The organism is Bradyrhizobium erythrophlei, from assembly GCF_900129425.1.
GTDB lineage: Bacteria > Pseudomonadota > Alphaproteobacteria > Rhizobiales > Xanthobacteraceae > Bradyrhizobium > Bradyrhizobium erythrophlei_C.
Map to the genome: position 1 here is coordinate 3,310,623 of NZ_LT670817.1, position 57,671 is coordinate 3,368,293.

Annotated in this window: 51 protein-coding genes and 3 pseudogenes (2 of these 54 cut by a window edge); 20 read left to right on the forward strand and 34 right to left on the reverse strand. The window is 61.2% G+C overall.

From position 1 onward, the window contains the following. The 8 genes from radA to minC all read right to left on the reverse strand — a co-directional run. A protein-coding gene (gene radA, locus B5527_RS15630; protein WP_079607304.1) for a DNA repair protein RadA crosses the window boundary here: on the reverse strand, positions 1–229 show its 5' portion. Its footprint begins 1,250 nt before the window's first position; the window shows 229 of its 1,479 coding nt (coding positions 1–229); it begins with the start codon at positions 227–229; its stop codon lies off the left edge, out of view. Between the two features lie 112 nt (positions 230–341). After that, a complete protein-coding gene (locus B5527_RS15635; protein WP_154072270.1) occupies positions 342–740 on the reverse strand; it encodes a hypothetical protein in 399 nt (132 codons plus the stop codon). A gap of 387 nt (positions 741–1,127) precedes the next feature. After that, entirely contained in the window at positions 1,128–1,856 is a 729-nt protein-coding gene (locus B5527_RS15640; RefSeq protein ID WP_079602287.1) for a sulfite exporter TauE/SafE family protein, read from the reverse strand. Between the two features lie 213 nt (positions 1,857–2,069). Continuing rightward, a complete protein-coding gene (locus tag B5527_RS15645; RefSeq protein WP_079602288.1) occupies positions 2,070–4,082 on the reverse strand; it encodes a hypothetical protein in 2,013 nt (670 codons plus the stop codon). A gap of 268 nt (positions 4,083–4,350) precedes the next feature. Continuing rightward, positions 4,351–4,674 (reverse strand): hypothetical protein, encoded by a 324-nt coding sequence (locus B5527_RS15650; protein WP_079602289.1) that lies wholly within the window; start codon positions 4,672–4,674, stop codon positions 4,351–4,353. After that, the gene (minE, locus tag B5527_RS15655) at positions 4,671–4,955 is read right to left on the reverse strand and encodes a cell division topological specificity factor MinE (RefSeq protein ID WP_079602291.1); all 285 of its coding nucleotides are present in this window, start codon (positions 4,953–4,955) and stop codon (positions 4,671–4,673) included. The genes B5527_RS15650 and minE overlap by 4 nt, the downstream gene beginning before the upstream one ends. Continuing rightward, positions 4,955–5,770 (reverse strand): septum site-determining protein MinD, encoded by an 816-nt coding sequence (minD, locus tag B5527_RS15660; protein WP_079602292.1) that lies wholly within the window; start codon positions 5,768–5,770, stop codon positions 4,955–4,957. Before minD ends, minE begins: the two co-directional genes overlap by 1 nt. Positions 5,771–5,788: 18 nt before the next feature. Beyond that, the gene (minC, locus tag B5527_RS15665; RefSeq protein WP_079602294.1) at positions 5,789–6,481 is read right to left on the reverse strand and encodes a septum site-determining protein MinC; all 693 of its coding nucleotides are present in this window, start codon (positions 6,479–6,481) and stop codon (positions 5,789–5,791) included. Positions 6,482–7,098: 617 nt separating this feature from the next. Here minC and B5527_RS15670 point away from each other — a divergent pair. The 4 genes and pseudogenes from B5527_RS15670 to B5527_RS15680 all read left to right on the forward strand — a co-directional run bounded on the left by B5527_RS15670 (position 7,099) and on the right by B5527_RS15680 (position 10,253). After that, positions 7,099–8,319, forward strand: a complete 1,221-nt coding sequence (locus tag B5527_RS15670) for an integrase core domain-containing protein (protein WP_245332617.1) — start codon at positions 7,099–7,101, stop codon at positions 8,317–8,319. A gap of 767 nt (positions 8,320–9,086) precedes the next feature. Continuing rightward, positions 9,087–9,215 carry a hypothetical protein gene (locus B5527_RS47105; protein WP_276329333.1) on the forward strand — a complete coding sequence of 43 codons (129 nt, stop codon included), beginning with the start codon at positions 9,087–9,089 and terminating at the stop codon, positions 9,213–9,215. 18 nt (positions 9,216–9,233) lie between these two features. Beyond that, positions 9,234–9,446 (forward strand): annotated as a pseudogene (locus B5527_RS47610) (transposase); the annotation flags it as partial. 525 nt (positions 9,447–9,971) lie between these two features. After that, on the forward strand, positions 9,972–10,253 hold the full coding sequence (locus B5527_RS15680; RefSeq protein WP_079602297.1) for a hypothetical protein: 282 nt from the start codon (positions 9,972–9,974) through the stop codon (positions 10,251–10,253). A 99-nt stretch (positions 10,254–10,352) separates the two neighbouring features. Here B5527_RS15680 and B5527_RS15685 read toward each other — a convergent pair whose 3' ends face one another. Next, positions 10,353–11,663, reverse strand: coding sequence for an IS701 family transposase (locus tag B5527_RS15685; RefSeq protein WP_079602298.1), 1,311 nt, complete (start codon positions 11,661–11,663; stop codon positions 10,353–10,355). Positions 11,664–12,772: 1,109 nt separating this feature from the next. On the opposite strand from B5527_RS15685, the gene B5527_RS15690 reads away from it, so the two are divergent. Next, positions 12,773–13,213: a hypothetical protein gene (locus B5527_RS15690; RefSeq protein ID WP_197689306.1), complete on the forward strand. Its 441-nt coding sequence runs from the start codon at positions 12,773–12,775 to the stop codon at positions 13,211–13,213. A 418-nt stretch (positions 13,214–13,631) separates the two neighbouring features. On the opposite strand, the gene B5527_RS45330 is transcribed toward B5527_RS15690, so the two are convergent. Next, positions 13,632–13,985, reverse strand: coding sequence for a hypothetical protein (locus B5527_RS45330; RefSeq protein WP_172842568.1), 354 nt, complete (start codon positions 13,983–13,985; stop codon positions 13,632–13,634). Between the two features lie 657 nt (positions 13,986–14,642). Continuing rightward, positions 14,643–15,863, reverse strand: coding sequence for an integrase core domain-containing protein (locus tag B5527_RS15700; protein WP_245332352.1), 1,221 nt, complete (start codon positions 15,861–15,863; stop codon positions 14,643–14,645). Positions 15,864–16,339: 476 nt separating this feature from the next. On the opposite strand from B5527_RS15700, the gene B5527_RS15705 reads away from it, so the two are divergent. After that, a complete protein-coding gene (locus B5527_RS15705) occupies positions 16,340–17,896 on the forward strand; it encodes a serine hydrolase domain-containing protein (protein WP_172842569.1) in 1,557 nt (518 codons plus the stop codon). 212 nt (positions 17,897–18,108) lie between these two features. Continuing rightward, a pseudogene (locus tag B5527_RS15710) lies at positions 18,109–19,268 on the forward strand (IS30 family transposase). On the opposite strand, the gene B5527_RS15715 reads toward B5527_RS15710, so the two are convergent. After that, complete coding sequence (locus B5527_RS15715) at positions 19,240–19,482, reverse strand: hypothetical protein (protein WP_079602302.1); 243 nt, start codon at positions 19,480–19,482, stop codon at positions 19,240–19,242. The pseudogene B5527_RS15710 and the gene B5527_RS15715 overlap by 29 nt on opposite strands. Positions 19,483–19,994: 512 nt before the next feature. On the opposite strand from B5527_RS15715, the gene B5527_RS15725 reads away from it, so the two are divergent. Further along, positions 19,995–20,222 carry a cysteine rich repeat-containing protein gene (locus tag B5527_RS15725; protein ID WP_079602304.1) on the forward strand — a complete coding sequence of 76 codons (228 nt, stop codon included), beginning with the start codon at positions 19,995–19,997 and terminating at the stop codon, positions 20,220–20,222. 364 nt (positions 20,223–20,586) lie between these two features. On the opposite strand, the gene B5527_RS15730 is transcribed toward B5527_RS15725, so the two are convergent. From B5527_RS15730 to B5527_RS15740, 4 genes and pseudogenes are all read right to left on the reverse strand, one after another. Beyond that, positions 20,587–22,026, reverse strand: coding sequence for an IS1182 family transposase (locus B5527_RS15730; protein ID WP_079600895.1), 1,440 nt, complete (start codon positions 22,024–22,026; stop codon positions 20,587–20,589). Positions 22,027–22,257: 231 nt separating this feature from the next. After that, positions 22,258–22,536: pseudogene (locus tag B5527_RS47615) on the reverse strand (GNAT family N-acetyltransferase); the annotation flags it as partial. Positions 22,537–23,152: 616 nt separating this feature from the next. Next, positions 23,153–23,362, reverse strand: a complete 210-nt coding sequence (locus B5527_RS43950; protein WP_154072272.1) for a hypothetical protein — start codon at positions 23,360–23,362, stop codon at positions 23,153–23,155. A gap of 322 nt (positions 23,363–23,684) precedes the next feature. Beyond that, positions 23,685–24,659: a zinc-dependent alcohol dehydrogenase family protein gene (locus B5527_RS15740; RefSeq protein WP_079602307.1), complete on the reverse strand. Its 975-nt coding sequence runs from the start codon at positions 24,657–24,659 to the stop codon at positions 23,685–23,687. Between the two features lie 376 nt (positions 24,660–25,035). Between B5527_RS15740 and B5527_RS15745 the strand changes: the two genes are divergently transcribed. Both B5527_RS15745 and B5527_RS45915 read left to right on the forward strand, forming a co-directional pair. Further along, positions 25,036–26,346: an adenylate/guanylate cyclase domain-containing protein gene (locus tag B5527_RS15745; RefSeq protein ID WP_079602308.1), complete on the forward strand. Its 1,311-nt coding sequence runs from the start codon at positions 25,036–25,038 to the stop codon at positions 26,344–26,346. Positions 26,347–27,547: 1,201 nt separating this feature from the next. After that, complete coding sequence (locus tag B5527_RS45915) at positions 27,548–28,192, forward strand: hypothetical protein (protein ID WP_154072273.1); 645 nt, start codon at positions 27,548–27,550, stop codon at positions 28,190–28,192. A gap of 445 nt (positions 28,193–28,637) precedes the next feature. On the opposite strand, the gene B5527_RS15750 is transcribed toward B5527_RS45915, so the two are convergent. From B5527_RS15750 to B5527_RS47110, 4 genes are all read right to left on the reverse strand, one after another. Continuing rightward, positions 28,638–29,408 (reverse strand): exodeoxyribonuclease III, encoded by a 771-nt coding sequence (locus B5527_RS15750; protein ID WP_079602309.1) that lies wholly within the window; start codon positions 29,406–29,408, stop codon positions 28,638–28,640. Between the two features lie 15 nt (positions 29,409–29,423). After that, the gene (gene alr / locus B5527_RS15755) at positions 29,424–30,653 is read right to left on the reverse strand and encodes an alanine racemase (RefSeq protein WP_154072274.1); all 1,230 of its coding nucleotides are present in this window, start codon (positions 30,651–30,653) and stop codon (positions 29,424–29,426) included. A 49-nt stretch (positions 30,654–30,702) separates the two neighbouring features. Continuing rightward, entirely contained in the window at positions 30,703–32,205 is a 1,503-nt protein-coding gene (locus tag B5527_RS15760; protein WP_079602311.1) for a replicative DNA helicase, read from the reverse strand. A 293-nt stretch (positions 32,206–32,498) separates the two neighbouring features. Beyond that, on the reverse strand, positions 32,499–32,621 hold the full coding sequence (locus tag B5527_RS47110; RefSeq protein WP_276329334.1) for a hypothetical protein: 123 nt from the start codon (positions 32,619–32,621) through the stop codon (positions 32,499–32,501). 152 nt (positions 32,622–32,773) lie between these two features. Here B5527_RS47110 and B5527_RS15765 point away from each other — a divergent pair, with 152 nt between their 5' ends. Further along, on the forward strand, positions 32,774–32,980 hold the full coding sequence (locus tag B5527_RS15765; RefSeq protein WP_079602312.1) for a hypothetical protein: 207 nt from the start codon (positions 32,774–32,776) through the stop codon (positions 32,978–32,980). A 3-nt stretch (positions 32,981–32,983) separates the two neighbouring features. Here the strand turns inward: B5527_RS15765 and B5527_RS15770 are convergent, their stop codons facing one another. After that, positions 32,984–34,234 (reverse strand): SAM-dependent methyltransferase, encoded by a 1,251-nt coding sequence (locus tag B5527_RS15770; protein WP_079602314.1) that lies wholly within the window; start codon positions 34,232–34,234, stop codon positions 32,984–32,986. 275 nt (positions 34,235–34,509) lie between these two features. On the opposite strand from B5527_RS15770, the gene B5527_RS15775 reads away from it, so the two are divergent. Then, complete coding sequence (locus B5527_RS15775) at positions 34,510–35,691, forward strand: hypothetical protein (RefSeq protein ID WP_079602315.1); 1,182 nt, start codon at positions 34,510–34,512, stop codon at positions 35,689–35,691. Between the two features lie 141 nt (positions 35,692–35,832). Here the strand turns inward: B5527_RS15775 and rplI are convergent, their stop codons facing one another. Beyond that, complete coding sequence (gene rplI, locus B5527_RS15780) at positions 35,833–36,432, reverse strand: 50S ribosomal protein L9 (protein ID WP_079602316.1); 600 nt, start codon at positions 36,430–36,432, stop codon at positions 35,833–35,835. A 47-nt stretch (positions 36,433–36,479) separates the two neighbouring features. Beyond that, positions 36,480–37,454, reverse strand: coding sequence for a DUF2232 domain-containing protein (locus tag B5527_RS15785; protein ID WP_079602317.1), 975 nt, complete (start codon positions 37,452–37,454; stop codon positions 36,480–36,482). Between the two features lie 945 nt (positions 37,455–38,399). Between B5527_RS15785 and B5527_RS15790 the strand changes: the two genes are divergently transcribed. Continuing rightward, on the forward strand, positions 38,400–39,011 hold the full coding sequence (locus tag B5527_RS15790) for a nucleoside deaminase (protein ID WP_079602319.1): 612 nt from the start codon (positions 38,400–38,402) through the stop codon (positions 39,009–39,011). 123 nt (positions 39,012–39,134) lie between these two features. On the opposite strand, the gene rpsR is transcribed toward B5527_RS15790, so the two are convergent. Both rpsR and rpsF read right to left on the reverse strand, forming a co-directional pair. After that, entirely contained in the window at positions 39,135–39,374 is a 240-nt protein-coding gene (rpsR, locus tag B5527_RS15795; protein WP_002711478.1) for a 30S ribosomal protein S18, read from the reverse strand. Between the two features lie 5 nt (positions 39,375–39,379). Beyond that, the gene (rpsF, locus tag B5527_RS15800) at positions 39,380–39,853 is read right to left on the reverse strand and encodes a 30S ribosomal protein S6 (protein WP_079602320.1); all 474 of its coding nucleotides are present in this window, start codon (positions 39,851–39,853) and stop codon (positions 39,380–39,382) included. A gap of 344 nt (positions 39,854–40,197) precedes the next feature. Between rpsF and fabD the strand changes: the two genes are divergently transcribed. From fabD to gmk, 7 genes are all read left to right on the forward strand, one after another. Further along, positions 40,198–41,157, forward strand: coding sequence for an ACP S-malonyltransferase (fabD, locus tag B5527_RS15805; protein ID WP_079602322.1), 960 nt, complete (start codon positions 40,198–40,200; stop codon positions 41,155–41,157). Between the two features lie 20 nt (positions 41,158–41,177). After that, a complete protein-coding gene (gene fabG / locus B5527_RS15810) occupies positions 41,178–41,915 on the forward strand; it encodes a 3-oxoacyl-[acyl-carrier-protein] reductase (RefSeq protein WP_079602323.1) in 738 nt (245 codons plus the stop codon). Positions 41,916–42,215: 300 nt separating this feature from the next. After that, positions 42,216–42,455: an acyl carrier protein gene (locus B5527_RS15820; RefSeq protein ID WP_006610957.1), complete on the forward strand. Its 240-nt coding sequence runs from the start codon at positions 42,216–42,218 to the stop codon at positions 42,453–42,455. 97 nt (positions 42,456–42,552) lie between these two features. Continuing rightward, complete coding sequence (gene fabF / locus B5527_RS15825; RefSeq protein WP_079602326.1) at positions 42,553–43,818, forward strand: beta-ketoacyl-ACP synthase II; 1,266 nt, start codon at positions 42,553–42,555, stop codon at positions 43,816–43,818. A 130-nt stretch (positions 43,819–43,948) separates the two neighbouring features. Beyond that, positions 43,949–45,208, forward strand: coding sequence for an endolytic transglycosylase MltG (gene mltG, locus B5527_RS15830; protein WP_079602328.1), 1,260 nt, complete (start codon positions 43,949–43,951; stop codon positions 45,206–45,208). A 181-nt stretch (positions 45,209–45,389) separates the two neighbouring features. After that, on the forward strand, positions 45,390–46,277 hold the full coding sequence (locus B5527_RS15835; RefSeq protein ID WP_079602329.1) for a YicC/YloC family endoribonuclease: 888 nt from the start codon (positions 45,390–45,392) through the stop codon (positions 46,275–46,277). 3 nt (positions 46,278–46,280) lie between these two features. Continuing rightward, a complete protein-coding gene (gmk, locus tag B5527_RS15840) occupies positions 46,281–46,940 on the forward strand; it encodes a guanylate kinase (RefSeq protein WP_079602331.1) in 660 nt (219 codons plus the stop codon). Between the two features lie 7 nt (positions 46,941–46,947). Here the strand turns inward: gmk and B5527_RS15845 are convergent, their stop codons facing one another. The 9 genes from B5527_RS15845 to lptF form a co-directional block, all read right to left on the reverse strand. Further along, a complete protein-coding gene (locus tag B5527_RS15845) occupies positions 46,948–47,925 on the reverse strand; it encodes a hypothetical protein (RefSeq protein WP_154072275.1) in 978 nt (325 codons plus the stop codon). A gap of 182 nt (positions 47,926–48,107) precedes the next feature. Continuing rightward, complete coding sequence (locus B5527_RS15850) at positions 48,108–49,316, reverse strand: ABC transporter substrate-binding protein (RefSeq protein ID WP_079602334.1); 1,209 nt, start codon at positions 49,314–49,316, stop codon at positions 48,108–48,110. A 73-nt stretch (positions 49,317–49,389) separates the two neighbouring features. Next, entirely contained in the window at positions 49,390–50,448 is a 1,059-nt protein-coding gene (locus B5527_RS15855) for an alcohol dehydrogenase (protein ID WP_079602335.1), read from the reverse strand. Between the two features lie 23 nt (positions 50,449–50,471). After that, on the reverse strand, positions 50,472–51,326 hold the full coding sequence (gene rsmA, locus B5527_RS15860; protein WP_079602337.1) for a 16S rRNA (adenine(1518)-N(6)/adenine(1519)-N(6))-dimethyltransferase RsmA: 855 nt from the start codon (positions 51,324–51,326) through the stop codon (positions 50,472–50,474). Then, positions 51,323–52,327: a 4-hydroxythreonine-4-phosphate dehydrogenase PdxA gene (gene pdxA / locus B5527_RS15865; RefSeq protein ID WP_079602338.1), complete on the reverse strand. Its 1,005-nt coding sequence runs from the start codon at positions 52,325–52,327 to the stop codon at positions 51,323–51,325. The genes rsmA and pdxA overlap by 4 nt, the downstream gene beginning before the upstream one ends. Before the next feature lie 3 nt (positions 52,328–52,330). Then, the gene (locus B5527_RS15870) at positions 52,331–53,269 is read right to left on the reverse strand and encodes a SurA N-terminal domain-containing protein (RefSeq protein WP_079607307.1); all 939 of its coding nucleotides are present in this window, start codon (positions 53,267–53,269) and stop codon (positions 52,331–52,333) included. Positions 53,270–53,353: 84 nt separating this feature from the next. Continuing rightward, positions 53,354–55,777, reverse strand: coding sequence for an LPS-assembly protein LptD (locus B5527_RS15875; protein WP_425305074.1), 2,424 nt, complete (start codon positions 55,775–55,777; stop codon positions 53,354–53,356). A 56-nt stretch (positions 55,778–55,833) separates the two neighbouring features. Then, complete coding sequence (gene lptG, locus B5527_RS15880) at positions 55,834–56,931, reverse strand: LPS export ABC transporter permease LptG (protein ID WP_079602341.1); 1,098 nt, start codon at positions 56,929–56,931, stop codon at positions 55,834–55,836. Then, positions 56,928–57,671, reverse strand: the 3' portion of a protein-coding gene (lptF, locus tag B5527_RS15885) for an LPS export ABC transporter permease LptF (protein ID WP_079607308.1). Its footprint extends 426 nt past the window's final position; only the last 744 of its 1,170 coding nucleotides appear in the window; its start codon lies beyond the right edge, outside the window; its stop codon occupies positions 56,928–56,930. Before lptF ends, lptG begins: the two co-directional genes overlap by 4 nt.

Below are 57,671 nucleotides of genomic sequence, written 5' to 3' on the forward strand. Positions count from 1 at the left end.
CCATCCCGGAGGGCAGGCGAGGGGCTTCAACGCTCTTTCCGGTCAGGCTTTCCAGCGCGAACAGCCGGCCCTTGCGCCTGCTGCGGATCGAGACCGGCATTGAGGTTGCGCCGGTGGTATCCTCCTCGGCCAGCGTGTTCCATTCGCCGCAGGATTCGCACTTGCCCTGCCAGCGGTTATACGCCGCGCCGCAGTTCTGGCAGACAAAGGAGAGGGTGTTTTTGGCCATGGGATGAATCGCCGCCGGGTTGATTGCGGGCGCTTCATAGCATGGAAATCCCAAGAGATTGACTATTTGTTCCTATTTTGTTCCTAGGGCCGGTGTTCCGTTGCGCCCCGGTTCACCCGGCCTTCAACGGGACCGGGCGATAATTCTGCTTTTCGCAGTCGTCGATCATGACCGATATTCTCGCCCCCTTGTAATCGTTGTTATCGAAGAACACGGCATAAGTACCGACCCGCCTGTATTTCGCGTCGACCCCGCGTATGCACAACACGAACCGGCCGGGACCGTGATCGGTTTGGCGCAAGTCTGACCTCTCTATCGGGCCGGTGAGTTTCTCTTCCGCCGTGGCTTTCTTGATCCCTTCGGCGGCGGCAGCCTCCGTGGGCATGGAAGGAGGCACATAAACCGGGATCGGCAACTCCACGTCAGGGGCGCACGCCGCGAGCGTGAAACAAACAAGCACCAGTGCGCCGCGCAGCTTGCGAGGAAGTCCGTAACATCCGACCGCCATCAACAGGCCAAGCCGGGTGAGCCAGGACAGTGGGGCTTGAACACGGACAATGCCGGCCGATTCATGAATGCTGAAGGCAAAGACAGAAACAGGCCATCATTGATGTTCGGGCAGTCGCGCCAATCGCTACCGGTGTTATCGATCGGGAAGCGATTTTCGCGCAGGGGCGAGGTCAATTCCCGACCATAGCGGACCGCCTGTGTTTGTCCTTACAATGGCAGGCACGCCGCGAAGCGTTCAAACCTCTGTGCTCCCAACAGCGAGGCGCTTCATTTTTTCGAGGCGCGCTCGAACTCGGGGATGATGGGCGTTACAGCGAATTGGAAACTTCACCAACTGCTGTTCAAAAGGGATGTAAAGTCGGCAACAATTGTCCGCGGCATCCGACCGCTAAGGTGACTGCGCCGCATTCCACAGCATGGAAAGCCCCGCCACCAGCATGATCGCGTCCATGACTAGCCGAAACATTTCCGGCTCAAGCCTCAGCACAAAACGCTTGGCGATGAAGGCGCCGGACATCAGCGACGCGCCGGCGATCAGGCCCTGCAGCGCGACGTCTGGGCTCAGCGCGCCGAAGCGCTGGAAGGTGATCGATTTGCTCACGTAAAGCCCGAGCGAGCTGGCCGCTTCGGTGGCGAGAAACGCGCCCCTGCTGAGGCCGTAGAACAAAAACAGCGGCACGCTCAACGGCCCGGTCGAGACCACGATGCCCGTGATGTAGCCGATCACGGCGCCGCCGACGGCGAGATGCCAAAGCCTGATCTTGAGATCGTGCCGGGCGAGCCAGTGCCGCGCCGGCACCATCGCGATCAGAAACAGGCCGATCGAGATATCGACCGCGCGCGACGGCAGCACCAATAATGTGCGGGCACCCAGCGCCGCGGCCGGAATGCCGGGAATCGAATAGGCGGCGCAGGCGCGCCAGTCGACTTCGCGCCACCAGGCCAGGATGCGCGACAGGTTGGCCATCACGGCGGCGATCGCCATGATCGGCACCGCCTGCTTCGGTCCGTATTGATAGACCAGGACCGGCATCAGCATGATCGACGCGCCGGTGCCGACGATGCCGCTGATGGTACCGGCGGCCAGCCCGACCGCCAGGACGAAGAGGAAATTCAAGGGTCTCGTCTCCGCGAATCGGGCTGGGGGATTTTCATCGTGAGAGTATGACCCGAAACGCGGCCGACAAGGAGTAGCGTGCCGATCCGGCTCATGCGGTCCGCACCAACGGCACTCTGATCAGGGCGCTAACAGCCGGTGCGGTGTCGCTCGCTCTCTGCGATCCTGCCGTCCACCGTTCGCAGACTTTCCCGACTCCTCTGCCACTAACCGCTAGGCGTGCGTCGGCCAGTGCCGTTCGCGGAACCATGTGCGGTAGTCCGACATCTTGGCGCGCTGCAGCTGCGGCGCATGCCGCTTGCACGTCGACGCCTCCTCGCTGTTGGCAGCAGCGCCCCAGCGCAGCTCGACGCAGTCGTTCGGGTTGTAGGCCATCTCGAAATCCGTCGCCCGATCGACCACGTCCTTGAGGGACAGAGTCCACTGCGAGCCGTCGCTGCGCGTATAGGATAATTTGCGCGAGGCCAGCTCCGAGGCCAGCACGCCCTGCAATTCGTTCTTCATGTCCGCGACGCTCTTGCCGCCCGGCATCGCGTAGCGCTGCGAGCGCCGCGCGAAGCGGTCGGGAAATCCCCGCACCACATCGATCGCGATCAGCAGGCGGAAGTCGCGTGCCGGGGTGGAGTAATCTTCCCAGGCGCCGGTGGTCTCGAAGATCGAGGCGCCGTCCGGCATCGCGGTGTCGCCGGTCTGCTTCTCCTGATATTTTCGTCCGTTTTCGACCGAGGTGACGCGCGTCTTGACCTGCTCGTTGAGGCTGGTGATGGCGTCCGTCATAGCCCGCACCGGATCGAGCGGCTCGGGCGACATCACGTCATCCATGCGATCGTAGAAATCCTCCGCGCTCATCTGCGACTGCTCGAGTGAAAAATCGCCGTACTGCGGATTTTTGCCGATTTCGGCGTTGCTCAGCCGCCGCAATGGACCGTTTTTGTCGCGCAGGATCGGCCGGAAGTGCTTGAAGCCGGGGCTGCCGAGCGCGGGCTCGTGCACGAACAGGAAATTGCCGCGCCAGAATCGCTTGCGCGTGATTGATCCGTCGGGCTCCGCGTCGACGGCGAGGAAGACGCCCGGCGTGCCGTTCTGTTCCGGCACGAGATGCACCAGCATCAGCACGTGGCCATAGGGGTCGGCGTAGACCGTCCCCGGGCGTAGCGCCTGTTGTGTCAGCGGGACGGTGTAGAAATCGGTGTTGTCGTCGCTCGCCGGCACCCGCACGGCGCCGGTATGGACGACGTCGCCGACGTCCCGCAAATATTCGCCGAACGTGGTCGGGCGCTTCGGCTTCGGCGGCGGCGGATTCGCAGGCGGATTGGCCAGCGGGTCGACCGGCGGCGGGGACCGCGAAAACAGCCCCAGCAGGGTTGGCGTTGGCGGGGGTGGCGTGGCGGCGACAGGGGTGGCCGATGCGATGTCCTGCTCGGGCGGCGGGGCCGGACGGGTCAGTTCGGGGTGCTCGATGTCGAACCACTGGTAGCATTTGGGCGGCTTGCCTGCGAAGCCGCGCGAGCAATTCGAATAGCCGAACGGCAGCCCCATCTTGTATGCAAAATAGGCGCGCAGGAAGTAGACGAAGTCGGCGCAGTCCGGGCGAAGGCCCATCGTCACGTTGTCTTCGCCGCGCCCCAGATAGTTGAACAGGAAATTGCGCGATCGGTCGCGCAGCACTTCATGCCAGACCTTCCAGGACAGATCCTGGTCGGGCGGCGCGTCGAACAGCTTCTCGATCCAGGCCGAGAACAGGGCTTCGCTCGTGCTGTTCCAGCTATTGCGCACCTGCCAGAAGCTTCCCGACGGCGTGCGCAGAGGCTCCGGCTTGCGGGCGCTGACGACGATGTCGCGGGTGATCGGGCTGCATCCCGCCGGTGCCTGGTCGCGCGCCAGCGTCGCGCGCCAGGTGCCCGCGGCCGGCGCGGCCACCTCGGCGAACCAGGAATAAGGCTGCCCGCCGTGCCGGTCGGGTGATTTGGCCGCCACGCTTCCGTCGGGCGCGATCAGCGACAGCACGCCCTCGATCGGCTTTTCGGCGACGACCATGACGCGCAGCGGCGCGCCCTTCCACGGCGCCAGCGGCGAGGGCAGGACCGTGACCTCGGCCGCGTCTCCGCAGGTGTCGGATGCCGCCTCCGCCGGTGAGCCCAGTGCCGAGAAAAGCAGGATGAAAAATCCGCCTGCGATCAGCAACAAAGCCGTCGCAGCAGCAGCAAACCGGCGCGCGAGAAGCATTTGAATCATGACCTTACTGGCGTGCCCCGGAACTGCCTGTGGCCCTGCCAGCGGGGGCCGGACAGCACGATACCGAATTAGCAGACATCAGTCAGCGAATTTGAGGGCGATTTTGCGGCCCGCCGATCGTTCCGTCGATGCCGCTTGCGCCGGTTCCGGGTCAAAAACGCCGGTTTGGCGGCCGGCCGGCCGCTTCCGCTCCATCCGATAACCGGACTTCCCTCGGCATGTCGCCGGGGCCCCGCGAGTCCGGGAACCCTGGCGGTCCTCAGGCGTCGCGCCCCGCCTGGCCTTTCGCCCGCCCGCCGATAACGCGCCGGTGCGGGGTATTCCAACTGCTCCAGCTCACGTTGGCCAGACTTTGAAGGTCGGTTGCCACGGGCCGCTTGGTACGCCTCTCATGGGCGGCGATGTGCCGCTCGGATTCCGCGATCTTCCGCTTCAGGGCGGCTATGGTTTTTTGCGTCTGGCCGCTCGAACCGGTGGACTGGCCAACCGTAAACCGGGCGGTTTCCAGCGCCTTGACGGCGTCACGGTTCTTCTTGAGCTGAACCCTGTGCCAGGCGATGTTGCTGTTGCTGTCTGCAATCATCTGGCGGCCGCCACGAGCGATTTTTCGACGCCGTTGGGCACTTCAATATCGACTTCAAGCGTCGATACATGCTTGCCCCTCTCCATCCTGACGATGACTTTTTCCGGATCGAGCACGACATGCCGCGAGACCACGGAAAGGATCTCTGCCCGCAGCAGTCCCAACAATTCAGGCTGGCCGCGCAAGCCGCGTTCATGCGCCAGGAGTATCTGCAGGCGTTCCCGTGCAACAGGCGCGGAAGCAGTGCGGCCGCTGATGAGCCGCAGCAGATTCAGGTTCATCATGCCGCCCTCCGTCCCAGTAATCGGTTCATCAAGCCCTTGCGTTCGACCGGCACCATCATGGTGACAGTTTCACCCATCAGACGACGCACCGCGTCGGTGTAGGCGCGGGCCGGCGCGCTGGCGGCGTTGTTCAGAGTAACCGGTGATCCGACGTTCGACGCACGCAGAACGTCCTGGCTCTCGGGAATGATGCCAAGCAGCGGCGTGGCAAGGATTTCAAGGATATCCTCGATGCTGAGCATTTCCCCCCGTGACGCGCGCGCCGAGTCGTAGCGTGTGATCAGCACATGCTTCTCTACCCGCTCGCCCCTTTCCGCCTTCACGGTCTTTGAATCGAGCATACCGATGATGCGGTCGGAGTCGCGTACCGACGAGACCTCGGGGTTGGTAACGATCACCGCCTCGTCCGCATAACGCATCGCCAGCGTCGCGCCGCGCTCGATGCCCGCCGGACTGTCGCAGAGGATCCAGTCAAATTTGGTTCGCAGGTCGGCGATAATGCGCCCGACACCCTCGTCCGTCAGGGCATCCTTGTCCCTGGTCTGGGAGGCCGGAAGCAACCACAAATTCTCCAACCGCTTGTCGCGAATCAGAGCCTGCGAGAGTTTTGCAACGCCCTGGACCACATTGATGAGGTCGAACACAACCCGTCGTTCCGCCCCCATGACAAGGTCGAGGTTGCGCAGCCCGACGTCGAAGTCGACGACCACCACCTTTTCTCCCGCTTGCGCGAGCCCCGCACCGAGCGCGGCTGTGGAAGTTGTCTTTCCGACGCCACCTTTGCCGGACGTCACGACCAATACTTTGGCCATTCATGCCTCCTTTGCCGATTAATTCAGTGGTGAAATTCTCATGATATCGCCATCGAGCCACGCCTGAGCAGGCCGATTGCGCAGGGTAGCGCCGATGTCTTCCGCAGTCCGATAGTAGCCGTCGATAGCCAGCAGCTCGGCCTCGATTTTCTGACAATAAATCCGCGCGGCTGAATTGCCGTTGACGCCCGCCATCGCGCGGCCGCGAAGCGTTCCGTAGACATGGATGGAGCCCCCGGCGACAATCTCCGCGCCGGAACCGACCGAACCCACCACCGTCACATCGCCTTCGGCGAAAACAATCGACTGCCCGGAGCGCACCGGGCTGTCGAGCAGCAGCGACATCGGTTTCGGTTTGGCTTCAGGCTTTTTCGGTTCATTCTGGGTGAGCATGCAGGAGCGTCCGCCGGTCAGCAAAGGCGGCATGCTCGTAGTGACGAGAGCGGCATCCACCCCCTCGATACCGAGGACGCGAATATTGCGTTGTTCGAGGCTTGCGACGAGGTGCGCGATAGCAGGTTGGCTGAGGTCCACGGCAGACAGGTCAAGCACCACCGGCTTGCCGACGAAAAAGCCGGGCGACCGGGCGAGCGTTGCGTCTATTTCTTCAAGCCAGCCAACGATCGGAACCACAGGGCTAAACACAAACGCAACGTAGGAGCGGCCGCGCATTCTAACCAATTGACCTGTCGGCGCCGCAGATGCGTCCATGGTGATCGACTCGCCTTTCCTTATTGAATGGTTAAATATCGGCGGCCTCGGTTAACGGTTGGTTAATGGCCCCGATGTCCCGGTTAAGAACCTCGACTTCGGCCCAGAGCCACGCCCTTGAACCTAGAGGGCGTGGGGAATGCCGGGCGCGGTTCACCTCGCCCCGCTTGCGGGGAGAGGTCGGATCGCATCGCAGATGCGATCCCGGTGAGGGGGACTCTCAACGAGTCGAACTCGCGGAGCGAGCCCCTCACCCCACCCTCTCCCCGTGAAGAACGGGGCGAGGGAGCGCACCGCCGTTGCCGGGACATCGAGCCCAATCCATCTATCTTTAATTCCAGACACACCTTCGCATTCTCGCGGCGCGATTTCGCCCGGGCTTTTGCAGGAAATAGCCACCCTCGAAAACAGAGGCACACTCCACCTCCACCTCGACCTCGCCCCGCTCGCGGGGAGAGGTCGGCGCGAAGCGCCGGGTGAGGGGGACCCTCCGCGAGTCGGACTCGTTGGGTACGGACCGGATAGATTCCCGACATTTTAGACCGGGATGATTCCCGACAGGTTTCAGAATGCGCCGGAGGGAGGACCCTTCGATGCCATTTAGTGAGACCGGTCGGATGGAAGAGCGTATTCGGATGTTTTTGGAGTACGAGAGCGGGAACTGGAGCGTATCGGAGGTGTGCCGGCGCTACGGGATTTGCCGCGACACGTTTTACGAATGGCGCAAGCGGAAAGAGAGCGGCGATCCGGCCTGGTTTCAGGACCGCTCGCATGCGCCCTTGCAGTGTTGGCAGACCACGAACGGTGCGATTGCAGAGAAGGTGATCGCGGCGCGGCGGCGATTTCCGTATCTGGGGCCGCGCAAGCTGTTGGCGGTGCTTGATCGGGATGCCCCCGAGATCGCCTGGCCTGCCGCCTCGACGATCGGGGACATTCTCAAGCGCGCAGGCTTGGTCTCGCCGGTGAAGCGGCGCCGTCGCCCGCTCGACCAGCGGCGGCCCTGCACGCCGGTGACGAGCGCCAATGATGAGTGGAGTACGGACTTCAAGGGCTGGTTTCGCACCCGCGACCAGCGGCGGATCGATCCCTTGACGGTAGCAGACAGTCACAGCCGTTTTCTGATCGAACTCCGCATTGTCGCCCCCACTATTGAGGGCGTTCGCCCCTGTTTTGAACGGGCTTTCCGTGAGCATGGCCTGCCGCTTGCGATCCGCTGCGACAATGGTTCGCCGTTCGGCTCGCGTGGCCCGGGCGGTCTCACCCGGCTGTCGGCCTGGTGGATGAAGCTCGGCATCACACCGCACTTCATCCATCCCGCCTCGCCGCAGGAGAATGGCCGACACGAGCGCATGCACCGCACGCTGAAGGCACAGACCTCGGTCCCGCCAGCCAGCAACGCACCCGAGCAGCAGGCCCGCTTTGACATGTTCCGAAAGCATTACAACGAGGAACGTCCGCACGAAGCGCTGGACCAACGGCCGCCGGCAGAGTTCTACAGCCGCTCCCCGCGCACCATGCCGCCGCGCGCGGAAGATCCCTGGTACGACGCCGATCATCAGGTCCGTCGCGTCCGCGGCAACGGCGAGATCAAATGGAAAGGCGAGTTTGTATTCATCGGTGAAGCGCTGGTGGATGAACTTGTTGGCGTTGCTGAGCTCGAGACCGGTGACCACATCGTGCGCTTCTGCGATCTGGACATCGGCCTCATCGATCGCCGCGGCCTGTTCACCCGGTTCGCTCCGCTTCGTGAGCGGCTCCGCGACCCGGGTGAACAGGCCGCTCAACCCAAACTGTCGGGGATCATGCCGGTCCAAAGTGTCGACAATCATGCCGGTTGAACCTTGAGCGAGCCCCTCACCCCAACCCTCTCCCCGTGAAGAACGGGGCGAGGGAGCGCGGCGCCGATGCCGAACCAACCTGCACTCAATCCACGCAGATCATGTCCGCGTGCAACTACCGATTCAATTTTCAAACAGCCACGCCGAAATGTCTTAGCCGTCATTGCGAGCGAAGCGAAGCAATCCATTCCTTTTTTTGTTGCTGCATGGATTGCTTCGTCGCTTCGCTCCTCGCAATGACGGCAAATACAGATACACGTTCGCGATCTCGCGGCGCGATGCGTCCGAGGTTTGCCAATAATCTCCGCCCTGAAAACAGAGGGCGTGGGGAATGCCGGGCGCCCGATGCACCCGCAGCCTCGTGTGCGCTATTGGTAGTAAGTATGCACACGAGTATTCACAGCGAGCCATCGGAAATCACCCGACATTCCCGCACGCAATGGTTTACGGCTTATACCGTGCTCTCCCCGGTGATCGGCTTTCTTGCCACCGTCGTTACGCGGAGTAATCCGCCAACTTGACACCAGCGTCGGGGTGTCAGGACCACACGTCTTCGCCGTCCGCTGCAAGCAACGCCCGTCAAGCGCGCCGCCGCGTCCACCGCATCCCGCCCCGCGTCCGTGACGTCGCGAGCCGCCCCTCTGAGTGGGACGGGACGGGGAGGGATATATTGCTGATTTGGGTCAGGCCGCAAGCAATAATTCTGAAAATCAGAAATTATTTGGGGTGTGCCCTGGGAAGGGCAAGAGCGCAGCCGGGGCGGGTACGTGAAGCCCGCCAACCTGAAAGAAAAGCGCGTTGATCGCCGTTTCGCGGTCAACCAAAACGGCAAGCGCAAGGTCGTTGTGATCGTTCCTGAATGCGGCGGGAAATCGGTTCCACTGCTGTTCCGTTAAGAGAGCCAAGCTTCCGCCTTTATTCGCAGCCGTATTGCCAAGGGGACTGTGGTGCACGCCGATGGGGCCGGATCATGGGACAACTGGCATGAGCGTTTCGAAGTCAAGCGGATCAACCCTCAAGAAGCCTATTCGACGGATGGCGCCTGCACGAACCGGGCGGAGGAATACTTCAGCCGCCTTCGCCGTGCTGAAGTCGGCATCCACCATCGCGTTGCGGGCGCTTACCTCCGATACGCGCAAGGGCCGGGTCAGCAAGAGTGGCCTGTTTTGAACCTGCGGGCGGCCAAAGAAACGGCCCCAGCCCGGGGGAGAGCTGAGGCCGTGGGGGATGTGTCGAAATGGGGGGATCGCGACACGCTGGACAACCCGCCGGTCTGAAAACCGTTCCCTTCACCCAAAAATGTGAGGAATATAAATGCCCCTTTGGTGTTTCCAGAGTGCCGGGATTTAAAGACCCGACCACGGAAGCGAACGTCGCCAAGCGATTATATTCCGCTCAGGCGGCGTTTTCGCGTTTCAGGGTCCACTTCGCCGGTTTCCCCTCAGCCCCGTTCTGCACCCGTGGAGCCGCTCAGAGCGGCTCGCGCTTCGCGCGGCCTCCGGGTTAACCAGCCGTAACCGCGAAACCGAAAATGCCGGCTGCCTTGCGGCTGGGTCCTTAAAAATCAAAGCGTATTCTCGTTGAATTGAAGGATGTGAGGAGGGCGGCCGAAAAATCGGTGTCCCCTTGATCCGCAGACAACGAGCGGGACCATGGGCACGTGCGATTTTTTCGAACAGTCCGATGTGGGCTTCCCGTGGCTCGCCGGCGCCATGCTGGCGTTCGAGGCCTGTGAAGTCATCCATCTTCGGCTGGCCAAGCTTGCCAGCAACGACGGCGAGGCGGATTGCGAAGCCCGCCTGATGGTGAGCGAGAAGATCGATGCGATGTTCGAAGCCGGCGCCAGCCTGATGGCCGGCGCCTCCGCCGCGACCGTCATCGGCCGTTACCGTGAGCATGTCGCGGCGAACGCCAAACGTCTTTCGCTCACCTAGTACTACTGTGTCATTTATCGGGTCTGCCTTGCATACGGTGCGCTGAGAGAGTGGCAGCAGGGACATCGTGGCAGGCGTTTAACGATGGCGTCGATGAGGCTACGTCGCATCGTTGCGATTGAGTTCGGGATGTGTCGCTCGGGCCGCAATGGAGGATCCTCTGGGTCGATAGCCGTCGGATACGGCAATCTCCGGGAACAGCCGGGCGCTACGTAGTCCTGAGGGGGGAATCGTCTCCCGTTCGGAGATCAGGAACCCGTAGGTAGCGATGCACAGCGTGGCGTGATGATGAAAGCCTGGCCATCCTCGACCTTCAAAATGACCGAGACCGAGCTCTTGCTTGAGTTCCTGATAGTCACGCTCCACGCGCCAGCGCAGTTTGGCCGTGTCGACCAGATCGCGGAACGGAATGCTTTTTGGCAAGGTCGACAACCAGTATTTGGTCGGCGCATCCTCTCCCTCGGGCCATTCGATCAGCAGCCACTCTTTTGCCGGCTTCTCAGCCTGTTCATGGCTCGATGCAACGTGAACCCGTACGCGGGCAAACCGCGAGCGGAGCCGTGCATTCGTGCCCTCCCGCCATTCGATCGTATGCCATGCTTTCGTACGCAGCCCGAGGGCAAGCTCTTTGACCGAGATCGTATCAGGCGCATCCCGGCGGCCCTTCTTCGGGGCACGGCCCGGCCGTATGCCCGGCGCCCACACCAAGGTCTGCGGCTGTATAGCTGCCGCATAGGCCTTCCCGAGAGCTGTGATGCCGGCGCGCAGTTTGGAGTCGTGGCCGTAGCCCGCGTCCAATAGCACCACATCGCCAGGAAGGCCGGTCTCACAGGCCCAGTGGATGTGCTCAAGCGCTATCTCCGGCTTGGTCTTGAAGCAGATCTCTTCTGGCACCTTCGCCTTGAGCCGACGCGCCTCGTTCGAAGCCCAATCCTTCGTCAAATACAGCCGATAGGCCACAGGAAGGCTCGCCGCGTGGTTGGCAATCGACAACGATACGGCGACTTGGCAGTTCGCCTGTTTGCCAAGTTGTCCGCAGTATTGGTGCGCTACCCCAACCGAGTGCTGCCCCTTTTTGGGAATGCCCGTGTCGTCGATAATCCACGCCGTGATCGGTCCGCGCCGTTCAATCTGTGGCAACACCATCTCGCGAACCTTGGTCAGAACCACCTCGTCCGACCACGGCCCTTGGCCGACAAAATGCAGCAGGGACTGATGCTGTGCGCCCGTTCGATCCGGCGCTGTGATCGCCGCCATCGGCTCAACGCTCTTGCGTGCTTCCGACACAATTAGGCCCGTGCAATAGTCGCGCAACGGGCCTGCCCGATCTGCGTGGCCGATCACGCTGACAAGACTCTCGATATACCGCGTAAAACGCGCTTGAACACCCTTCGCTTCCCGAAGAGCCATCCCAACCTCCTGTTTCTCAATGGGAAGCTCTACGTTAAGTGATTCTCAAATCAGACGGCCGCGACCTTCTGACTCAGTAGTACTAGAGCGTTTCCACTTCTAATGCTTCATCCTTCGAGCGGCATCGCTTGGCGATGCTCTTCACTCCCCTCCCTCCACGCGCCCTTGCGCGTGGTGGGGAGGGGCCGGGGGTGGGGGGTAGTGCGGCAATCACCCATGCAGCCGTTCCGGCCGATAGACCCCCCACCCCCGACCCCTCCCCGCCGCTTTGCGGGGGGAGGGGAGAAGCCGCGTGCGATACAGACACCGGGCTGAAGCAGACAGGGTCTTGGCGATTTCGCTATTGAGGGTGTTTTGACACAGCCTGGGTCAAAAACGGAAGTGACCCTGCTTCCTCGGCAAGTCCGTTCCCCCTCAGGAGCAGACGTCGTCAGGCCACCCGGGCATGTCGGAAAAGTGCCAAACCCGGAAGTCGAAGATGCAATCACTCAGACGACGCGCGTAACAGAAAAGCCACCCGCTCTTCAATTTCAATCCTGTTGATCTTGCGTCGGGCGATCGACGTTGATCGCTTTAGGGGCAGCCCTTTGATAAACGCAGTGACCCGCAGCGTGTGGCGTGTCTATTCCGGTTGACGCGCAGCGAAGTTGGCAAGTGGCATCTAACGCGCAATCGAGGAAGGCCCAAACGAAGTACGATCCCAATACAAGACCGGCGATCCATAGTGTTGCCTTGGTCATTCGATCCATGTGAACAGCCAACAGGTTGTAGGAACTAATTTCGTCAACCATTAACGCGCCGAATGCTCAATTTTGAATGAAGCAGGTGAGTTCCGGTATGGATCATTCGCGTCGATTCCGAGCTGCACCCGGGAAGTCCAGTTCATCCACCGATAACGGACATGTGTCAGCCGCGGTTGAAGCACTGGCGTCACCGTGATCCAAATACGCTCTCGGTACATCAACACAATCTTGGCACACTGTTCGCGACGTTGTACCCCGCGCAAAACAAGGCGGGGGCTAGCAGGGGAATTTGCAGTGCGAGCATCGATAATCTGGCCGGTCGCAGCGAGCCATCGGCATCTCTCCCGGGTCCATGGCCTGACGGCCTTGCGCCTGTTTCCAGCCGTTGTGCTGTTGCTTTGCGCTTTCGGCTTGGCCGCTGGGGAGGCGCCAAGCCAACTGTCCCTGGAAAAGAACAGCTTTTATCTGTCGTCTGCCGGTTTTCGTATCCAGGTTGCCAACGATCCGGCTGGGCAAAAAGCGCTGCGCGCGCTGCCGGCGCACCGCTTCGTGATAAACGGGGCTGGCGAAGCTGCGCGTTATTTTTATGCCGAACCACAGCATTGCGTCTGCATCTTCGTCGGCACCCAACAGGCCTATGACAATTACCTCAAGCTCCTCAGCCAGCCGCTAAAGCCGACCGACGACGTGGCTCCTGATTACAAGACCCAGACCGGCGTGCTGTTGAGCGGCCAGCCGTTGCGACAGAGCACGCGCGGCGATCCCACCACGCTGTCGGACTATCTGAGCACTCTTTACCCTCATTAGTGAGGGGCCGCCGGGGCTCTCAGGATGGCACATACACGGTCAAGTGATACCGAACGAGCATGTTGCGTCCATTTAAACTTATGGGCCAGTAAAAGGCCGCCGCTGAATGAGGCGCTGGATGCGTCCTTACACCACGAAAGAGAAAGCTGGAATAACCGCCGGGGCCGTGGCTTCCTTAATCATCGTCGGATGGCTTGTCGTGCTGGCTATCGCATTTCTTTCAGCGCGATAGATATCGGATACATTCAGCGACGGAGGTGAAGAACATGAACGGAAATCGTTACTACGGAGTCCGAGTCGAGGGAGCAAAATACGGCGTGGGCTTTGGCTCCGCCCTCGCTATCGCGATATCCTACACTGCCAACCATTCGATACTTTGGGCAATCATCCACGGCATTTTGGGCTGGCTGTATGTGATTTACTTCGGGCTGTTTCGGTCATAATCAGCTTGTCGTGGAATCAACAATTCTTCGATCCAATCGAGCTGCCCGGCGGACGCAAGCTGGTCACGCTGCGCTCGACGTTGTCGGCCGCGCGGGAAATGTTCGTGACGGGTCAATCGCGTCATTTCATGCCCCAGCAAACGGCATCTCCAATCGCCAATATTGACCGCCCTGGAGCAGGCTTGCTTTGCAAGTTCCGGAGCCCAAAAGCGATCCATCAACGGCCATTTTGCAGTCATATTTGAAAAACCGAGCGTTGCTGTTCGAGCACAGAACTTCTGCCTCAAATCGCCTATATTGCGCCCGCTGTCGGACAGCAGCCAGAACACGGGTGCCGGTGTGGTCGCAGGTGGCACACGAATTGGCAGATTGCTGGCGAGCTGCTTGGCGTTGTTGGAAACTCACTACTGGGGCCAAACGGAGTTTTTCGAATGGGTGTGGCAAGCCAGCGCATCGCGCGAAACCATAGGGGGCGGGCAGCCGTTCTCACTGTCCTCGAAGAGTTGCCGGCGATCTGCTCGGCGATTGTTGCAGTCGGCTCGATGATCATGCTCGGGATCATGCTCTGCAAGGATTGGCCGCAGTAAACGAAGACATGGCGACGACGGTAATGCCGTCGCGAGCCTGCTGGCATTCTTGATGCGATTTGCCGTACCGAGCGCCGCGCCATCGATAACCGGCCAGCGCGCCAAGGATATATCTCGACGCCATTATCGCGCTCAACTCGAAGCGAATACCTTGGCCTGCTCCAGAGCCTGTTCGCTGGTGAATACTATCCTCGCATCACGGATGGGGAGACCGAGGGCGCCAAAGTAAACGCGCCGATGCGCCCAAGCGCGAGGTCCACTCTGCTCCTAGAGCGCGTTCCACTTCTAATTTCATCCTTCGAGCGGCATCGCTTGGCGATGCTCTTCACTCCCCTCCCTCCACGCGCCCTTGCGCGTGGTGGGGAGGGGTCGGGGGTGGGGGGTAGTGCGGCGGTAGGTTCAACCGGCATGATTGTCGACACTTTGGACCGGCATGATCCCCGACAGTTTGGGTTGAGCGGCCTGTTCACCCGGGTCGCGGAGCCGCTCACGAAGCGGAGCGAACCGGGTGAACAGGCCGCGGCGATCGATGAGGCCGATGTCCAGATCGCAGAAGCGCACGATGTGGTCACCGGTCTGGAGCTCAGCAACGCCAACAAGTTCATCCACCAGCGCTTCACCGATGAATACAAACTCGCCTTTCCATTTGATCTCGCCGTTGCCGCGGACGCGACGGACCTGATGATCGGCGTCGTACCAGGGATCTTCCGCGCGCGGCGGCATGGTGCGCGGGGAGCGGCTGTAGAACTCTGCCGGCGGCCGTTGGTCCAGCGCTTCGTGCGGACGTTCCTCGTTGTAATGCTTTCGGAACATGTCAAAGCGGGCCTGCTGCTCGGGTGCGTTGCTGGCTGGCGGGACCGAGGTCTGTGCCTTCAGCGTGCGGTGCATGCGCTCGTGTCGGCCATTCTCCTGCGGCGAGGCGGGATGGATGAAGTGCGGTGTGATGCCGAGCTTCATCCACCAGGCCGACAGCCGGGTGAGACCGCCCGGGCCACGCGAGCCGAACGGCGAACCATTGTCGCAGCGGATCGCAAGCGGCAGGCCATGCTCACGGAAAGCCCGTTCAAAACAGGGGCGAACGCCCTCAATAGTGGGGGCGACAATGCGGAGTTCGATCAGAAAACGGCTGTGACTGTCTGCTACCGTCAAGGGATCGATCCGCCGCTGGTCGCGGGTGCGAAACCAGCCCTTGAAGTCCGTACTCCACTCATCATTGGCGCTCGTCACCGGCGTGCAGGGCCGCCGCTGGTCGAGCGGGCGACGGCGCCGCTTCACCGGCGAGACCAAGCCTGCGCGCTTGAGAATGTCCCCGATCGTCGAGGCGGCAGGCCAGGCGATCTCGGGGGCATCCCGATCAAGCACCGCCAACAGCTTGCGCGGCCCCAGATACGGAAATCGCCGCCGCGCCGCGATCACCTTCTCTGCAATCGCACCGTTCGTGGTCTGCCAACACTGCAAGGGCGCATGCGAGCGGTCCTGAAACCAGGCCGGATCGCCGCTCTCTTTCCGCTTGCGCCATTCGTAAAACGTGTCGCGGCAAATCCCGTAGCGCCGGCACACCTCCGATACGCTCCAGTTCCCGCTCTCGTACTCCAAAAACATCCGAATACGCTCTTCCATCCGACCGGTCTCTCTAAATGGCATCGAAGGGTCCTCCCTCCGGCGCATTCTGAAACCTGTCGGGAATCATCCCGGTCTAAAATGTCGGGAATCTATCCGGTCCGTACCGCCGATAGACCCCCCACCCCCGACCCCTCCCCGCCGCTTTGCGGGGGGAGGGGAGAAGATAAGTGTGCTGACCCACGTGAGATGGAAAGCGCTCTAGAAACGGACATCGTCAGCGTGGCTGGTGACGTCCGTCAGGTGCCAATCTCGGAAGTAACAGCGTTCGTTCGATCCCTACCGAAATGTGGTGCCCACCCCATGTCCGGTTTATCCCCGTTGGCGTGCGAGCATCGCCGATAGCCCGCTTCGTACCAATCGAAAAGCACCGATTTATCGTTTTGTCGGCTGGTAAGGCAAACCGAACTTAATATAATTTGCGATGATCGGCCCTACCTCAAAGCAGGGTTCGCGTGCATCATTGGAGAATGCCGATGTTCCTCAGAAACGCGGCAATAGCATTGCTGTTCGTCGGGGCTCAATGCTTTGCCGGATGCAATGCATCCGCAGCCGAGCCTAATGGCACAAGTTCTCCGGAAATCTGGCCAACGAACGCGTGGCAGGTTTCGACTCCGGAGGAGCAGGGTATGGATTCGGCCAGCCTCGCTCGCCTCATAGAATCTGTGGGCACTTACAAACAAGACAGCCTGATGATCGTCCGACACGGAAAGATTGTGGCTGAGGCTTATTATGCCCCTTATGTCGCTGGCGTCAGTCACGATTTGAGATCTGTGACGAAGAGCATTGTCAGCACGCTGACCGCTATCGAGCTACAGCACGGGTTGTTGGACAGTGTTGATCATCCGGTAATAGATTTGTTTCCCGATAAGCAGATTGCCAACATCGATGACAACAAGAAGGCAATGACGGTTCAGAGCCTGCTTGATATGACCTCTGGAATAGACTGGCAGGAAAAGGCGTACACACCGGATGAGACCATCATCCGGATGTACAGGAGTCCAGACCGTACCGAGTTTGTCCTGAGCCAGCCGATGTCACGTGCGCCGGGGACAACGTTTTATTACAACAGCGGCAATCCGTACGTTCTGTCAGCCTTGATCACGAAGAAAACCGGACAAAGCGCGTTCGACTTTGCCAAGAAGGAATTATTCGAACCGCTCGGTATCAAAAGTGCCAAGTGGGGCGCCGTCGATGCTCAGGGCGTCACGGACGGCGAAGCTGGGCTTTCGCTAGCGCCCCATGACATGGCCAGAATTGGTTATCTCTATCTTCACAACGGGATGTGGGACGGAAAGCAGATCATCCCGTCGTCATGGGTCGACAGGGCAAAAGCAGGAAGCGTTTCGGCGACGTTCGGATTCCACTATGCGAACCTGTGGTGGTCACTTCCTGAGAAGGACGCCTACATGGCGCGCGGCCGCCATTCCCAACTCATTCTTGTCCTTCCAAAACTGGATGTCGTTGCCGTTATGACCGGCATCTTGCGGGACGACGAATACTATTCCGCCTCCAGACTGGTCGATGACATCTCCAACTCGGTCAAGTCTGACAATCCGCTGCCTCCCGACGCTATCGCCCAGGCTCTGCTTGCGGCATCGCTTCGCCAAGCCGCGAGTGAGAAGCCTTGCGCTGTTGGCGGCACCCCCGAATTGGCAAAAGCTGTATCGGGAAAAACCTATCAGTTCGACGCCAATGTGCTGCACGTGAAGACGTTTTCGCTAACCTTTTCTGATGCGGATCCTTTCTGGGAAATCACGACCGAGACCGGAAAGACCGACCGGCCCACGCAGCATTTTTCAGGGCTGTTAGGACTTGATGGGACCTTTAGAAGGAGCCCGCCAGCTGCCTACGGAATCAACGCCGTCAGGGGCCGCTGGCTGAACGAGAATACGCTTTCGATCGAACGCCGAATCCTGGGGCACAGCGAGACGCAGACGTGGGCACTTAGCTTCAGCGGCGATGAGGTGAAAGTGAACTTTGAAAACACTGACGGCCTTAAGGCAGAATTGCACGGCCGGAAGATTGAATAAGTAGCGAACAACTCCTTAACCGGCAGCCGCAATGGAGGCCGCAGCACAATGTCCGGTTCGGTTTAACAACGGAAGTGACCCTGCTTCCTCGGCAAGTCCGTTCCCCCTCAGGAGCAGACGTCGTCAGGCCACCCGGGCATGTCCGAAATGTGGGGTGGGCTCAACCGGTCGATGCAACACTTTATCTTAGAGGGAAAAGATGGAGTGAGACGATGGAACAGAGATTTCGTCGAGGTTTTACAACGGCCGAGAAGACGGAGTTATGGGATCGCTGGCAACGCGGGGAGTCTTTGAAGGGGATCGGGCGAGCGTTTGGGAAGCCGTCATCGTCGATTTATTTCCAGGTGGCCCCGCACGGGGGCATCCGTCCTGCAGCAAGGCATCGCTCAAGGCTGGCATTGGCGCTTTCGGAGCGGGAGGAGATTTCCAGAGGGATTAAGCGCATCAATCAGCCCGATCGATAGCCAAGATGCTGGGCCGCTCGCCTTCGACGGTGAGCCGAGAAATTAGCCGGAATGGCGGCTATGATCGATACCGAGCGGCTCTGGCGGATGACCAGGCCTGGGCCCGAGCCCGCCGTCCGAAACGTTGCAAGTTGGCGACTAATCCCGGGTTGCGACAGGCGGTAACCAGCAAGCTGAGATTAAATTGGGCACCCGAGCAGATAGCCGGCTGGCTTAAGAGAGCCCATCCTGAAGATGAGAATTGTCAGGTGTCACACGAGACGATCTATCGCAGTCTCTTTGTTCAAGCTCGCGGAGTGCTTAAGAAAGAGCTACTTTGCCATCTTCGATCGAAGCGCACGATCCGTCGATCGAAACAGGCAGGTCTTCACGGCGATGGACGGGGACAAATCAAGGATCCCGTCTCGATCCGTCAGCGCCCGGCAGCAGTTGAAGATCGAGCGGTGCCTGGCCATTGGGAAGGCGATCTGCTGTCCGGTTCGAAGAACAGCTATATCGCGACCTTGGTCGAGCGTCATACCCGTTACGTGATGTTAGCAAAGGTGGCCAACAAAGACACCCAATCGGTCGTCTCCGCGCTCATCAAGCAAGCTAGAAAGCTGCCGACCGAACTGTATAAATCGCTAACCTGGGACCGGGGCAAGGAACTTACGGATCATCGACGATTTACGTTGACGACCAACATCGACGTTTATTTTTGCGATCCGCAAAGCCCGTGGCAGCGCGGGTCGAATGAGAACACCAATGGCCTGCTGCGACAATACTTCCCGAAGGGCACCGACTTGTCGGTGCACTCGCAAGCCCACTTGAACAAAGTGGCTCGCCAGCTTAACGAACGGCCGCGTAAGACCATGCAATTTGAAACCCCAGCAGAGAGATTTAACGCCTGTGTTGCATCGACCGGTTGAGCCGGCTGCCAGGAAGAGACATTCCCTCGAGAACCGAAAAGCCCGGCTCGCGCACGACCGGCGGTTCGTCGGCGCGGTCCTCCTCTTCGTCGTCTTCCTCTTCGTCCTCGTCCTCTTCATCAGGATCTCGGGGCGGCATCGTGTTGCCCATGATCACGAAGGGACGCCCGTCGATCAACCTAGTGGAAAGGTCCTCGGGGATGTGTGGGGTCATGTTGTTCGTCCTCTTGGGGGATTTTACCCCGGGGTTTCACCGGCCGGCAGGATATGTGGCCGCTCAATTGCCTAACACCGGCTGGCCTGGTGCGCGGTCTAGTGGCGGGCGTGGCTTTGCGAGGCCCGTCGTACCGGGCGGGGTCTCGTTGTTAGCCGTCCTTGTGTCGACCTCAAGCGTGGTGACGAATGCCGTGAGCATTGCAATTATTATCGCGACGGCGAAAAGTATGACGGTGGTACGGTGGCTATTCCGCTCGTTACTCATGAGGGAGCCTCCACTCTAAGCAAAAACGTTATGCGGCTTGGATAGTTCCCCGCGCGGTATGAGCACAGCACCCGCTCGGTAGGGGCGGGTCTCCCCCAACAATCAGACATTCTGCGCGTGTATCGGCCTGTCTCGAACGTACCAAATGTGCATCTCAGGTGAGGATGCACCGAGTATCGGTATGTCTATCGAGGAACCGCAGACGGGGAGCAACGTTTTGTTCCTGTTAACATAGGGAGATCGTTATGCGCTCAATTGTCCTAGCTCTAGTCATTTTGCTGACTGAAACTTCCCTATCTTTTGCACAGGGTCACATGGGCACGCCACAAGAGCAGCAGGCCTGCAGACGCGATGCGCAGCGCTTTTGCCGACAGCAAATGGGCGATGATGGAGCGGTCCAACAATGCTTGCAGCAGAACAGGACCAGACTGAGGAAGAGCTGCCAAAAAGTATTTGCCAGCCACGGCATGTGAGGATGACGGCTTAACGCCGGCTCGTTGCAGCGCGTTGAAAATGGGTAAGACCGTTTTCCCGCCAACAGTGAAGCGGGGCGCTGCTCCGGGCCGGCTGAGGCGATGTTCGCCGAACGAGTACGGGGCCGAGTAGAGAATCGAGTCCGTCAATGTTCAGCTCAGCCATCGATGGCAGCTAAGGGTCTTGGTTGCGTGATAACGCGCTGACGCGGGCGGGGAACGTCCACGATCCGGTCGGCGTAGTCCGACACGGCCGATCTGAGCAATTTTTTCCTGTTGGGCGATCAGGGGCCGCCTCCGAGTCGTGGCGGGGAATGCTGGGCATGGTCTGGCTCGGTATCGGCACGCAGTGGGGTCTCCACACTCACGCTCTGATCGCTGCCAGCAACGCCCTTGTACCGACGATATTCATGACCCGCGTCAGATTGTAGGCGAGTACGCTGAGCGCCATCTCGCTCGCGACCTTCGGCAGCGTCTTCATCAAGAAGTGCGTCGCGCCCATTCTCATCTTGAGCGTGCCGAAGGGATGCTCAACCGTCTCGCGCCGGCGGCGCATGGCCTGGGGATCTTGATCCAGCCGCTGCTGCACGATTTCGAGAACGTGCTCATGCTCCCATCGCGTGATGCGGCGTTCTTTGCCTGTGGTGCACTGATCCTTGATTGCGCAGGTCTTGCAGGCGTTCGTCCAGTACCGGCGCATCTTCTGCCCGTGTTCCTCATTGGCATAGTGGAATTTGAGCTTCTCGCCGGCGGGGCAACGATAGACATCCTCCTCCGGCACATAGACGAAGTCCTGCTTGCCGAAGCGGCCTTCCGACTTCGCGCCCGACGTCATCGGTTTGGGCAACGTCACGCAAATGCCTGCCTGCTCGCAGGCCAGGATCTCTTCGCCATTGAAGTAGCCGCGGTCGGCGACGGCTTCGAGTTTATCGACTTGCAGAACGGCCTTGGCTTCCCGCGCCACGTTCGCCAGTTGTGAGCGATCCGAGCCGATATTCGTCACATCGTGCGTCACGATCAGATGGTTCACGGTGTCGACCGCGACCTGCACATTGTAGCCGACGACGCCCGAGCCACGCCCACTTGTTGCCATCGAGCGGCTATCGGGATCAGTGAGCGAGATTTGGTGATCCGGCGAGGCCAACATTTGCTTCTCGTAGGCTGCGAGTTTGCCCATTTCCTCTTTCAGCTTGTCGAGCTTCTCCTTGAGCCGCGTCGTCTTGAGCACCAGCACTTCGGACGGTTCCTGCCTATCCGCCGTATCGAGCTGGGAGAGATACCGCGCCACACTCTCCTCGAGTTGCGCGCGCCGGCGATCGATCTTCCCCCGGGTAAAATTGCGATCTCGATTATTGACCGCTTTGAACTTGCTGCCGTCGATCGCGACGCTCGCCTTCGCCAACAGACCCATCTGGCGACAGAGATTGACGAAGCTCGCGCATGCCCTGCGGATCGCCGGGCCATTGTCCTTGCGGAAATCGGCAATCACCTTGTCATCGGGAACGAGCCGACCGAGTAGCCATATGACTTCCAGGTTTCGGCCGGCTTCGCGCTCAAGCCGGCGGCTCGACTGCACTCGGTTGAGATAGCCGTAGATGTAAAGCTTCAGAAGAACCGAGGGGTGGTAGGCAGGCCGGCCTGTCGCTGCAGGCTCGACGCCTTCGAAACCGAGATCGGCCAGATCGAGCCCGTCGACAAAGCAATCCACCACACGAACGCAATTGCTCTCCTCGACCCACTCATCGAGGCATTCCGGCAACAACGTCGATTGTCCGCGATCGGCACCCTCAACGAAGCGCTTCATGATTGCCCCCGGCAAATCGCCAAGCGAATCATAGCAGACAGTTCGTTTTCACGCAGCCAGGGTCAATCGCGTCGTTTTGACCACCGACCAGCTACTTCCGGTCTACCCCGATCAACGGACATCGCCAGACCAGCCGATCTGATCCGTTTCGTGCCAGACTCGACGTGGGGCGCCACCGGTTCGTGGTCCGTTGGTTTCCTGCCGTTCTCGGCACGTTGACAAAAACGCCGCTCACTTTCTCGCTTGAGTAGCCATCTCGGAACTTCGCGCGCACCAGTCGCCGCGCGTGATCTCCCAAATCTCGGTTAAATGCGGGCCACTTACGTACTGTCCTTCCTCAGTCCTGACGAGCCGCATGCCTGTGCGTTCCGAAATGCGCCGTGACGGCGTGTTAGTGGCAGCCTTGGGCACTCTCAGCACTGATCGACCGAGCGTCTCAAACCAGAACCGCGTAACGGCCGCACTTGCTTCGGATGCAAGTCCCTGACCTTGCCAATCGGGATCAATCCAAAAGCCGCGGTTGTCAGAAAAGTGCCATAACCGGACTCATGCACTGCAGTAATTGGCAGTTTATCGATCACCTCGTCGTAACCGACACGGCGGTAACTGCGCGTTTGAGGCGCGCTTCCATACGCCTGGTTTGGAGGGCCGGCACCACCCGGCGCGTGCTCACTCCAGCGGAGTCTGGGACAGCACGTCGGAACACGACGGCGCCCATTTACCGGTCTGGCGCAAATCCTGATCCCCCGTGATCATCTAATTGCCTTCTTTGGGGACCTAAGAGGAGAAGTGTGATTCTCCCGTAAAGGGGTAGCGGCCACCGCAGGGCAATGACGGATCAATCCCATGAGATCCCGCAGGACCTCCGTAATCTCGTCCGCGTTATCTCAGCTTGCACATTGGGCCTCTGGGCATTTGCAGCAGGTTTGCTGATCGGTGTCTTTTTGTTTATGTGATCGAAGGCGCCCCGCACGCACGCATACGCGGCCGCGATAAATTTTTTCCGTGCGCGGCGGCCGCGCGAGGCACGATGCCCGGGCGGGGGGGTCGCAGTGGTGCCGCCGGCTAGCGGATCAACAATGCCGCGAAGGCGCAGGCGAAGCCCATCGAAGATTGCCTTGCCGTCCTAGTAATGGCGGCGCACAGCGCGCCTCGTCGTCCGCCGCGCTACTCCGGCCGCGCTTCTAGGCGTCGCCGGACGGCCTATCACTGCTTCGGCTTGCGAGATGACCGTGCCGGACTGCCAGACGGCCGGCGAGACGTCTACGCTGAAGCCTACGAAGAAGGCGAATGCGACCGCCGCAGCACGGATCAGTCGGAAAACGCTTCTGGTCATGCGAGCCTCCCTACGGATTAGCCTTTCGAAAGCATTCTGTTCGCGTTCAGGACCCGAACGTTGATCTGGATCAATGCGGGGGGCGAGCTTGCGAAGGCGTCGATAAAAATGCGTCAAAGCCGCAGTGGAAAACGGCGTCGTCAACCCTAATGCGGCAGAGTTCCGCTGTGGGTCATTCGCGTCGTTTTCGCGAGGTTCGCTATGAGTCCGCTTTACCCCTGCGTGAACGGACATGGACTGCGTGTTCGGCGACGTCGGAAAAGTGCCAAAACCGGAAGTCGGCGGATCTCACTCGATCACCTCGTCGCGGTCGTGGGTAATGCTACCCATTGGATGCGCTGGCGACGTCGATCAGGATCTTGCCGCCCTTGAGCAGATGGGCGACGGCGTCCTTGATTTTCGACATCGGATAAACCGCGGCGACGGGAACGCGCAGTGCCCCGGAGGTGACTAGAGGCGCGGCTTCGATCTGCGCCGGGAGGATCTTCGACATATGATCGAAGTGGCCCAGGAAGAAGCCTTTGACTGTCAGCTGCTTGCCAATGAGGAGAAGCCCGTTGATCACCAGCGGCTGTCCGCTTGCCGCAGAGTAGGTGACCAGCACACCGCGGTCCGACAGCATCTGAACGAGCGTTGCCGTCGCATCACCGCCCACTGTATCAACCGCCAACCGGACCGAACCTTTGCCGATAACGCGCGCCGCCTCCGCGACTGCGGCCGGTTCGTCCATGAGCACCAAGTCTGCTCCCGCGGCCTTGAGTTCGTCGATCAGTTCGCGCCGCCGCACGAGGCTGATCGTTCGAATGCCACGCAGCTTCGCAATCGCGATCAAAGACCGGCCGACGCCGGAATTTCCTCCGTTTTGAACGACCCAATCGCCGGGCTTGAGGTCCATATATTCGCTGAGGATCAGCGCTGCCGTGGGTGGGTTGCTGCCGAGCTGCGCGAACTGCAGCCGATCACCGTCAGGTAGCGGGAAGAGCCCCTGGGCCGGAGCGATCAGGCGCTCCCTCCAGGTCAGCCCGAAAATTGGCGCTAGCACGTGCTCGCCGACTTTAACGTTGGCAACACCAGGACCTACCGCTGCAACCCGACCGAACCCCTCGTTTCCAACGACAGTTGGCGTCGGCGGGCCCCCGAAGAAGCCGCGTATGAACAGGAGGTCATGCTTATTCAGGGGCGCCAGTTCGACGTCGATTAGGACCTCGCCCGCTCCCGGCGCACCCGGCTCGGGGATATCAGCGAGTTCCAAGACCTTGAGCGGGTCACCATATGCGGAGATTTGCAGCGCGCGCATTGAGGGTCTCCTTCGGTCTGGGGTCTTTGATCGTATCTCGCGCTCCACATACGTTGATGCAAGACCGCATTTGCCAGATCGATGAAAACCTCTTGCACCGCATGGCCGGACCATACATTGGGTCAGACCCGGACCTGACGGCCCCGAAATCCGACTTCCGTTCTACCCCCGAGACCGGACATCGCCGACCCAGGCCGGCCATGTCAGTTTCGTGCCAACGGCGGAAATTGTGAGTGGCTGTAAAACATCAGGGGGATTATCGAATAGCGAACGCGCGAAGCAGACATGCATTACCTTGACCTTGACCCGACAGCTCAAGCTTGATCCTGTCCCTCCCGCGGACAGAGATGGGCAACCACCTTGAGAGACACGGCCGATGAGCGAGTTTGCCCTGCCGGAGACGCGTTACGCACTCAGCGGCGACGTCAACATCGCCTATCAGGTCATGGGCGCGGGCCCCGTGGACATCATCATGGTCCCCGGCGTCGTGTCGCACATCGAATACAGCCATGAGACGGATGGATATACAGCGTTTTTACGCCGCCTTTCGGCATTCGCGCGGGTCGTCACTTTTGACAAGCGAGGGCAGGGACTATCCGATCGAATTTCCAGCGCGCCCACGCTGGAGCAGCGCATGGACGACGTTCGCGCCATCATGGAAGCGATTGGTTCGCAGCGTTCGGTAGTCATTGGATTCTCCGAAGGATGCGCGATGAGCGCGTTATTTGCTGCAACCTATCCGGAACGGGTATCGCAGCTGATCCTCTATGGCGGCTTCGCGGTACCAACCATGTTGTCGGAAGAAACCATCGCACAGCGCGTAAAGTTTTGGGGCACCGGCGCCATGATCAGGACAGCCCGGCCCAGTCTGGCGATGAACCCGGATGCCGTGGCCCAGTTCGCGAAGTTCGAGCGCTTGTCTGCCAGTCCCGGAGCTATAAAGGCACTCTCATTGTTGAACGCGCAGATCGATGTCAGGTCGATTCTTCCATCGGTACAAGTTCCAACCCTTGTACTTCACCGTCGGGAAGATGCTCAGGTCCCCGTCGAGCTCGGCCGCGATCTCGCGGCACGAATTCCGACGGCTAAATTCATTGAATACCCGGGTGACGATCATCTTTTCTGGTGTGGCGACGCAGAGACGCTGCTTGGCGATATCGAGGAATTCATCACCGGACACCGAGACGGTTCGTCAGCCGATCTTGAGCGCGTTCTGGCCACCGTTTTGTTTACCGATATCATCGATTCGACGCGCAGCGCGGCTGCAGCCGGCGATCAGGCATGGCGTCGACTGCTTGACAATCATGATGAGCTTGCGAGGCAGGTAGTCAGGAAACACCGTGGCGCTTTGGTTAAGACCACGGGCGATGGCATTCTCGCAACTTTCGATGGACCTGGTCGTGCCGTTCGATGCGCTCTGGCGCTAGGGGCAGCCACCAAACAGATTGGGCTGCCCCTGCGAGCCGGTCTCCACACGGGCGAGATTGAAATGAGGGGCCGTGACATTGGCGGGATTGCGGTGCACGTGGCGGCTCGCGTCATGGCACAGTGTCAATCCAGCGAAGTCCTGGTTTCACGAGTCGTAACCGATCTTGTGGCCGGCGCCGGGCTACAATTCTCTGAACGCGGGTCGTACGAATTGAAGGGCATCCCCGGCAGGTGGGATTTGTTTGCCGCAAGCACGTAGCCCGTGTCTGAAATTGCCACATCGCGTCATTTCGCCGCGCTGTGGAATTTGGTCGCTATGGGGCATAGCAGACTCCGGCAAGCCGTCCACCCGGCAGATTTATGGGTTCACGGCCTAAACAAAGTTGCAATATGGCGCGCGCAAGATCTATTCCCCCATCTAATCCCCCATCTAATTGATTCTGAATTATCCAACTATCGAACACTGATGGGATTATCGCAAACTTATCTTGGTGTGATGCCGACAATCACTTGGACGAGAATAGCGATGATAACAGTTTTTAGGCATGGATCATTTTTTGCTGCTACTCAAACTACTGAGTACCGTCGAATTTATACATCCAGATCATCTTGGCGCACGGAGACCGTTACAGATAGCACGGGAGCCGCTAGCTGTTGCGGGGACCCATAGCTGTACACAAAAAAGACGCAGTCGTACGTTAACCAATAATTTGCCGAGAGTTAGCGCTCGGCTGCTTTCATCACCTTGCGACCATGTAGTCCGCGAATGAGGAGCGGACGCAATGCTTGCTGTGAGTTCCTCGCTTGCTGTGAGTTCCTCTTCCTTCGGCTTGGCGATCGTCATCCGCTCATGGTGGGCGCGGTTTGCCGGGGCGCCTGCTCGCGAGTTCATGAGGCTACTTTCAACACGACTTCCTCATGCATGGCACTCAGGTATCCGGCTTATTGTTTTGGATCGGAGCCTCGCGACAAAATCCGACCTGTTCTTTGCTCAGACATCGAAAGCGCTCGATATCGCTTCCGAACGTGCGCCGAACGCTTACGCTGCACTAGGTAGAAGCGTTAGGCAGATCATTCTGCGGGAGAGGTCGCGCCCGAAAACACCTTCTTACCACCGCTTCCAACTTGCGGCTGTCGTGACGCCGGAAATCGCACTCGAGGTGGAGGTTGGCCTTTACACTGCTTGGCTCTTGTATGCATCGGGCCTTTCGAGGGGAGTAGTCGCCGCTGAAAGAGCTGCAGATGAGTATTTTGAAAGTTTAGATCCGGCCGATCGAAGACGCGGGAGTGAATGGCTTCACTCTAATCTTCCTCTTGCTGAGCCATAGCTAGGACGGAGGGAGAGTCGCCCAAAACCCATGCATGGGGCGAGAAGAACGCGTTCTTCGAAGAGGACAATTGCCGGAACCCGGCAGAGCAAGAAGACTCCGATTGATGATCAACCAAGAGGAGAAGGTCCGATGGACATCAAGCGAAGATTACCGAAAGCTCGCTTTGAGCAAATTGAATTCCTGGATGAGCGGGCCGTTCTAACGGACATAAAGGCCCGTCGTGGCAAAGGTAACCTCGAGAGGCTTGAAGCTGAAGCGAAGAAACGCGGTTACGAGCTTTTGGAAACCGAGGATGAGGTTCTTGGTCTTCGCCAACGATTTGAGGTACGAGAACCAATCCGGCCAGGCTACGGAGAAAGCGGGACGCCTGTTGTGGAGGTGGAGTTCGAGCTTGTGATGCAGTCTCTCCGAAAGCGTGACTCACGTGATCACGGCGCAATCGCGGCTGCAACCATCCGGGCCGGGCGCAATGTTGAGACACAAGAAATCCTGCTTGAGGCTCCCGAGGGGAAATTCCTGGAAGCGCGAGAATTCGTCTTCGAAGCGGATCAGCTCATCGAAACACAGAGTTGGTGGTCGGCTGTTTGGCATTGCCTCTTGAATTCATGCGGACCGGTAATCGCCGGAGCATTAGTCGCGTGCAGCGGAAGTTTCATCGCGTATGTAGGCTGCGTTCTCGCGGCAGCGGGTGGGTGCGGGGTGAAATGCGCAGCGTGTGCGACATGTAATTGCAGGTGGTGGTGCAGGTGGGCTGCGAGCTGTTGTCACCAATGAGTAGCATAAGGTCCGCGATAGTGGGTGCAAGACCATGTTGGCTGGAAATGCCCACGGTCACTGACAGCGATGATCCCGGTCGACTACGTCCGAAGTATGCCGCGTCATCGCGAGCGGTTCTCGTGCATGACAAAGATAAGATTTACGTTTTCTTCGAGGACGAAACCGCTCGTACTGACGTGGAGAGCCACCGGGATGTCCGGCGGCTCTCAGCCAAAGAAGTCGAAGAACTCGAAAAGAAGCGACCCTATCTGCGGTTCTTGACGAGTGATGCCGTTTCAGTAGGTCGCGGAAGCCAGGGCACCGGCAGGGGCGTTGTGCTGCTTGGAGATGTTTTTGCTCGCCTAGCAGAGACGTTCGGGATAGTTGAGTGCGAACCATGTAGAAGAAGAAGGAAGCTCTTCAATAAGATACCGCTATGGCGCTGGTGGCGACCTAATTAAATTTAACTCAGCACGATCCACGCCGGGGCATGGTCGCTGGCGCCTTCCTCGGCTCGCATTTTGCGGTCGACGCCGGCCTTGATCAGGCGCGGCGCAAGGGCAGGGCTCAAGAGAAGATGGTCGAGCCGCAATCCGGCGTCACGCGGCCAGCGGTTTCGCTTGTAATCCCAGAACGTGTAGGTCGGCTCCGACGGATGGAGGTGGCGGATTGCGTCACACCAACCCTGCGCCACCAGCGATTTGAATGCGGCGCGGCTCTTCGGCTGGATCAGCGCATCCTGATCCCACGATTTGGTCGGATAAATATCAAGCGCGGTCGGCGCGACATTGTAGTCGCCGGCCAGCACCACGGGAATGTCCTGCTTGACGAATTTCGCGGCGTGGGCTTTCAGCCGCTTGAACCATGCGAGCTTGTAGTCGAATTTCGGTCCGGGCTGCGGATTGCCGTTCGGCAGATAGAGGCTGGTGACGATGATGCCGCGCACGGCGGCCTCGATATAGCGCGCCTCGTGATCGTCGGGATCGCCGGGGAGCTGGTTGCGCACCAGCACCGGATCAGCGTTGCGCGCGAGGATGGCGACACCGTTCCAGGTCTTCTGTCCGCGCCAGACCGCGCCGTAGCCGGCCTTCTCGATGGCTTGAACCGGAAAATCATGGTCGGTCGATTTCAATTCCTGCAGGCAGACGATGTCGGGCTTTGCCGCGCGCAGCCATCGCAGCAGGTTGGGCAGGCGCCGGTTGACATTGTTGATGTTGAACGTTGCGATTTTCATGGCCTGACTAGGATGTCAGGCCGACACCGGGGAGGCCGGCTCGGTCGCCGCCGCGCCGCCGCCCTTGTAGACCCGCGCATAGCGCGGGCCGAGACTGGTCAGCACTTCGTAGCCGATGGTGCCGAAATGGTGCGCGAGTTCGTCGACGGTGATGCCCTCGCCAATCAGCGTCGCCATGTGGCCCCGGCGCGCGGCGTTTTTATCGAGATCCGTGATATCGACGGCCATCAGGTCCATCGAGACGCGGCCCGCAATCGGACAGCGCTTGCCGGCGACCACCACCTCGGCGCCGCGGGTGCCGTCATTGCTGCCGCCGGCGCGGAAATATCCGTCGGCGTAGCCGGCCGACACGATTGCCAGTTTCGTCGGCCGCCGCGCGGTCCAGGTTCCGCCGTAACCGACGCTGTCGCCTTTCTCGATATTGCGGAGCTGCACGATGCGGGCTTTCAGGTCGACCACCGGCTGCATCGGATTGTCGGCCTCGGGCGTCGGATTGATGCCGTAGAGCGCAGCGCCCGGTCGCACCATGTCGAACTGGAATTGCGCCCCGAGATAGACCCCGGAGGAATTCGACAGCGACGCCGGCACGCCGGCAAACAGGCTGGCGATCTCGCGGAAGGTGGCAAGCTGCTTGGCATTGAGCGGATGATTGAGGCTCTCGGCACAGGCGAGATGGCTCATGACCAGCGTAATGCCGTGATCGCCGGCGTTGATCCGGGGAATGATGCCCTGCGCCTCCGTCAGCGTGAGGCCGAGCCGGTTCATGCCGGTATCGATATGAACCGCCGCGCCGCCGGTCCACCCTGTGCGCCGGCAAAATACGTCCCATTCGGCGAGCTCGTTGAGATCGCCGATCACCGGCTTGGCGTCGATCCCGGCATAGGCGTCGCCGCAATTCTGGAAGAAGCCGTCGAGCACATAGATCGCCGCCGACGGCACCGCGGCACGGGCGGAGCGCGCTTCATCCAGCGTGGCGACGAAGAAGGTCTTGCAGCCGGCGCCGGCCAGCGCACGGGCGACCGGCTCGGTCCCGCAGCCATAGGCGTCCGCCTTGATCACGCCGGCGCATTCGGCCGGCACGGCCGTCTTCTCGAGCTTGCGCCAGTTGGCGACGATGGCGTCGAGATCGACCGTGAGCACGCCGGTGGCGGCGGCGGTAGCCGCGGCGAAAGCCGCGGCCTGATTTGCCTCGGGCGAGAGCTGGCTGCCCGCCGGGATCGATTTCGGGTCGGAGACGATGTTCATACCGTAGTTTTACGCGCCGGCGCCCGCCGGTTCAACCGTACGGGCCAATTCAGTAGTTTTGCGCCGGCAAATGGCTGTCCTGCGCCAGATCGCTGAACCGGGTGAACTGGCCCTCGAACGCCAGTTCGACCATGCCGGTCGGACCGTGGCGCTGCTTGCCGATGATGACCTCGGCCTTGCCGTGCACCAGCGACATGTCGAGCTGCCATTTTTCGTACTCCGGCGTGCCGACCCGCGGTTCCTTGTTGGCGAGGTAATATTCCTCGCGATACACGAACATCACGACGTCGGCGTCCTGCTCGATCGAGCCGGATTCACGCAAGTCTGACAATTGCGGGCGCTTGTCGTCGCGGCTTTCGACCTGGCGCGACAGCTGCGACAGCGCGATGACGGGGACATTCAGCTCCTTGGCGAGCGCTTTCAGGCTGGTCGTGATCTCCGTGACTTCCTGGACGCGATTGTCGTTGCCGCGCTTGCCCGAGCCCTGCAGCAGCTGGATGTAATCGACCACGATCAGGTCGAGGCCTTTTTGCCGCTTCAGCCGGCGCGCGCGCGCGGTCAATTGCGAAATCGACAGGCCGCCGGTTTCGTCGACGTAGAGCGGCAGCGATTGCAATTCGATCGAATAGTCGCGGATCTTCTCGAAGTCGGTCTCGGTAATGCCGCCGCGGCGGATCATGCTCGAGGCGATGCTGGTCTGCTCGGCGAGAATACGGGTGGCGAGCTGTTCAGCGGACATTTCGCAGGAGAAGAAGCCGACGATGCCGCCGTTGATGGACTTCATGGTGCCGTCGGCCTGGACTTCCGCGCGATGGGCCTTGGCCACGTTGTAGGCGATGTTGGTGGCGAGCGCGGTCTTGCCCATGCCGGGACGGCCGGCGACGATGATCAGATCGGACGGCTGCAGGCCGCCCATCTTGGTGTCGAGATCGCGCAGGCCGGTTGCGATGCCTGACAGCTTGCCGTCGCGCTGAAACGCCTTGGCCGCCATATCGACGGCGACGGTCAGCGCCTGCGCAAAGCGCTGGAACCCGCCGTCATAACGGCCGGATTCGGCCAGTTCATACAGCCTGCGCTCGGCATCCTCGATTTGCGCCCGCGGCGCGAAATCGACCGGCGCGTCGAAGGCGACATTGACCATGTCCTCGCCGATCCGGATCAGATCGCGGCGCAACGCCAGCTCATAGATCGTGCGTCCGTAATCCTGGGCATTGATGATGGTGGTCGCTTCCGCGGCAAGCCGCGCGAGGTAATGGCCGACGGTCATGCCGCCGATGTCGGTATCCGCCGGAACAAAGGTCTTCAGCGTGACCGGGGTCGCGATCTTACCCATCCGGATCAGGCTGCCGGCGGTCTCATAGATGGTCTGGTGGATCGGCTCGAAGTAGTGTTTTGGCTCCAGAAAATCCGATACGCGGTAAAACGCGTCGTTGTTCACCAGAATCGCGCCGAGCAGGGCCTGTTCCGCCTCGATATTGTGCGGTGCGCTCCGATAGGCCGGAGTTCCCGCATCGGGAGCGAGCTTCAGAACGTTCGAATCAAGTGTGGCCATGGTTTGGATTATGCTTCGAATTTGGTTGATGTTGGATTTTTGGATTGGGCGGCGATAAAGCGCCACTGCCGGGCATCGTGAAAGCGCGAACGCGCCTTATGCCCGATTCACACAACGACTGCTGGGAAAAGCCGGTTGCTGCGGCGCATTCCGCTTGACGGGTTCTGGAGCGGGACCGCGGTCCTCCGGAACAATGTCGGGAAAATTGCCCCGCGGACTGAACCTTTCACCGCGCAGGCAGACCTATCCGATGGGGCAAGGCGCCTCACGGAGGCTGCCATCTCAGCGCTGAATCAAATCAGGATGAGATAGATCAGGGCCACCAGGGCTGCGCCGACGCCGGCGGCGATCAGGGCGTAATCGGTGCCAAGGTCAGCCTGCGGATCGAACGATGATGGGTAGGTTTTCCGAGCCATTCCGTTGATTTAGGGCAACGCGCCGGAGTCTTTTGTGAAGTAGATCACATCCGGCGCTCTTTCTTAATTTTTTGGTCGCCGGGAACGGGTTTGGGACATCCGGATTGGTAACGGCACGGGTTTCACGGGGGCCGGTGAGGCGAGGACAGGCGATGGGCCAGCAACTTCAGCCATGGCGCTCCGGAGACGGCGAAAAACTGTGGCTGTCGACGCTGATCGACGCCATGCAACAGGTTTCTCGTCCGGAATTCCGCGGCCTGTCCTGCGACCAAACGATACTGGATGCCTTCGCTGGGCAGCTCGCGCGACCGGCATCGCCGTACCCTTATGGCGCCTCTCCGTTCAGTCTGCGCAATTAAGGCCTATTCGCCGGCAATTTGCAGCCGCGGTCGCGAACCGCGCTCGACCCCGCGCAGTTTCGCTTCTTCGTGCCCGATGTAGTCGCGCGTCATCGGCACCACGCCCTGGCGTTTGGCGAGCTGGATCTGGAAATTCATCATGTTCTGCTTGCGGAACGACATTTCCGAGCACGCCAGGTAAAATTCCCACATCCGCGCAAAGCGCTCGTCATAAAGCTGCACCGCTTCCTCGCGCCGAGCCATAAAGCGCTCGCGCCAGGCTTTCAGGGTTTCCGCGTAATGCAGCCGCAGGATCTCGATGTCGCATACCAACAGCCCGGCGCGCTCGATCGCCGGCATCACCTCGGACAGCGCCGGGATGTAGCCGCCGGGGAAGATATATTTGGCAATCCAGGGATTGGTGGCGTCGGGACCTTCCGAACGGCCGATCGAATGCAGCATCATGACGCCGTCGTCAGTGAGAAGCTCGGCGCAGCGCCGGAAATATTTCTCGTAGAAGTCGACGCCGACATGTTCGAACATGCCCACCGACACAATGCGGTCGAACGGGCCGGACACGTCGCGGTAGTCCTCGAGGAAAAACTTCGCCGACCGCGCCAGATTCTTTTCGGCCGCGCGGGCGTTCGATACCTGCAATTGTTCGGTCGAGAGCGTGACGCCGGTGACGTTGGCGCCGGTCATTTCCGCCAGATACAGGCTCAGCCCGCCCCAGCCGGAGCCGATGTCAAGCACGCGGTCGCCTCGGCCGATCAACAGCTTGGCGGCGAGATGACGCTTCTTGGCGAGCTGGGCCTCGTCAAGGGTCGCGTCCGGCGTTTCAAAATAAGCGCAGCTATATTGCTTGTCGGAATCGAGGAAGAGGGAATACAGCCGCCCGTCGAGGTCGTAGTGGCGCGCGACGTTGTTTTTCGAACGGCTCGGCGGATTGAACTGCTGGGCATGCCTGACCAGATAGCGCACCCACGATTGCAGCTTGGCCCAACGCGGCAATATCTCGGGCTGATCCATCAGGATCGCCAGCGCGGCTGCGATCGAGCCTTGCTCGACGACGAATGTGCCGTCCGTGAAAACTTCGCCCAGTGCAAGTTCCGGGTTGAGGAGAACCCGGCGTTCGGCGTCGGTGGTCAGGAAGCGCACGGCGACCGGCTCGCCGGTCCCGTCGCCGCAATCGAACCTGGCCCCGCTCGCGGTCGTAAACGTCATCGCCCCGCGGCGGATGAATTGCTTCAGGAAATAACGTAACAAGCGGTCCATCGAAACCACCAGAAAGCGATCCCCTATCGGCTAACGCACCGGCCGTCACAACCTACGCGCGCGGAATGTAATGGTTCCCGAGCGCCGCATTTCGATATAAGGGCGATGGCAGCGGCGCGCTAGTGCGTTGTACACAAAGCGGATATTCCGAAACATGGCGTCCAGGCGCTGGTGTGATATGTGCGCTTCCATTCGTGGGATAATCCGCTAAAAGGTACCGCCGCCGGCGCCGGAGCTGGGACGCCGGAAGCCTTTCCGAATCTGGAGAATGATGAATGTTGAGCCGAGCGCTCAGTTTAGCGACGGTGACGCTTCTGATCGGCTGTTTCGCGGCGGCCCCGGCGCAGGCGCAGGCGCAAAATCTCGAGGCCGGCAAGAGCCCGTCCCAGATTTTCGCGGGCACTTGCACGGCCTGCCACAAGAGCCCGCGCGGTCTGTTGAAGAGCGTGCCTGCCGGATCGCTGCAGGGTTTCCTGCGTCAGCATTACACGACCAGTCCCGATATGGCCTCGCTGCTGTCAGCCTACCTGATTTCCAATGGCGCGGCCGATACGCGCTATGGCGGTGCCCAGTCCAAGCCGGCCAAGGATGCGAAATCGGACGCCAGGCCCTCCGGTCCGCCCGAGCAGGTGGACCGCCGTGGCCGGCGCCTGCGCGCCGGCGAGCCGCCGCAGGAGGCGGCCCCGCCCGAGGCTGCACCGCGCGAGGCCGCCAAACCCGATGCCGACGGACTTCCCGCGCAAGCCGAGCCCGGACGAAAGGGCCATAACGGCAGGCGGCTGGCGCGGCCAGGGGAGGCGCCGGACGGCACGAAACCGGCTGCGGAAGGTCAAGCTCCGGCGCAGACGGCGAATGAGCGTGGCCCCGATGGCCGCAAATTGACCGCCCGGCAGAAGCTGACCAGGAGGGGCAAACCCGGCGGCGAAGAATCGCCGAAAGCGGATTCCGTCAAAACCGACCCCGCCAAGGAAGAGCCTCCAAAGGGTGAAACGGCGACGGACGACAAGCCCAAGAGTGAACCCCCCAAGAGCGAAACCGCCAAGGACGAAGGCAACAAGCCCGAGGGCGCTAAGCCTGAAACCGGCAAATCTGAATCCGGCAAGCCTGAATCGGCCAAGTCCGAATCGGCCAAACCTGAATCGACCAAGTCTGAGCCCGCCAAGTCTGAATCCACCAGGTCCGAACCGACCAAGCCTGAATCCGCCAAGATCGAGGCTCCGAAGGAGACCGGCAGCGGCTCGACGCCGGCACTGCGGGCCGGTCCGGTTCCTCCCGTCACTCCCGCGCCGCCGGCTTCCCCGGCGGTATCCGCAGCGGCCTCCGGTGCGACGCCGGAGCCGGCCGCGACGCCTTCAGCACCTGCAGTGCAGGCTGGGCCACCGGCCGAGACGGTTTCGGTGCCGCCGCCGGCGCCCGTTGCCCCGGCCGGACCGCCGGGGCCGCCGATCTCCAAATAGGCTTTTGCGCCAGCGAAGGTCCGGGCCGGCGGCCGGTGGCGATTTTCGGCAAAAAGCGTCGATAAAAATCCCAGGCCCGCCGTTAGGGCGGGCCTGGGTCGGTTCGCTTTGATGTCAGCTTCGATGTCACCTGCAGCGGCGTTACTTCTCGGAAGCCGCCTCTGCCTCGGGCTCCTCGTCGTGGCGGGCTTCCGGGTCGAAGAATTCGCCGGCGGCGGCCAGCGCTTCGGCGGCCGCGTCCTGATCTTCCTGGCGGCTGGAGATGTCCTCGCCGCGATTGATGCGCTCGGCCTCATCGGCACTGCGCGCGACCGTCACGGTGACGCCGACCTCGACCTCCGGGTGCACGGCGATGGCGATCTTGTGCTTGCCGATGGTCTTGATCGGCGCGTCCAGCATGACCTGGCCACGGCTGATGATGACGCCGTCGCTCTCGAACGATGCGATGATGTCGCGGACGGTCACCGATCCGAACAACTGACCGGTCTCGGAGGCCTGCCGCAGCACCATGACGTTTCGGCCGTCGATCTTTTCCGCGACCTTGGTTGCCTCGCCCTTGGCCTGCAGGTTGCGGGCTTCGAGTTCGGCCTTCATGCCATCGAACCTGGCGCGATTATCCGTGGTGGCGCGCAGCGCCTTGCCGCGCTTCAAAAGATAATTGCGGGCATATCCATCCTTGACGCGAACGACTTCGCCCATCTGACCGAGTTTGGCGACGCGTTCCAGCAAAATGACTTCCATATTCGTTCTCCGTTTGAGGTGATGAGGGTTGAAATGAAGCGTGCAGTTCAGGCGGCGGGGAGGGGCGGCGGCCTCCCTTGCAGATAGCGCTTGCGAAATCCGAAGATCGCATCGGCTAGCCCGAGAACCACCATCGCCAGGACCGGCCAGAGGAACACCGCGACGATGGCGTAGGTGCAGCCGAGCCAGAGCGCGCGGCTTTTCAATGTCAGCGTCAACGTATGCAACACCGCGAAGCCGGCAAGCGCGTAAGCCGTCATCAAGACCGCGGCGACGATCTGCGCCAGGATCGCGAGCAGTCCGCCGGCAAAACAGAATGCGATCGCAACACACAATGCGGCCAGCGTCATCGGCGGCAGATCGACGCTTTTCAGGTCGGGCCGCGGGCGGTGCAATCGTCCTGATGTCGTCGTGATTTTGGTGGCGAGCCAGAGGTTGAGCGTCAGCGTCATCATGGCGACCACGGCGGCCGAAGCTGGTGCGATGATCACGAGAGCGTCGACCCATTGTTCGATCTCGCCGGTCGACCCCGCATCGCGCGGGCCGATGATCAGCAACAGGCCGCGCCGCAGTGCGGCGCTGATCGCGGTCGCATCCCAGCCAAGCGTGAGCAGGGCGGCCATCGTCGTCAACGCGGCAAAGCCTGCGATCCAGGCCAGAATTCGGCCAACCGGATACCATTCCAGATCGGGTGCAACCGGCGACGCGCCGTTGCCAGACGGGGCGCCGTTGGCGGTGGGCCGGCCCAGCAGCGCGAGATGGCCCAGCCACCAGGCGGGCAGCGCGACCGAGACGGCAAAAGCGATGCAGTAGGGAATGCCGAAGATCACGCCGAGACCCGTGGCCGCGGCGATGCCGCCGATGGTGGCGCAGAGCGGTCCCCATGCCAGCGCCGCGACCATCAGCGGCAGCGGCGCCAGATAAAACAGCAGCACCGAGATCAGCGCGCCCGAGATGATCGAGGCGAACATCAGCGCGGAGGCGCAGCCGGCTGCTATGGCTATGAGAACGATCGCGATCATCAGCTGTCCCGCTCCTTTCGAGCGGTTAGATACGGGTCAGCAAATTATGCTGCCCTACCAACTACTTAGTTTTTTTCCGTACCAGTTTCGCACCAGATACGGTGTGAAAGGAGGTTGCAGAGAAAATTTCACTGCAGCATCAATCGTTTATCACCTTCTGAGTTTCGATCTCTTACCAGAGCAACAGAAACGCAGAAATGATTGCGGCCCCCACTGGGAGCCGCTTGGTGGGCCTTTTAGTTGATTGTTTTCGATCAATCAAGTGCTCCCGATGTTCGCGATAATGGTCATCAGGTATATGGCCGCCCCTACCAGTCAGTTAGAGGCGGTGTAGCCAGTCGTTGTCGTTGGTCCGCAGGGGTGAGGCTCACCAGCCGATACGTCCTCTTTATCTCTGGGGTGGCGTATTCGGGGACTTCTTCGATTTGGATCCGCAGAGCGATGCGGGATACGAGAAGCCAAAGTCAGATCCCGTTTCGTTGAGCATCCAGCCGGACAGTTGGCGGTTCTTCTTAACGCCATTCTTCAATGCGTCGCATATCTGCGAGAACAGTTCTTGAAAATCGAGAAGGAATTTGGTGACTGCTGCAACAGTGTATCGTTCTTCGTTTTCTGGCATTTGCCTGTATCGACAAACTTCCACGCGCGCTTCCCGCGCAACTGCAGATCTTAAGCAGGCGTCAAGTTTTGCGCCTTGCGAAAAAGCTCCGCAACATCAGCCACGGCGTCAAAGCGGATATCGTTCGATTTTGGTTTATCAGCACGCTTGCCCGTGGATAAAGACCAAAGCGCGCCAATTGAAGAAATGCATGGTCGGGTTCAATCTCGTTTCAGACCGGAGAGTTTAGGCTTTTTGCACGAAATCCTGCTTAGTCGTTTTTGCACGAAAGCCTTACGGGCTTCTCGTAGGCAATGTTTAAACCGTTGGCAGGAAAAGTCAGAATCATGAACGCAAAAGATAGTCTCGATCGGTTATTCGCCGGCGCACAAATGGTGCTCCGCCGGGATTTTCTCGCCACGGGTGTTGCGCTGTTTGCAGCGGCTTCTGCCGGCGAGGCTCTCGCGGCCGCACCCAGCACCGCGACGGATCAGGATCGCGAACATATGCGCCAGGCGATCGAGTTGATGCGCAAGGCCGGAGTAATCGAAAAGACCGGCGGGCCATTCGGCTGTGTGATCGTGCGCGACGGCGAGGTGCTTGCCGCCACAGGCAACAGCGTTTTGAAGGACAACGATCCTTCCGCTCATGCCGAAGTGAATGCCATTCGCGCCGCCTGCAAGAAGGTCAACGCGCCGAACCTTAGGGGCGCGACGATGTACACGAGCTGCGAGCCTTGCCCGATGTGCTATTCAACGGCGTATTGGGCACGGGTCAGCAAGATCTATTACGCCGCGGCCTGGACTGACTATTCCGATCTGTTCGATGACTCCAATATCAGCATGGACATGAAGAAACCCTACGCTGAAAGGGCCGTTCCAGTTGAGCCACTGATGCGGAACGAAGCCCAAAAGGTTTGGCTCGAATTCCGGAAAATGCCCGATGGCGCAAAGTACTGATGTGCTGGAAAGGCCAACGAGCGGTTAGAGGTCTTGTGAACCCCAACCATCGGCTGCCGGACGACGCGGAAGCCTTATGAAGATTCCGATCCGCGGCGACAACGCCGCGGATCGAAGAGGTTTTTACCTGATCACGTAAGGCAGCAGACCGAGGAAACGCGAGCGCTTGATGGCGCGCGCGAGCTCACGCTGCTTCTTGGCGGAGACGGCGGTGATGCGGCTCGGCACGATCTTGCCGCGCTCGGACACGTAACGCATCAGCAGCTTGGAATCCTTGTAGTCGATCTTCGGCGCGTTCGGCCCCGTGAACGGGCAGGTCTTGCGACGGCGGAAAAACGGACGGCGTGCACCAGCTTCAGCCATGATTCTTACTCCTCAACCACTGCGTCGGCATCTTCGCGCGGGCGTCGCGGACCACGGTCGCCGCGGTAGCCGCCGCCATCGCGGTCGCCACGGAATCCGCCGTCGCGGTCGCCACGGAAACCGCCGCCGCCACGGTCGTCGCGATCGCGATCGCGGTCGGCCTTGCGCATCATCGCCGAGGGGCCTTCCTCATGCTCATCGACGCGAACGGTGAGATAGCGGATCACGTCTTCGCTGATCCGCTCCTGCCGCTCGATCTCGGCGACCGCCGCCGACGGGCCGTCGATATTGAGCAGCACGAAATGCGCCTTGCGATTCTTGTTCATCCGATAGGTCAGGGAACGTACGCCCCAGTTTTCCATCTTCACGACCTTGCCGCCGAGTTGCTCGACGATGCCGGTCATCTGGGTGGTCAGTTCTTCGACCTGCTGGGTGCTCGCATCCTGACGCGCGAGAAAAACATGCTCATAAAGAGGCATGGGTGTCCTTTCCAATGTTGGCGCGGCTCCCGGCGGCAAGCCCTTCGAACCCTCCGGAAAGGACTCGACATGCTCAGAAGGCGGAAGCACGGGACGACGGACCGACTGGCCCTGCCACATCAACATCGCCGATAAGGTGAAATTGCTGAGACCGTCCGTTCAGCTCCCGGCCGGGATCCACGGATGGCGCGGTTTATACGGATTTTGCGGGCAATGGCAAGGGAAAGCGACCCGATCGGGGTCCCATCCTTAGGGCTCGGAACCGGCAGCGCTTGACACGACCGTCTCCTGCGGTGTCTTTCCGTCCGAATTGAGGGATTTTCCCACGGCGTCCAGGGGTATTGATGACGGCAGCATTCACTTTTCCGGGGCAGGGCTCCCAGGCGCTCGGCATGGGAAAGGCCCTGGCGGAGGCTTTTCCGGCCGCCCGCGCGGTGTTCGACGAGGTCGATGCGGCGCTCGGCGAAAAGCTGACGTCTATTATCTGGGACGGTCCGGCCGAGACCCTGCAGCTCACCGAGAATGCCCAGCCGGCGCTGATGGCGGTCTCGCTCGCCACCCTGCGGGTGCTTGAAACCGAAGCCGGATTCTCGGTCGCGAAGGACGCCGCGTTTGTCGCCGGACATTCGCTTGGCGAATACTCCGCGCTGGCCGCCGCCGGCGGTCTCAGCATCAGCGATACCGCGCGCCTGTTGCGCACCCGCGGCCTTGCCATGCAGAAGGCGGTGCCGGTGGGTGTCGGCGCCATGGCTGCTCTGCTTGGCCTCGAGTATGAGACCGCGGTGGCCGTCGCCAACGAGGCCGCCCAGGGCCAGGTCTGCGAAGCCGCCAACGACAATGGCGCCGGGCAGGTCGTGGTCTCCGGCGACAAGGCGGCAGTCGAGCGTGCGCTCGAGATTGCCAGGACCAAGGGCGCCAAGCGTGCGATGCTGCTGCCGGTGTCGGCGCCATTCCATTGCCGGCTGATGCAGCCCGCGGCCGACGCGATGGCGGAGGCGCTTGCCGGTGTCACCATCAAGTGGCCGGTCTCGCCGCTGGTGTCGAACGTGCTGGCTGCGCCGATTAGCGACCCGGACGAGATCCGCCGTCGCCTGATCGAACAGGTCACGGGGACCGTGCGCTGGCGCGAATCGGTGGCTTACATGGCAAGTCACGGGGTCGTCAGGTTCTTCGAAATCGGCGCCGGCAAGGTGCTGAGCGGGTTGGTCAAGCGCATCGCCGATGGCGCGATCGGGATTTCAGTCGGCGGCCCCGGCGACATTGCCGCCGCAAAAGACGCGATCGCGGCTGTACATTCGGGCTAGGCGGCCGAGAGGAGAAGTTGATGTTCGATCTGACTGGCAGGACGGCGCTCGTCACCGGCGCGACCGGCGGCATCGGCGGCGCGATCGCGCAGGCCCTGCACGCGCAAGGCGCGACGGTGGCGATTTCCGGGACCCGGCGCGAGGTACTGGACACGCTTGCCGGCAAGCTGGGCGAGCGGGTTCATGTGCTGCCGTGCAATCTCTCCGACGCCGCCGAGGTGGAAGCGCTGGTGCCGTCGGCGGAACAAGCCATGGGCCAGGTCGATATTCTCGTCGCCAACGCCGGCATCACCCGGGACAATCTGTTCGTGCAACTGCGCGACGAGGACTGGGACGAGGTCATCAAGGTCAATCTGACGGCGACCTTCCGGCTGGCCCGGGCCGCGACCAGGCTGATGATGCGCAAGCGTTTCGGTCGCATTGTCGCGATCACCTCCGTGGTCGGCGTTACCGGCAATCCGGGCCAGGGCAATTACACGGCGTCGAAGGCCGGACTGATCGGCATGATCAAGACGCTGGGGGCGGAATATGCCAAGCGCAACGTCACCGCCAATTGCATCGCCCCGGGATTTATCAAGACGCCGATGACGGATGCTTTGAACGACAAGCAGCGCGAAACGATTCTCTCGAAAGTTCCTGCAGGGCGGCTCGGAACATCCGATGAAATCGCGGCGGCGGCGGTCTATCTGAGTTCGAATGAAGCGGCTTACATCACCGGGCAGACGATTCATGTCAATGGTGGAATGGCCATGGTTTGAGGCGGTTTGCCGGGCCCTTCGGCGGGGCAGCAATCCGTTTCCGATGGCCGATTGAGGCTTGTAGTCAAGGCTTGGGAAGTATGATAACCGAACCACCAACGGATGGGCAAAGAACGCCATTGCAGGATTTTGAAACCCTGTATATTGGCGGTGGGGAGCCTGTCGTCGTTCGCCGGGCCTTTGTGGGGTTTGACGGGGCCAAATCAAGACTATGCGCGATTGCGAAGGAAAGTTTAACGACCAAGACGGTTCGTATCGTCCTTGGGTCGGGTCTAATGGGAACAAGCACGAGGTTGAACGATGAGTGAGATTGGCGAGCGAGTTAAGAAGATCGTGGTCGAACACCTTGGTGTCGAACCCGAAAAGGTGGTCGACAATGCGAGCTTCATTGACGACCTCGGCGCCGACAGCCTCGATACCGTCGAGCTCGTGATGGCGTTTGAAGAAGAGTTCGGTTGCGAAATTCCCGACGACGCCGCGGAAACGATTTTGACCGTTGGCGACGCCACAAAATTTCTCGAAAAGAACGCGAAGAGCTGACGCCCCCGCGCGGTGCTGACAAAACCGGACGGGCCGTGGATGAACGGTCCACCGGTTTCTTGTTGTCGGCCGTGAATCGTGGGCTGGAGTGCTGGATATGAGGCGGGTTGTCGTCACGGGCCTCGGCATGGTGTCGCCACTCGGCTGTGGCGTGGAAACGACCTGGAAGCGCATCCTCAACAGCGAGAGCGGTGCTAAAAGGATCGATACGTTTGACGTCTCCGATCTGACCAGCCGGATCGCCTGCGTGATTCCGAGGGGCGATGGCACCGACGGCACATTCAATCCCGACCAGTGGATGGAGCCGAAGGACCAGCGCAAGGTCGACGACTTCATCATTTTTGCGATGTGTGCGGCGCGCCAGGCGCTCGATGATGCCGATTGGCATCCCTCGACTGAAGACGACCGTTGCGCCACCGGCACCATGATCGGCTCGGGGATCGGCGGCCTGTCCGGCATTGCCGATACCGCGCTGCTCCTCAAGGAGCGCGGCCCGCGCAAGGTATCGCCATTCTTCATTCCCGGCCGCCTGATCAATCTTGCCTCGGGTTACGTGTCGATTGAGCACGGCCTCAAGGGTCCCAATCATTCCGTGGTGACGGCCTGCTCGACCGGTGCACATGCGATCGGCGACGCAAGCCGGCTGATCGCGCTGGGCGATGCCGACGTGATGGTGGCGGGCGGAACGGAATCCCCGATTTGCCGGCTGTCGATGGCGGGATTTTGCGCCTCTCGCGCATTGTCGACCGGCTTCAACGAAACTCCGGAAAGAGCCTCGCGCCCCTACGACAGGGATCGCGACGGCTTCGTGATGGGGGAGGGCGCGGGCATCGTGGTGCTTGAGGAATACGAGCATGCGAAGGCGCGCGGCGCGAGAATCTATGCGGAAGTGATCGGTTACGGGCTATCGGGCGACGCCTATCACATCACGTCTCCGTCGCCGGACGGCGATGGCGCGTTTCGCAGCATGGGCGCCGCCATGAAGCGTGCAGGGATCATTTCCTCCGATATCGACTACATCAATGCCCACGGTACATCGACCCAGGTCGGTGACGAAATCGAGCTCGGTGCGGTGGAGCGGCTGCTGGGCAACGCCGCTTCCAGGGTTTCGATGTCGTCGACCAAATCATCGACAGGGCACCTGCTCGGCGCCGCGGGGGCGGTCGAGACTATTTTCAGCATCCTGGCGATTCGCGACAACATCGCCCCGCCGACCATCAACCTTGACAACCCATCGGTGGAAACGGCGATCGATCTGGTGCCGAAGGCGCCGCGCAAACGCGAAATCAACGTGGCGCTATCCAATTCATTCGGCTTCGGAGGCACCAACGCATCCGTGATCGTGCAGCGCGTGGCCAACTGACGCCGGTATCAAGAGGACTCCACCGTTTCGCCGCATTCGGTGATAAATCCTAGAGATGGGCGTAGAGACTTCGGCCGCTGCGGCAATTTCGCGAGGCCGCGATTGAACCGACAGGATTCAGGTTGCATCGATGAGTGAGAGGCCGCCCATTTCGCCACGGAGTCCGCGCGCCGCGCTGGAGCCCGAGCAGGTCCCGCCGCCGCCAAAGCGGTCCGAGCGCGCCCGCAATCCGTTCGTCGTGGTCGGCAATGCCGTCATCACCATCGTCCTGGTTCTGATGATCGGCGCGGGCGGCGCATACATCTACGGCAAACAGAAGATCGAGGCCCCGGGCCCGTTGCAGGAGGACAAGGTCGTCAACATTCCGGCGCGCGCGGGAATGACCGATATCGCCGATGTCCTGCAGCGTGAGGGCGTGATCGACAACAATCGCTGGGCGTTCATCGGCAGCGTCTTTGCGCTGAAGGCGCGCTCCGAACTCAAGCCCGGCGAATACTCGTTCCAGAAGAACGCCAGTCTACGCGATGTCATCGGCACCATGGTCGAGGGCAAGGTGGTCCAGCACGCCGTCACGATTCCCGAAGGCCTGACCTCCGAACAGATCGTGGCCCGGCTTACGGACAACGATATTTTTGCGGGCACGGTCAAGGAGGTGCCACGCGAAGGCACGTTGCTGCCGGAAACCTACAAATTCCCGCGCGGCACCACGCGCGAGCAGGTGATTGCGCGCATGCAGCAGGCCCAGAAGCGGGTGCTGGCGGAAATCTGGGAACGCCGCAGCCCGGATATTCCGATCAAGACGCCGGAGCAGTTGGTGACGCTGGCCTCGCTTGTCGAGAAGGAAACCGGCAAGCCGGACGAGCGCAGCCGCGTCGCTGCGGTGTTCGTCAACAGGCTGCGCCAGAAGATCAAGCTGCAGTCCGATCCGACCATCATCTATGGCCTTGTCGGCGGCAAGGGGACGCTGGGCCGGCCGATCAAGCGCTCTGAAATCCAGCAGCCGTCGCCTTACAATACCTATGTGGTTGAGGGCCTGCCGCCAGGGCCGATCGCCAATCCCGGCCGCGCCTCGCTGGAAGCCGCCGCCAATCCGGCGCGCACGCGCGATCTCTACTTCGTCGCCGATGGCAGCGGCGGCCATGCGTTCAGCGACTCGTACGACCAGCATCAGAAAAACGTCGCCAAATTGCGGACCATGGAAAAGCAGATTCAGAACGACACGGTCGAGCCGGCCGACGATCCTCCGCCGCCTGCGGCGGCCGCGCCGGCCGACCCCACCCCGACCGCCACGACGCCAAAGCCGGCCCCGGCCAAAAAGCCCGCCCGCGGCGGCCCGGGCCGGCAGGGCGCGGCACAATCGACGACGACGCCTCCGGTGATTCAGCAATAGCGCAGGTAGGCCCGCGGCGAACCGGAACCGAATTACATTTTTGCCCGAAAGCGCGCCCAACGCGTCACTTGCAGGTATTCCATTCGCAAAACCGTTATCCACTTTTGCGCAATACACGCTAAGCTCGCGCAGTTCGTTGCTGGCGAATCTCACACCCGTAACTGCCGGAGAAATTCACACGATGGCGTTGTCGAGCATGACCGGCTTTGCCCGAAGCCACGGCGCCAGCGGACCCTACGTGTTCGAATGGGAATTGAAGTCGGTCAACGCCAAAGGCTTCGACCTGCGCATGCGGCTGCCGCCTGGATGGGACGAACTCGAAGCCTTCGCCAAGAAACGCGCCGGCGAAGTGCTGTCGCGCGGCACGGTGTACGCCAATCTGAACGTCAAGCGCGCCAGCTCGGTCTCGACGATCCGCATCAATGAAGAGGTGCTGGCGTCGATCATAAAGGTGGCGGGGGTTCTCGCCGGCAAGATCGATGCGGTGGCGCCGAGCATCGATGGGCTGTTGGGGATCAAGGGCGTCATCGAGGTGGTTGAGCCGGAAAGCGACGAGGCCGAAGACAAGGCCGCGAAGGCCGCCGCCGCGGCGGCGTTCGACCAGGCGCTCTCGGAGCTCGTCGCAATGCGTCAGCGCGAGGGCCTGACGCTCGGGCAGGTTCTTTCACAGCGCATGGACGAGATCGAGCTGCTGGCGAAGAGGGCCGAGGCCGCTCCCGGCCGCAAGCCCGATGCGATCAAGGCGCGGCTTGCCGAGCAGATCGCGGCACTGCTCGAATCGTCCGATCGCTTCGACCCGGATCGGCTCAGTCAGGAAGCGATCATGATCGCGGCGAAGGCCGACATTCGCGAAGAACTCGATCGCATTGCTTCGCACATCTCGCAGGCCCGCGAGATGATCGGCAAGGGCGGTCCGGTCGGACGGCGGCTCGATTTCCTGGCGCAGGAGTTCAACCGCGAGGTCAATACCTGCTGCTCCAAGTCGAACGATCTCGAATTGACCAACACCGGCCTCGAAATGAAGAACGTGGTCGAGCAATTCCGCGAGCAGGTTCAGAATCTGGAGTGAGACATGACGGCTGGCGGCCACGGCTTCGATGGGGTTGAGCGGCGCGGACTGATGTTCGTGCTGTCGTCGCCGTCGGGCGCGGGGAAGACCACACTGTCGCGGCTGCTGATCGAGCGGATGCCAGGCCTGAAGATGTCGGTGTCGGCGACCACGCGGCCGATGCGGCCCGGCGAAGTCGACGGCCGCGACTATTCGTTTGTCGACAAATCCAGATTCGAACAGATGGTCAAGCGAAACGAGTTGCTCGAATGGGCGACCGTGTTCAGCAATCGCTACGGCACGCCGCGTGCGCCGGTCGAAATGGCGTTGTCGGCGGGGCAGGACGTATTGTTCGACATTGACTGGCAGGGCACCCAGCAATTGCGGGAAAAGGCGCGGGCCGACGTCGTCAGCGTGTTCATCCTGCCGCCGTCCGCCGTCGACCTGGAAAAACGCCTGCACTCCCGTGCGCAGGATTCCGATGAGGTCATCCGGGGACGGATGAGCCGCGCCAGCCATGAAATGAGCCATTGGGCTGAGTACGACTACATCGTGATCAATTACGATATCGATGAAGCGTTTGCCGAAGTGCAGTCGATCCTGAAGGCCGAGCGGCTGAAACGCGAACGCCGTACGGGTTTGACGACGTTCGTGCGGGAGTTGCAGCGGCAGCTGGAGAAGTAGCGAGGCCTCAGCGCGGGGTCAGCTTGCGTATTTCCGAGTAAAATTCCGCAACCCTGTCGTCCCGGTCATTGGCTTGACGAAGGTCGCGGGCGAACTCGGGACGGCGCCCGAGAGCACGCGCTGCTGGCTCGGCCGACGGCGTCCTGTCATCGATATTTGCCTGTTCCCAGATCGCGCCGCGACGCTCGCGAATCCTGGCCTCTAGGGGACGTCGTGCGCGGCCGAACTTGAAGATGACGCCTCCGATGACGCCGGCCAACGCCAGCGCGGCGATGATCGCGGCCAGCAGCATCTGCACCGAATAGGTCGGCGTCGCCGATGACGCGTCTGCCGCCGCGAACGGTTCGGCGGCAAGGACCGATGATGGCTGACTTCGTGAGGGTGGGCTCGCGGGGGCGGCGGGATCGGGCTGGTTTGCCGCTACCTGGTTTGCCGCTACGTCGGTCGGGGGATTGTCACCCGACGATTGCGGCCAGCGCGACGCGACGATCGATGGCCGCGTCGCTTTGTCTCCCGTGCTGGTGGTCCCGTTGTTTTGCGTGACCGCCGCATTCGCCGGCATCGCCTGCGCGAGCGCGTTGCCGCGGCGCTGCGGTTCGACGGGCGGCTGCGCGGGCAGTTCCGCGTGAGCGTCCGCTATCGATGTTTCTGTTTTTACCGCAGTCGGCTTCGCGGATAGAACGGGAGCGGCTGGAGCGGGATTCGCTGCGGCGGTTTGCGTGGGATCCGGTGCGGCGGCTTGCGCGGGATTCGATGCGGCGGTTTGCGCAGGCTTTTCGTGCTCGTCGCCGAGGTACCAGCAATGGCGTTTGGTGACACGCTCGACGCGGTAATACCAGTGGCCGCCCGCAGGCGTTTGACCCTTCGGACCCGATAGGCAGTCGTCGGCCGCAGGCGCCGCGGCGACCGTTTGGGCTGCGAGCGGGGTGGACGCGAGAAAGCTGGCGAAGATTGCAGACACGAATTTCGCGGTTCGCTTTGGCATGTGCATCTCCGGTCACGCTACGCAACATTTCACGCTCCAAATCTCCGCAAAGACTTGGGTCGCAATGAGCCGCAATTCCGGAGGGGATGGGGCTTAATTTGGGCCTGCGGTCACACCGCGAAGGCCCGTGGAAGCTTGAGAAATAGCGAAAAAATACCGCCGCGCTTTTTGCAAACGCGACGTTACTCGCTCGCGAGCACGTCGCTGAACAGCACGTAGCGCTCGCCGTCGAAGCGCACCAGCCGCATCTGCTTGATCGGACGCAGATCCGCCGGGGTGGTATTGAGGCGGATCCCGGGCAGCAGCAACGGCAGTTCCATATCCAGATGAGAGGCTTGCTTCATGATATTCTCGCGCGTCAGATTATCGCCGCACTGCCTGAGGATCTGCACCACGGCGAAACCGATATTGTAGCCGTAGGGCGCATAGTAATCGCTCTTGTCGACATGCGGGTTGTACTTGTCCATCCACACGTTCCAGGCCTTCATGGCCGGATCGTCTTTCCACTGCGGATCCGCCGGATCTTTTTGATAGGCCGCGGAGATGATGCCCTTGGCGGCTTCAAACCCGGCCGGCCTGATCGCGCCGGCAATCGATGAGCCGACGCTGTCGACGAATTCCTGCGGATGCCAGTCGATGTCGTAGGCCTTGCGAATGGCCTGCGCGGAGAATTTGGGTACCGCGAGGATGAAAAACACGTCGGCGCCCGAAGCCTTCAGCGAGACCACCTGGGAATCGACGGTCGGGTCGCTGGTGTTGTAAGTCAGCGATGCCACGATCATTGTAGAGGCCTTGTCGCCGAGCCCGCGCTTGATTCCGAGCAGGTAGTCGCGGCCGAGATCGTCGTTCTGCGACAGGATGGCGATCTTGGCGTCAGGCTTCACCGAAAGAATGTACTTGGCGTAGATCTCGCCTTCCGACGCGTAATGCGGTGTCCAGCTCATCGTCCACGGATAATGCTCGGGATCATTGAAGATCGTTGCGCCAGAGCCGATGAAAAGGTGCGGCACTTTTTTCTGGTTGACGTATTTGAGCACGGCCATGTTGGTCGCGGTGCCCACGGGATTGACCAGAAACAGGACCTCGTCGCTTTCGACGAGGCGTCTGATCTGCTCCACCGTTTTCGGCGGGCTGTAGGCGTCGTCAAGGCTGATGAAATTGATCTTGCGGCCATTCACGCCGCCTTGTTCGTTGATCATCGTGAAATAGGCGGTAGCGGAGACCGCGCCCGCCGAATAGGCCGACGCCGGGCCGCTATAGGGCGTGGTGGTGCCGATCTTGATTTCGGTGTCGGTGACGCCGGGGCCGTACTGTTTCTGGGCCAAGGCCGGCGTCGCGGCAAGTACAAGCGCCGCCAAAGCTCCCAGCGTCGAACGATTCCTCCAGGCCATCAGAATCCTCCCTGTCCAGGTGAGGCTTACGTGGCACTCTGCCTCTTTGGCGAGGCTTGCGAGCTGCTCCGCCTCAGTTTTTCAGCACGATGCGCCCCACGACTTTGCCGGCCCGCAACTCGTCGATCCATTTCTGGACGTCGCCCATCGGTTCCTCTTTCATGGGCGTCGGCTTGATCTTGCCGGCGCGCGCGAGCGCCATCAGTTCATGCGCTTCGGCCAAGGTTCCGACCATGAAGCCCTCGATGGTCATCCGCTTGTAGATCCATTGTACCATGGGCAGGCTGAAATTGCCGCCCATCAATCCGGAAACCACGATCTTGCCGCCGCGCGCCAGTACGGCAACCGCAAAGGCCATCGATTTCTCGTTGCCGGCAAAATCGACGATCTCGTCGAACCCGCCTTCGGTTTCCCGGATGATGCGCTTGACCACGTCGGCCTCGGAAGGATCGTAGGCGTCCGCGGCGCCGTTTTTCAACGCCGCCTCGCGCGCAGCGGGGCTCAGATCCGCCACCGAGATCTTCTGCTCGAACATGGCTTGCGCGAAAGAAAGCCCCATCATGCCGACGCCGCCAAGACCGATCAGCAGGAGATTGCGCTGCCGCGGACGGTCGACCAGGCGTTTCAGCGCGCCATAGGCGGTCACGCCCGAGCACATCAGGGTCGCCGCCTGATTGACCGGCAAGGGATCGTAATCCAGCAGGTATTTGGCGTCCGGCACCAGCACATGGCTGGCGAAACCACCGTCGATGGCGACGCCGAGAAAACGCTGCTTCACGCAGAGATTCTCATCACCGTTCAGGCAGTCGCGGCACTGTCCGCAACCGATCCACGGGAACACCGCTTTTTTGGCGCCGATCAGTTCCTTCGAAACGTCCGGGCCGACTTCCTCGACGATCCCGGCAATCTCGTGTCCGAGCGTGAACGGCAGAACCATGCCACGGGTGGTATCAAGCTTCTTGCCGCCACCGAGGTCGGCATAACCGTCCTGGATATGCAGGTCGGAATGGCACAGCCCGCAACGTTCGATCCGGACCAGGACTTCCCTGGCCTGCGGCTTCGGCGTCTCGACGATGGTTTCACACAACGGTGCATCGAATTTGACGAGCGACTGGCGACGCATGAGCGCCATGGTGGTTTCTCCTTAGAGCGCGTTCACTTTTGTGTTCGTATATCGGTCAATTCGCGCGCCATGGCAACAAAGCCGCTGACCGGAACGGTCTCGGCGCGCCGGGTCAAATCGATATGCGCTGCCGCCGCGAGCCGGGCCGGATCGACCGCCAGCGATTTGAGACTTTGCCGCAGCATTTTTCGCCGCTGACCGAACGCCGCCGCCGCAACCTGTTCCAGCGCGCGGCGGTCGCACGGCTCCGGCGCGCTGCGGGGCACCAGGCGGACCACAGACGAGGTGACCTTGGGCTGCGGCACGAAGGCGGCCGGAGAAATGTCGAACAGGATTTTTGTCTCGGCGCGCCAGTTCGCGAGCACGCCGAGCCGCCCATAGGCTTCATCGTTTTCGCGAGCGACAATCCGCTCGGCGACTTCGCGCTGAAACATCAGCACCATCATGTCGTACCAGGGCGGCCATGGCTCGATCGACAGCCAGTCGATCAGCAGCGCGGTCGCGATGTTGTAGGGCAGGTTGGCGACGATTTTAGCCGGCGTACCGCCGAGCAGCGGCCGTGGATCGAAATGCTGGGCGTCGGCGCAGATGATCTCCAGCCGACCCGGGTATCGCCTCGAGATCTCCTCAAGCGCCGCCAGCGCCCGCTGGTCGCGTTCCACGGCGATGACGCGACGCGCGCCCAGCGCCAGCAGCGCGCGCGTCAGCCCGCCGGGACCGGGGCCGATCTCGATCACGGTAGCATCTTCGAGCGGGCCCGCGGCGCGTGCGATCCGCGCGGTGAGGTTGAGGTCGAGCAGGAAATTCTGACCCAGCGATTTGCGGGCCGACAGGGCGTGCTGGCGAATGACCTCGCGAAGCGGCGGAAGGTCGTCGATCGCGCTCATGCCGGCGGGGTCGCCGCCATGCGGGCGGCCAGCCGCAATGCCGCGATCAGGCTCGACGGATCGGCCCGGCCGGTGCCGGCAATGTCGAAGGCCGTGCCATGATCGGGCGATGTGCGAATGAACGGCAATCCCAGCGTGACGTTGACCGCCTCCTCGAATGCCAGCGTCTTGACCGGGATCAGCGCCTGATCGTGATACATGCAGATTGCGCAGTCATAGGTTTTGCGCGCGGCATCGTGGAACATGGTGTCGGCCGGCAGCGGCCCCCTGATTTCGATGCCGTAGCCGCGCAGGATTTCGATGGCCGGTGCCACGATCCTCTGGTCCTCGGTGCCGAGCGAGCCGTCTTCGCCGGCATGCGGATTGAGGCCGGATACCGCGAGGCGCGGACAGGCGAGGCCGAAGCGGGCTTTCAAAGCCGCCACCGCGATGCGAGCGGTCGTCACGATCAGGTCGGTCGACAGCCGCTCGATCGCATCACGCAACGAAAGGTGAATCGTCACCGGCACGACGACGAGGGCAGGGGACCACAGCATCATCACCGGCTGCGGCGTATGGCCTCCGGACGCCGCGAGTTCGGCGAGAAATTCGGTATGGCCGGGATGCCGGAATCCGGCGCGGTACAGAACGCTCTTGGCAATCGGATTGGTGACAACCGCGCTGGCCCGTCCGGCGATGACGTCGCCGACCGCCTGACGAATCGAGGCCATGGCGGCGTCCGCGCTGGTGTTGTCGGGTTGACCGGGCCGCGCCGTCGCAGGATGGCCGGTGGCGACGACCGGCAAGGCCTCTGCGAACGTAGCGAGGGCGTCTTCGGCGCGAACGTCGGCGAGCTTGACCTTCAGTCCGAGCGCCTTCGCCCGGCTACCAAGGAAGTCGCGATCGCCGAGCAGGTAGAACGCCGGGAGCTTCAGCTCATCGCGGCGCAGCCACGCCTGGATGGTGATGTCGGGCCCGATACCCGCGGGTTCGCCTAGGGTCAGCGCGAGGGGCTTGGCCATGCGTCAACGGTATTCGATCATCGCAGCTTTGCGGCATTCCTGCAGATACCATTTCGACTTCGCCTCGTATTTCTCGGCGTACATCTTGTCCCGGATTTCCTTCTTTTTCGGCGTATCGACGGTGGTCGGCTTCCTCCCGCACAGCGCGACCATCTCCACGCCCTGCTTGGTGATCTCGGGCGGGGTCAAATGGCCGATCGGAGTGCTGTCGAGCACTTGGCGAAGAACCGGCGGTATGTCGGCCGAGGTCTTGGTCACCGGCTCGCGTATGGCGGCATTTTGCATGGACTTGAAGAAAGCGTTGGCCTCATCGCAGGTTTGCACGCGGCTGCGCAGGGCTTCGGCCTCCTTTTGCCTTGCCTCGACGGCGGCCGGCGCGGATCCTCGTGGCACGATCAAGACGATCGGCTGCATCTTGTATTCGAAGCTCTCGGCTTCCGGCTTCTCGTCGCCACCGCTGACCTGAACGGCGGCGGCGACTTCCTTTTCACCGACCTGAAGGCTCTCCTTGAATCGCCCGCGGACCAGGCTGGTCCAAACCATCTCGGCCTTCATGCGGTCCTTCAGTGTGTCGGGCCGAATCCCCTGGCTTTCGAGGGATTTTGTCAGTTGCTCCGGCGTGATCCGCATCCGCGAACTCATCGCCGCAAAAGACTGATCGACATCGGAAGCGGTGGGCTCGACGCCGAATTTCTTTCCTTCCTTGATCTTCACCTTTTCATCGATCAGCTCGTCGATCACCTGCTGTCGCACGACGGGTTTGTGAGTCGACAGAAAGTCCAGCTTGCTGCGCTGTTCGATATCGTAGTTGGTGATGGGTTCGCCGTTGACCATGACCGCGACGGTCTGCGCATGCAACGGCGATCCGCAACCCATCAAAAGCAGCGCCGCGACACAACCCAGGATGCGAGGCGACAGGCGGAGAGGGGATGTGGTCGTCATGATCATGTTCGCTGTATCAAACGATTCCAATTGAAGCGGCGACATACCGGGAATTCTTCCTCCAGTAGCGAGTCGCCGCCGGGTTTATTGCGAAGCCGTGGTGGCAAGCGTCCGCAGGCCGATCTGCAGCATGTAAGCGTGCCCAAGAACCGCCGGCGAGGTGGTCGTGGCGTAGTTGAAGGAGGTGACGTAGTTGACGGCCAGCACGAAGCAGTCGTCGACATAGCCGGCGCCGATGACATATTGGTTGAGCTGGTTCGCTACCAGATCCCAACGGGCGGATCCGGTCACCACCCAGTTCGCCGCCACCTTGGCCGAAGCGCTGCCGAGAATACCTTCGCGGCGCGTCAAATATCCGATTTCCGGCTGAGCGGCGTAGTCGCCATACAACATGCTGACCGACCAGCGATCGAAGTTGGCGCGGGCTTCAGCCTCGAAGCGCTGGACGCTCCCGGTCGCCTGGTCGAGTCGCGCGCGTGTGCTGAAAGTATAGGTTCTGTTCGGCGAATAGGCGACGCTGGCGACGTAATCGGATTTCGGAGTCTGCAGACCGGAATCCAGCCCGGTATTGGTCATGTCGGCTACCGCGTAGGAATTCAGGCCGAACAGCTGATAGGACTGCCCGAACACCGCAGTAACGGAGCCGCCACGGTCGAATTGGGTGGTCGTCTGCACGCCAACATTGGCGCGGCCGCCGCCTTCGACGCGGTCATAGCCCGAGAATTTGTCGACACTGAACAGATTGCTGGTGTCGAAGGTCAGGCTCTGCGCGTCTTCATTGGGAAGCTTGCCGGCATAGGGTTCATTGGGACGAATGATCACCTGAGCGATCGGCTCTACCGTGGTGCTGCCCCAGGGCTGAACGTTGATGAAGGGATAGCGATATTCGAGGCCGATCGTGGGCATTACGCGCAGGGCTTGCGTGTTGCCAACGGGGAGAAAGTTCGCAACCCCCGGCTGGTTCGAGATATCGGCGTCGATCGCATCAGCGCGGATGCTGGCAAACGGCGTCCAGATTTCACCCCAGGAATCGGTGAACGATCGGCGCCAATCCGCTTCGCCCGTCAATCGCGCATAGGTGCCGGGCATGCCCCGAAGCAGGCAGTTCGCGGGCACGATACTCTTGGCCGTATCGGCTGAATTTGATGACACGCATGTGCCGTCGGCGGCGGCGACTGTCGTGATCGGATCGAAAACCGCGGTTTCGCGGTTCAGGTTGGTGAAGTTCGTCTTATAGCTGACCTCTCCGCCCAGGAACGAATAGTTGAGCACGTTCGAATAGTCGACGACCGGCGCAATGACGGGCACCTGAGACTGAAGGCCGGAAAGGCTGAGATAGTAGATCGCGCGTGCGTCGAAGTAGCTGCGATTGCCGACGCCGGTCAGATAGAGCTGGGAAACCGCTTCCGTCGGCAGGGTCAGGAACGATTGCACCGGATCCTTGTACTGGGCCAGCCTGTAGTCATACAGCATCATAAAGTCGGTGAGCGCGACGCCTTCCCAACCCCAAACCCATTTATCGTTCAGCGTGAAATCGCCCTTGGTTTCGACGCCGCCGCGGAAGGTGCGGTCTCCGGGCTGACCGGCAAAGGCTCCGGGGTCGAGTTGGTCGATGCCATAGGCGCGGATTTGATACGATCCATTGATCAGGCGCTGGCGGAATTCACCCTGAAACAGCACGCCCTGCCTGGTCGTGAAGCGCGGGTTGAAGGTCGCGTCGTAGTCGGGAGCGATCGCCCAATAGAACGGGGTTTCAACGCCGAATCCATAGGTCGAAACCGTGGTGTAGCTCGGCATCAAGAACCCTGTCTTGCGCTTCACGGTCGGATCGGGCGTCGAAAAATACGGCAGATAGGCCATCGGAACGCCGAAGAACTCGAGCTGCGCGTTCTCGAAGTACAGCATCTTCTCGGTCTGGTCGTGAATGATGCGCGCGCCCTTGACCTGCCACAATGGCGGCTTCTTCGGATCGTCCCTGCAGGGGGCGCAGGCGGTGTAGACGCCATTTTCGAAGACCGTGTAGTTGCCGGTGGAGCGCTCCGCGCGCGTCGCCGCCATTCGCGTCTGGTCCGCGGTATCGACGCGCAGCGAATCGACGAACCCGTCGCGGTAGTCGTCGCTCAAATCCATGATGTCGGCGTAGGTAATCTTGCCGTCCGCATCGGTCATGCGAATGTTGCCTTCGGCATGAAGCCGCTTGGTCTTCTGATCGTAGATGACCTTGTCGGCCTCGACGCTGGTGCCGTTGTAAAACATCTGCACGTTGCCGACCGCCGAGACCCGCGAATTGTTGTAGTCGTAATCGACCTCGACGGCCTGGACGAGCATCTGTCCGTCGTTGGCAGCGCGCGGCGGTTTCGGCCGGGGCGGGATCGGATTGTAGGTAAATCCCTGCGCTGAGGCGGGGGGCGTTGTCGCAACGCCGAGCGCGGCGGCGAACATGAACGCGAAAACCAGGGCAAGGACGGGGCGGCCAACGGCAGTCAAGCGGGCCCGATAACGGCGCATGCAAATGCGCCGCCCGAACGCAGGCGACCTCCACTGGCGGGCGGCGACTACGGCCACTACCCGTCCTCCTGGTACAGCAAGGCCAAAAAGCCGGTGAGGCCACCCACGCATACGGGCAACCACGCCGAAGCGATCGGATGCATCAACTCTGCCTTGCTCAAATCTTCAGTTACTTTCGACAGAACGTAGAGCAGAAAGCCTGCACCCACGCCACTCAAAACCATCTTCTGCACGCCGCCGAAACGGAAGAAGCGCAGGCTGACGGCGGCCGCCAGCATGACCATTGCGGCCAATAAAAACGGCTGTGCGATGAGCTTGTGGTACTGCAAGCGGTAGCCGGCGGTCGCGAAGCCGGAGCTTTCCGAGGACCGGATATAGCTCGGGAGTTGCCAAAAAGACACAGTCTCCGGCGTGGAGAAACTGTTGCGGACCTGGGCGGGCGTCAGGCTGGTCGGGAGGTACCAACTGTCCTGGTCGACCGGAGGTCCGTCGAGGGAGTATCGGCGCAGCGATTTGAACGCCCAGCGCCCATCCTCAAGGGTCGCCTCGCGTGCTTCGATCCGCTCCTTGAACTGATAGCTGGTATCGAATCGGAACAACGTCAGGCCGGTCAACCGTATGCCCTGCTGCTCGCTTCGGGCCGCGTTGATGATGACCTGGCCATCGCTGTTCACCTGATTGATCCAGAAGCCGGATGCGTCCTGTATGCCGCCGCCCGGCGCGGAGCCGAACAGCTCCGCTTCCATCCGCTTGGAGAGTTCGCTCAAATTGGCGGACATCGGATTGTAGACGGTCGTTGCCAGGATGCCGAGCACGATCGCGCTTACCAGCGCCGGCGCGATGAACTGCCACGCGGATACGCCGGCGGCGCGCGCGACCACGAGCTCCAGTCGCCGCGACAGTGCCAGATAGCAGGTCATCGCCCCGATCAGAATGCAAAACGGCATCATCTTTTCGAGCAGCTGCGGCACGCGGAACAGCGACGTCTCCGCCACCGTGATGGCCGATACCGAAACCAGCCCCGACGTCTTCCTGACCATTTCGATGTAGTCGACCAGCACCAGCAGGACGAAGATGCTGGCGAAAACGCCCAGCGCCGAGACCACAAAGCGGCCGGCAAAATATCGCCCAAGCGTGTTGGTCACCATGCTCATGCCGTGACGGGCCGCCCAAAAAGTCGCAAAAGACGCGCGTTCGATCTGTTGATGGTTTCCATCAGTCCAGCCGGTGGTTCTATCACGACGCCGCCGATGATGATCCAGAGGCTTGCCCCGATGGCCGTCGCCAGCATCAGGTACTGAATGATCGGAGCGAGCGGCGATTTCATCGCCATGACCGAGCAGGCAAACCCCGCCATGCGCAGTCCGAACACCGCGAGGATGGAACCGCCGATCGAGAAATTACGGCTCTGACGCGTGGTGCGCGGCGCGCCGAGAAAGGCAAAGGTCAGCGCTGCAAAGGCAAACGGGTAGATTGGCGCCATGAACCGGTCATGCAATTCGGCGCGAAACTGTCCGGGCAGCTGCATGTAGACCGGATCGTCCGGTGGCGGCGAGAGCAATTCCCAGAGGTAGCGCTCGCGAATACCCAACGCGACGTCGTGGCCCTGATTCGAGAATTTCGACATATCGAATCCATATCGGCCGAACGCGACCAGCGCCGGATCGTGCTTGCCGACTTCGAAGCGCTCGAGGTTTCCGTCCTCGAGGATCAGAAACGAGCCATCCCCGTTCTTCACGACCGTTCCATGGTCGGCGACAATGCTGACACGTTCCTTTGGATCGCGCCGGTCATCGATAAAGATGCCGACCAGCAGCCCGCCCGGTTGCCGCTCCCGAATCCGGATGGTCAGGTTCTGATCGAGCTGGGCGAATCGGCCGGGCTGGAGAATGTT

Bases quoted from the DNA above. Each gene is read 5' to 3' on its own strand.
- B5527_RS15645 (WP_079602288.1), bottom strand. From the start codon at position 4,082: ATGCTTCTCGCGCGCCGGTTTGCTGCTGCTGCGACGGCTTTGTTGCTG.
- B5527_RS15650 (WP_079602289.1), bottom strand. From the start codon at position 4,674: ATGATTGCAGACAGCAACAGCAACATCGCCTGGCACAGGGTTCAGCTC.
- minE (WP_079602291.1), bottom strand. From the start codon at position 4,955: ATGAACCTGAATCTGCTGCGGCTCATCAGCGGCCGCACTGCTTCCGCG.
- minD (WP_079602292.1), bottom strand. From the start codon at position 5,770: ATGGCCAAAGTATTGGTCGTGACGTCCGGCAAAGGTGGCGTCGGAAAG.
- minC (WP_079602294.1), bottom strand. From the start codon at position 6,481: ATGGACGCATCTGCGGCGCCGACAGGTCAATTGGTTAGAATGCGCGGC.
- B5527_RS15670 (WP_245332617.1), top strand. From the start codon at position 7,099: ATGGAAGAGCGTATTCGGATGTTTTTGGAGTACGAGAGCGGGAACTGG.
- B5527_RS15680 (WP_079602297.1), top strand. From the start codon at position 9,972: ATGGGCACGTGCGATTTTTTCGAACAGTCCGATGTGGGCTTCCCGTGG.
- B5527_RS15685 (WP_079602298.1), bottom strand. From the start codon at position 11,663: ATGGCTCTTCGGGAAGCGAAGGGTGTTCAAGCGCGTTTTACGCGGTAT.
- B5527_RS15700 (WP_245332352.1), bottom strand. From the start codon at position 15,863: ATGGAAGAGCGTATTCGGATGTTTTTGGAGTACGAGAGCGGGAACTGG.
- B5527_RS15705 (WP_172842569.1), top strand. From the start codon at position 16,340: ATGTTCCTCAGAAACGCGGCAATAGCATTGCTGTTCGTCGGGGCTCAA.
- B5527_RS15715 (WP_079602302.1), bottom strand. From the start codon at position 19,482: ATGACCCCACACATCCCCGAGGACCTTTCCACTAGGTTGATCGACGGG.
- B5527_RS15725 (WP_079602304.1), top strand. From the start codon at position 19,995: ATGCGCTCAATTGTCCTAGCTCTAGTCATTTTGCTGACTGAAACTTCC.
- B5527_RS15730 (WP_079600895.1), bottom strand. From the start codon at position 22,026: ATGAAGCGCTTCGTTGAGGGTGCCGATCGCGGACAATCGACGTTGTTG.
- B5527_RS43950 (WP_154072272.1), bottom strand. From the start codon at position 23,362: ATGACCAGAAGCGTTTTCCGACTGATCCGTGCTGCGGCGGTCGCATTC.
- B5527_RS15740 (WP_079602307.1), bottom strand. From the start codon at position 24,659: ATGCGCGCGCTGCAAATCTCCGCATATGGTGACCCGCTCAAGGTCTTG.
- B5527_RS15745 (WP_079602308.1), top strand. From the start codon at position 25,036: ATGAGCGAGTTTGCCCTGCCGGAGACGCGTTACGCACTCAGCGGCGAC.
- B5527_RS45915 (WP_154072273.1), top strand. From the start codon at position 27,548: ATGGACATCAAGCGAAGATTACCGAAAGCTCGCTTTGAGCAAATTGAA.
- B5527_RS15750 (WP_079602309.1), bottom strand. From the start codon at position 29,408: ATGAAAATCGCAACGTTCAACATCAACAATGTCAACCGGCGCCTGCCC.
- alr (WP_154072274.1), bottom strand. From the start codon at position 30,653: ATGAACATCGTCTCCGACCCGAAATCGATCCCGGCGGGCAGCCAGCTC.
- B5527_RS15760 (WP_079602311.1), bottom strand. From the start codon at position 32,205: ATGGCCACACTTGATTCGAACGTTCTGAAGCTCGCTCCCGATGCGGGA.
- B5527_RS47110 (WP_276329334.1), bottom strand. From the start codon at position 32,621: ATGGCTCGGAAAACCTACCCATCATCGTTCGATCCGCAGGCTGACCTT.
- B5527_RS15765 (WP_079602312.1), top strand. From the start codon at position 32,774: ATGGGCCAGCAACTTCAGCCATGGCGCTCCGGAGACGGCGAAAAACTG.
- B5527_RS15770 (WP_079602314.1), bottom strand. From the start codon at position 34,234: ATGGACCGCTTGTTACGTTATTTCCTGAAGCAATTCATCCGCCGCGGG.
- B5527_RS15775 (WP_079602315.1), top strand. From the start codon at position 34,510: ATGTTGAGCCGAGCGCTCAGTTTAGCGACGGTGACGCTTCTGATCGGC.
- rplI (WP_079602316.1), bottom strand. From the start codon at position 36,432: ATGGAAGTCATTTTGCTGGAACGCGTCGCCAAACTCGGTCAGATGGGC.
- B5527_RS15785 (WP_079602317.1), bottom strand. From the start codon at position 37,454: ATGATCGCGATCGTTCTCATAGCCATAGCAGCCGGCTGCGCCTCCGCG.
- B5527_RS15790 (WP_079602319.1), top strand. From the start codon at position 38,400: ATGAACGCAAAAGATAGTCTCGATCGGTTATTCGCCGGCGCACAAATG.
- rpsR (WP_002711478.1), bottom strand. From the start codon at position 39,374: ATGGCTGAAGCTGGTGCACGCCGTCCGTTTTTCCGCCGTCGCAAGACC.
- rpsF (WP_079602320.1), bottom strand. From the start codon at position 39,853: ATGCCTCTTTATGAGCATGTTTTTCTCGCGCGTCAGGATGCGAGCACC.
- fabD (WP_079602322.1), top strand. From the start codon at position 40,198: ATGACGGCAGCATTCACTTTTCCGGGGCAGGGCTCCCAGGCGCTCGGC.
- fabG (WP_079602323.1), top strand. From the start codon at position 41,178: ATGTTCGATCTGACTGGCAGGACGGCGCTCGTCACCGGCGCGACCGGC.
- B5527_RS15820 (WP_006610957.1), top strand. From the start codon at position 42,216: ATGAGTGAGATTGGCGAGCGAGTTAAGAAGATCGTGGTCGAACACCTT.
- fabF (WP_079602326.1), top strand. From the start codon at position 42,553: ATGAGGCGGGTTGTCGTCACGGGCCTCGGCATGGTGTCGCCACTCGGC.
- mltG (WP_079602328.1), top strand. From the start codon at position 43,949: ATGAGTGAGAGGCCGCCCATTTCGCCACGGAGTCCGCGCGCCGCGCTG.
- B5527_RS15835 (WP_079602329.1), top strand. From the start codon at position 45,390: ATGGCGTTGTCGAGCATGACCGGCTTTGCCCGAAGCCACGGCGCCAGC.
- gmk (WP_079602331.1), top strand. From the start codon at position 46,281: ATGACGGCTGGCGGCCACGGCTTCGATGGGGTTGAGCGGCGCGGACTG.
- B5527_RS15845 (WP_154072275.1), bottom strand. From the start codon at position 47,925: ATGCCAAAGCGAACCGCGAAATTCGTGTCTGCAATCTTCGCCAGCTTT.
- B5527_RS15850 (WP_079602334.1), bottom strand. From the start codon at position 49,316: ATGGCCTGGAGGAATCGTTCGACGCTGGGAGCTTTGGCGGCGCTTGTA.
- B5527_RS15855 (WP_079602335.1), bottom strand. From the start codon at position 50,448: ATGGCGCTCATGCGTCGCCAGTCGCTCGTCAAATTCGATGCACCGTTG.
- rsmA (WP_079602337.1), bottom strand. From the start codon at position 51,326: ATGAGCGCGATCGACGACCTTCCGCCGCTTCGCGAGGTCATTCGCCAG.
- pdxA (WP_079602338.1), bottom strand. From the start codon at position 52,327: ATGGCCAAGCCCCTCGCGCTGACCCTAGGCGAACCCGCGGGTATCGGG.
- B5527_RS15870 (WP_079607307.1), bottom strand. From the start codon at position 53,269: ATGACGACCACATCCCCTCTCCGCCTGTCGCCTCGCATCCTGGGTTGT.
- B5527_RS15875 (WP_425305074.1), bottom strand. From the start codon at position 55,777: ATGCGCCGTTATCGGGCCCGCTTGACTGCCGTTGGCCGCCCCGTCCTT.
- lptG (WP_079602341.1), bottom strand. From the start codon at position 56,931: ATGAGCATGGTGACCAACACGCTTGGGCGATATTTTGCCGGCCGCTTT.